The organism is Acinetobacter venetianus RAG-1 = CIP 110063, from assembly GCF_000368585.1.
In the GTDB taxonomy this organism is placed as follows: domain Bacteria; phylum Pseudomonadota; class Gammaproteobacteria; order Pseudomonadales; family Moraxellaceae; genus Acinetobacter; species Acinetobacter venetianus.
The window spans coordinates 1-57671 of the sequence record NZ_KB849557.1 but is presented as its reverse complement, the minus strand read 5'-3'; the positions used below and the strand labels follow the sequence as shown (position 1 = coordinate 57671).

Sequence of the window (57671 nt, the reverse complement as noted above, 5' to 3'; positions counted from 1 at the left end):
GCATCACGATTAATGCTCCTGAGTATTTAAAGTTTTAGGTTTGTACTTAAAGATACTACGAATCCACACGAAGAACACAGGGATGAAGAAGATACCTAAAAGTGTTGAAGAAATTACACCACCAAGTACACCATAACCAACTGAGTGTTGGCTACCAGCACCAGCACCGCTTGCAAGAGCTAATGGTAATACACCGAAACCAAATGCAAGTGTTGTCATGATAATTGGACGTAAACGCATTTTTGCAGCATGTAACGTTGCTTCAAACAGGTCTTCACCTTTTTCTTGCAACTCTTTTGCAAATTCTACGATCAAAATCGCATTTTTCGCAGACAAACCAATTACCGCAACAATCGCGACTTGGAAGTAGATGTTAAAGGATAAGTTTGGATCGCCTTTAATCACCATGCCTAACCATGTCAACGTAAACGCACCGATGATACCCAATGGAACAACAAGCAATACTGATACAGGGATAGACCAGCTTTCATATAACGCAGAAAGACATAGGAATACAATCAATAATGAAAGAATCAATAAAGGAACTGTCTGGTTACCAGAATCACGTTCTTCTAAAGATAAACCTGTCCATTCGTAGTCAAAACCTTGTAAGCCCATTGACGGTAACTTGCCAATAATTTCTTCCATCGCAAGCATTGCATCACCCGAACTGACGCCTGGAGCTGGAGTACCTTGGATGTTAACAGATGATACACCGTTATAACGCTCTAAACGAGGTGAACCATAAGTCCATTCACCTTTTGCAAAGGCAGAGAATGGAACCATTTCACCTTTGTTATTACGCACATACCACTTGTTCAAGTCTTCAGGCATCATGCGAGTATCCGCTTCACCTTGGACGTAAACTTTCTTCACACGACCACGATCAACGAAGTCATTGATGTATGAACCACCCCAAGCCATGCTCATCGTACTGTTAATATCAGCGATACTGATACCCATAGCACCTGCTTGCGCTTGATCAATCGTAATTTGATACTGAGGCGTATCTTCCTGACCGTTAGGACGCACACCAGCAAGACGTTTGTCTTGAGCTGCCATACCTAAGATCGCATTACGTGCAGCAACAAGTTTATCGTGACCTTGACCACTGACATCTTTTAACTGAATATCGAAACCAGACGAAACACCGAGTTCAGGCATCGCAGGTAACTGCAACGGCATAATGTACGATGCATCCTTCACGATCATATTCAACGCCATACCACGTTGAATGATGGCACCAATTTGTGATTCAGGTGTCGTACGCTCACCCCAGTCTTTCAATTTAATGAAGGCTAGACCCGCATTTTGACCGACCCCAGTGAATGAGAAACCAGATACCGTAAAGATAGAATCTACGTTATCTTTTTCTTTATTCATGAAGTAATCAGTCATTGTCGTGATCACTTTATCTGTACGTTCAAGGCTGGCACTTGGTGGTAATTGCACCAGTGTCATGACTACGCCTTGGTCTTCTTCTGGTAAGAACGAAGACGGCAGCATTTTGTAAAGACCAACTAACGCAGCAATCACAGCAATATAAATAACCCCAGAGAAAAGCTTATGGTGTGTCATACGATTGACACCACCTTGGTATTTCACAGAAAGTTTATCAAAGCTGCGGTTAAACCAACGGAAGAAACGTGCAAAGATATTGTTGCTTTCTTGCTTGTTTGGATCGTGTTGTTTTAACAATGTAGCGCATAGGGCAGGGGTAAAGGTTAATGCAACGATCAAAGAAAGAATCATCGCTGTAACCAAAGTGATCGAGAACTGACGGTAAATTACCCCAGTTGTTCCACTGAAGAACGCCATTGGTACGAATACAGCGGTTAATACGCTGGTAATACCAACCAAGGCACCCGAGATCTGGCTCATTGATTTTTCAGTTGCAGGTACAGGTTCAAGATGTTCTTCTTGCATAACCCGCTCTACGTTCTCTACAACGACAATCGCATCATCGACGAGGAGACCGATTGCTAATACCATCGCGAACATGGTTAATGTGTTGATCGAGAAGCCGAACATGTTAATAACGGCAAATGTACCTAACACTACTACTGGAACGGCAAGTGTAGGAATAATCGTCGCACGCCAGTTCTGTAAGAATAGGAACATGACGATAAATACTAAAACAACTGCTTCAATTAATGTATGTACAACACTTTCAATCGATAAACGAATAAACGGTGTTGTGTCATACGCAAGTTTGTCTTTTAAGCCACTTGGATAGTTATGGCGCAATTCTGATAAACGTTTTTCTACAGCTGCAGCTGTATCCAATGCATTGGCACCAGTTGCAAGTTTAATTGCTACACCACCAGCAGGACTACCATTGAATTTAGAATCGAACTGATAGTTATCAGAACCTAACTCAACACGAGCAACATCACCCAAAAGAACCTGCGCACCAGTCGAAGTATTCTTGAGGAAGATTTTTCTAAACTGTTCAGGTGTTTGCAGCATACTTTGTGCATTTACAGTTGCGTTCAGTACTTGTCCTTTAGTTGAAGGCGCACCGCCTAACTGACCTACAGCAACTTGAGAGTTCTGCGCGCGAATTGCAGCTGCAACATCACTTGGAGTGAGGTTGAAACTTGTTAATTTCGCTGGATCTAACCAAATACGCATCGCATAAGAGCCACCAAAGACTTGGATCTCACCAACACCCGCAACACGACTGAGTGGCTCAGAAATATTTGAGTTCACATAGTCTTTAATATCTGATGCTGATAAGCTTCCATCTGGTGAGTAAAAGGCAACAACCTGCATAAAGCTTGCACCAGATTTAGTTACTCGGACGCCTTGGCGTTGTACGTCTTCGGGTAAAAGTGCTGTCGCAGATTGTAATTTATTTTGAACCTGAACCTGTGCGATATCTGGATCGATACCTTGTTCGAAGTTCAAGTTAATCGATGCTTGACCATTACCCGCACTGTTAGAAGAAATGTAACGTAAACCATCTAAACCATTCATTTGTTGTTCGATGATTTGAGTTACTGTGTTTTCAACAGTTTTAGCAGATGCCCCAGGATAAGTCGCAGAAATGGTTACCGTGGGGGGAGCAATCGTCGGATATTGAGCAACTGGCATTTTTGTTAGCGTGAGAATCCCCGCCAGCATAATCACCAGTGCAATCACCCATGCAAAAATTGGGCGATGAATAAAAAATTGAGCCATGCAATCTACCCCTTAAGCTTGTGCAGTTGCTTTTTGTTCAGCTTTTGGTGCGTCGGCCTGTTTTTTCTGTTCGGCTGCTTGTGGTGCAGCACCTTGAGCTTGAGGCGCATTTGCTTGTGGTTGGTAAGGCTTAGTTGAAACCTCTTGACCTTCTTTCACCTTAGCAACACCATCTACGACGACTTTATCGCCAGCTTTTAGACCTTCAGTCACGATCCAATCTTGACCTTTAACACCAACAGTTGTAATTGGACGAGTCTCAATAACCCCTTTAGCATTTACAACCATTGCAATCGCTTGACCTGTAGGCAAACGAGTAACCGCTGCTTGAGGAACCAAATAAGCATTTGGCAAAATTCCCTGAGAAATTTTGGCAGTTGCATACATACCTGGTAATAGCAAATGGTTCGGGTTTGAGAACACAGCACGTAATGTCACTGTTCCAGTATCGGGATTTACACTTGCGCCAGAGAATGCTAACTGACCTTCAATCGGATAGTCAGAACCATCTTCAAGTGTGATTTTTACGCGTGTATTACCACTGCTATCCAAGCTACCTTTGCTCATTTGCTGACGAAGGCGTAGTAACTCAGCGCTTGATTGGTTGATATCAACATAGATTGGATCAAGTTGTTGAATCGTCACCAATGGATCAGCCTGATTCGCTGTCACTAACGCACCAGAGGTTACGGAAGAACGGCTAGACTGACCTGAAATTGGTGCACGTACAGTAGAGTAACCCAAATTAATTTCAGCATTTTTTAGTGCTGCTTGAGCCGCTGCAACATCTGCTTCCGCTAATTTCACTTGAGCATTAATGTCATCATATTCTTGTTTAGAAACAGCATTTGTTCCAACAAGTTGACTATAACGACCTTCTTTTACACGTAAAGCATTTAAGTTTGCTTGTTGGCGTAACAGAGCCGCTCGAGCATTATCAGCCGTTGCACGATTGGTATTTGCGTCGATTTGATAAAGCGCTTGACCTGCTTGAACGTAACTACCTTCAGCAAATAAACGTTTTAAAATCACACCACCAGTCTGTGGACGAACTTCAGAGATTTGATATGCAGCCGTTCGTCCTGAAAGTTCTACACTTTGTTCTACGCTTTGTGGTTGAGCAACAATGACACCAACTTCTGGAGGCGGCATTTTTTGAGCAGCAGCTGCTTGCTGTGCATCTTTAGGATCTTTGCTACAACCAACAAGCGCGATGCTTGTTGCTAATGCGCAAGCAGTGAGGGCAGGTGCCCAAAGCTTAGCCGACATCATTATTCCACCTCAATTTAGATTTTTTATCTAAAAACAAATTGTTGCTGAAATTGCTTTGATACAGCCAAAACCAAAGCAACGAAGTCCAAATTAACCCAATTCCCCAACCTGCAAGTACATCGGTTGGATAGTGAACCCCTGCATAAACTCTAGATAACCCCATGAAAATAAACCATAAAGTAGATACTAAAATGACGCTTTTGCGGTACTTATGCTCTCTAAATAGCAACATAGATAAACTCGCAAGGGTTGCAGCATATAGGCTATGGGCACTTGGGAAGGATGCTCCATAACTTTGAACCAAATGATAAAATTCCAAAGGTCTTGGCCGATCAATGCCCCATTTCAGAAGCCAACCAATCACAATACTTCCACTTACACTCAAAGCAAGAAAAGTCACTTTTTTATAATCTTTAATCCGAATGTGGTAGACACAAAAAAACACAGTTAAAAATAGTAAAAAAGGCATTCCGCCTAGTCTAGAAAGCAGAACTGCTACATTGTTAAGCGCAAATGAGCGATGTTCAAATAAAGTTTGAACACTCAATAGATCAAAAGCTGATGCGTTGGAATAAAGCAGTCCAAACACACCGAATCCTAAAAAAATGCAACCAATACAAAGTAGTAGGTGCGGCATGCGAACCTCATTTTTTTGCTTAACCATTGTTCAGGGTTGTATAGTGTTTGAAAGTGTACTTGCGAGTACACTTTTGGTCAAGTCTTGAAATTTTATGATAATTTCATTTTCAGATTTTTTTAAGGTTCAGTAAAAAAACATAACAAAATTTGATTAGTGTCTCACTTTCTGTTCCGCTGAATTTTCATCATCAACTTCAATTGGTTGTTTCGGTGGCCAGAAAAAATCACTTGGTCGAGTCAGGAAGTGTGTAAGTACTAATTTCGCTAATGGTTTCCATTGCGCAAAACGAACACGACGTGCACGTAGAGCAACAATAATCGTGAGTGTAAAACTGACAAACAAGTTAGTTAAGCCAATCAGCATAACGCCTAAAAATGACACAAGGATTAAACCAATATCTGGTGAGCCGCTAATCGTCATTAGACCTTGAATAAAGTTTGCTGAAGCAAAGGCGATATGACGGATATCTAAGGGTAGACCTAAAATAAATCCGATGGTGCCAATACTGCCGAGCATGATGCCGAATAGAAAGTTACCAGCAAGCGCACCTAAGTTCGTTTCAATATAGTTTGCAAACTTGTCTAGGCGTTGTTCTCCCATCCAGCGTTTTAAGCGACGATGTTGTTTTAAACGAGGGCCAACTTTGCGATATACGGCGAGGTTATCAAAATAACCTGCGATTAAACCCGATAAGAATAAACACACCCCAGCGATAGCGGCGTGAGGTACAGCCAAAGAGGTGAATGGATTTAATGAATGTAGGGTTTTCGCTGCTTTAGTGGTGGAGAGCAGTGGTTCGTGTAAATTGTATTGCCAGAGAAATGTGATCAGCGCCGCCACAGGGATTGCAATCGAAATATTGCCTAAAATCGCTACGAACTGGGTACGAATAATATTAATAATCAGTGCCGCAAGTTCTGCGATCTGGGCATTTTTACTGCCTTTCTGCTGTTGTACCGTAGCAGCAAGAGCGGCTGCGGTCATCGCAGGTTGTTTAGTCGCAACAGTAAAATGAAGTACATGGATCAGCATGAAGCCTAAGCCATAGTTCATACTATATAAGAAAGCTTGCATAAAAGGCGCAAGAACAAAACGTGCAGTGAGAATTTTCAGCGTTGCCATCAGCGCAATAATCGCACCAGCTCCAGCGGCAGCTTTGTACATTCCCCAGAAACCAGATTTGTCCGTACTTACATAGTGTTCACCAGTTTTACTTGCATTTTCAGTTACCTGTAAAGCAATCAGTTCACTGGTTGAACTTAATAGGTATCGAACACTTTTTTCATCATAATGTGCTTGTGTTAAATCTGTGATCAATTCGCCAAGAGAGGTATAACGTATCTCATTTTTACTGGCTAGCAAGCTAATTAATAACTCAATGCGATCTAATGCTTGTTCAAGCAAAGATAGCAAATATGTCAAACTGATACTGACACCGATACGTTTAGTCGCACGACGAATTTTTAGTACTACATCACGGCATTGATCAAGCATAACAAAAGCTTGAGATGCGTCTGGTGGGGGGAGTACAACGACAGCATCTTGATCATCAACAATTTTTTTATACTTTTCTATAAACTCAACAATTTCTCGGTTTTGAACCAAGAACGGGGATTCATATTCAATAATGTCTGGTTGTGCATTAATAAATTCAGGATATAAACCAATACCGCTAATACGATAGGATAGAACGGTAATCGCTTTAATCAGTTCATTCTTTGAGATTTGCTTTTCTTTGGTGTTGCTTTGGCTTTCACTAATTAAGCTAAATAAACTAATCCAATCTTGTTTCTCGATCAAGATCAGCCAATCACTATCGGTTTCCTGGTGGAAAACTTTTCCAACCAATGTTTTGAGTTGTTGGCCATCTTCAACTAATGGAAGGAAGTGCGCACCCAAACGCTGGCTTAACTGATTCCAAAAACCATCTAAAGATAAAATACCGCTGTCGGCATATAAACTAATTTGCTTATATTGACTGATCAACTTGAGTAAAAAGTTTTGCAGCAAGATTGCAGATGTTGGTGTGAGTAACAATGTTTTAATCAACGAATGAATACGTTGTTTAACTTCTTCTGCATCATTAGGATTTTTTGGTCGTAAACGATTGACCAATTCAATCATTAGGTTTTCATCAAGAACAGCTTGAGGTTGGTCAAGCTGTTCCTGCATTTTTAAAAAGAGATCAGTTAAATTAAAATGCATAGGCACTCATAAAAAATTATTGTAAACGGTGTAAGGCCATTAAGGTCAGATTGATGAGTGCTTGGCGATAATCATTATCTGGTAAAGCTTTTAAAGCTTCTAAAGCGGCATCCGTTTCTTGCTGGGCACGTTTTTGACAATAATCCAAAGCGCCCGAGTTATGCACAATTTCAATGACTTTATCTAAATGCTCGATTCCGCCTGTTGCGATACTGCGACGAATAATTGCATGATCATCGCCAGTTGAATGAGCTAATGCTGAAATTAATGGTAAAGTTGGTTTTCCTTCCATTAAATCATCACCGATATTTTTACCTAATGTTTCTGCATCAGAGGTGTAGTCTAAAATATCATCAATGATTTGAAAGGCATTACCAAAGTGACCAGCAAAACGGCGCAATGGTTCACGATATTCTTCTGTACCTGCCAAAATTGCTGCGCCTTCAGTCGCAAGTTCAAAAAGACGTGAAGTTTTCCCGTGAATAATTCTTAAATACGTCTCTTCGGTTGTTTCGGGTTGATGCTGAGACTGCAACTGTAAAACTTCACCTTCTGCAATTTCACAAGTACCTGTTGAGAAATCTTTTAATAAGGTAATGTTGTTTAAGTCGACCAATAAATCAAAAGAGCGCGCAATCAGGAAATCTCCGACTAAAACCGCTGTTTGATTATTCCACGTTGCATTGGCAGTAGGACGGCCACGACGGAGGTTGGATTCGTCTACAACATCATCATGTACCAAGGTTGCAGTATGCAGCATTTCAATAATTGCAGCCAAATGTTGCGCGTGCTGCATATTCGCTAAACCACAAGCTCGTGCTGCAAGTAAGCACATAATTGGGCGCATCCGTTTTCCGCCAGCTTCAACAACATGTTTGCTGACAGACATCACCAAACCGACTTTAGAGCTAATCCCTTCATTGATCAGGTAATCCATCGCAGCAAAATCTGTCGCAACAGGGGAGAGAATGTCTTGCTTAAAATCGATAACCATATGAAGGAAAACCTCGTACAGGTGAGTAATGGCGCTAAGTGTATCAATTAATCTTTTGCTAAACAGTTATACAGGCTGTGTAATCCATCATTTAAAACATGATGATGAGTTTTTTGGTGTTAATTTAGGCAGAAAAATGGTTTTCGCACATAACCTCAATACTCTACTTTTGACTTAGTTCAAACACAGTTTGTTCTTGTCGCAATTTGTTTTTAAAAATGTATTGTAAATCACGGAAAGAATCAATCAAAACAACGTATCTGCAATCTAATTGATTTTATTAAAAAATCTAAACAATATTCAGATATTTGAGCATTTGTGCAAAATGACTTGTTGTTTGATCAAATTTCACTTAAAATTTGTCCCCTTGTATAACCCCAGTGGCGTTCGTCTTAAGATCGATATGTCCCTTTATCGGCACGACGACACGGGCAAGTTGGAGTACATTATGTACGCAGTAATCCAAAGCGGTGGTAAACAGCACCGTGTTGTTGAGGGTGAAACCCTTAAAGTAGAATTATTGAAAGCTGAAACTGGCGCGACTATTACGTTTGATGACGTATTAATGGTTGTTAACGGTGACAACATTCAAATCGGTGCTCCAGTTGTAGCTGGCGCAAAAGTAACTGCAGAAGTAGTTGGCCATGGTCGTCACGACAAAATCCGCATCATCAAAATGCGTCGTCGTAAACACTACCGTAAGCAACAAGGTCACCGTCAATGGTTTACCGAGTTGAAAATTACTGGTATCGCAGGCTAACACGAGGAGTAAATAGACATGGCAACTAAAAAAGCCGGTGGATCGACTAAGAACGGTCGTGATTCGAATCCTAAGATGTTAGGTGTTAAAGTTTACGGTGGTCAAACTGTAACTGCTGGTAACATCATCGTTCGTCAACGTGGTACAGAATTCCACGCTGGTGCAAATGTTGGTATGGGTCGTGACCATACTTTATTTGCTACTGCTGACGGCGTAGTAAAATTTGAAGTGAAAGGTCAATTTGGCCGTCGCTATGTAACTGTTGAAGCTTAAGTTTTAATAGTTCAAGAAAACCCGCTTTTAGCGGGTTTTTTTATATCTCAAATTTTGAGCCATTTGTTTAGTTAGAAGCTTTCCCAAAAGTACCATTTTTTAAGTCTTCATAGGCTTGTAGAATTTCTTCATAGCTATTCATTACGAAAAAGCCATGTCCATTGATTGGTTCTTGTAATGGTGGTGCGGATAAAAATAATAAATCACAATGTTCTAAGGCCTTGATGGCAACATCGTTATCGAAGCTCGACATGACTGCCAAAGCTTGTTCTTCTAGAATTTCTTCATCTTTTGCGAATTGGAGCTTGCCTTTACGCAAATAAATAAGGATGGTGTCTCCATGTGATGCTGGCAAGGTGAGGTGTTGGTCTTTATTGAGATGAACATCTAAGACATTCATCGGACTGAATGTTTTTGCAATTCCCAATGTATTCTGAAATTGTCCAGCCACAATACGAACATAACCTGCATCTTGATCCAGTTGTACTTTAGGGATGGTATTGCTTAACAAGCTTTGATAGCGGGGTGACGACATTTTATCTTTCGCAGGCAAATTAACCCATAATTGCACCATTTCAAAGTATCCACCTTGCTCACGGAATGCAGGACTAAAATGCTCTATATGCTGAATGCCAGAAGCTGCTGTCATCCATTGAACATCACCTTGAGCGATGATGCCGCCTTGACCTGTTGAGTCTTGATGTTCTAGTTCACCAGCAAAAACAAAAGTCACCGTTTCAAAACCACGATGTGGATGCTCATTGACGCCTTTTTTAGTACTTTTCGGTGCTAAGCGTCCAGGCCCTAGATGATCCAATAATAAAAAGGGTGAAGTTGTATTGCCTAATTCATGATATGAAAACACCGAGAGAGCAGGGTAAAAATCCCCAATTGCAAAATACGTGTCATTCCGCTGAATAAAGGCAAGACTTTTCATAATTTATGGCTGTTGTTGTATTTGATGGTATTTAGACTAACAAAATGTAGTGTTTCGTCTAGTTGATTCTTTAGATATTATTTTATTTGAAGGCTTTATATGGATCATTTAGCGTAGTCTAATTCAGGTTTTGATCGTAATTTTTATCATTACAATTCCTACATAAAGGCTGCAACTTCATACATAATGCAGGACTTTGCGACATGAAATAAACAAAACCTGTGCTTTTCTTCATTTTTTTAGTGATCAAAAACAGTAAGATGTCGTCATAACAGTAGAAATCTGATAGAAGGTTCATTTTATGAATTTCGTAAAAAAAATGGCTTACGCGGCAACTTTAAGTGCAATGACCTTAGCTCCAGTGATGAGCACACAAGTGTTTGCAGCTCCTGTCGCAGCTTCGACCCAGCAAGCAACAACAAGTTTGGTTCAACAGTTGTCTGGTTTGCAGCGTCTAACAGCAGATTTTGAGCAAACAACGAAAGTAACCAATAACAAAAATGTGCAGAAAAAAGGCTTAACTGCACAGCATATGAATCAAACTTTCAAAGGTGTAATGAAAGTTGAACGTCCTGGGAAATTCTACTGGGAAACAACGAGCCCTGCGAAACAAACGATTGTGACAACAGGTAAGGTCGTGTGGATTTATGATCCTGATTTACAACAAGCAGTCCGTCAAAGCCTAGATGATCAAATTGCTAATACGCCTGCATTATTATTGTCGGGTAATACCAATCAAATTATGCAGTCATATCGTGTAACGCAGCCTGACCGTACGAAGTTGTATTACACTTTATATCCAAAGCAAGAAGATAGTGCTTTCCAAAGTATGACGATTAGTTTTGGCGCAAACAAAGCACCTAACTTAATGGTATTACAAGATTCATTAGGACAAACCACGTATGTTCGCTTTAGTAATATTAAAGTGAATCCAACGATTCCTGCGTCAGTCTTTAATTTTGAGCCACCAAAAGGCACAGATATTATTGATCAGTAAATGATTGCAGATGAATAGAAAGCAACCTACGGGTTGCTTTTTTTAGGATAGGTTAAAATTCAAAAGCCTTGATATTTATACTATCTATTTATTTTGATAGTTTATTAGATTTAAAAGGTGGTTTATTTTATCATATAAATAATAATTTAAGAATTTCCTAATAAAAATGAAAGATTTGGCTGATCAAAAAGTAATTAATAGTTATCCTAAAATGACAGCTTTGAAATCGCTGAAAAATGTTTTAAAACAAAAGTTGATTAGGATTATCGGTTTGTTTCTAAGACGAAACTCCTCATGGAATGAGAATGGTATTTATCAAAAAATCGTATACCGACCTGTACATGAAACTGAGATTTCTAATTTTAAAGTGATTGGAGAAATTCCAAAGCATCTACATGGTTTATTACTGCGGATTGGTTCGAATCCTATCTATGCCAAAAAACTAACATTGTTTGAATGGTATATGGGTGATGGTATGGTTCATGGGCTTAAACTGCGAAATGGAAAGGCGATCTGGTTTAAAAGCAAAATGATTGCAACAGATACTGTGCAGAAAAATAAAAAAAAGCAATATGTACACGGATATAGGAGGGGGGATCATGATGTTGTTAACACAAATATCTTTAAGCATTTTGGAAAGCTGTGGGCTGTTATTGAGGCGGGTGCTTTCCCAATTTGTTTGGACTTTGAGTTAAATACGGAACGTTATCAGCTTTTTAACAGTGATGCTGATTTACCTTTTACTGCACATCCTCGTAAGGATCAGAAAACGGGACATTTACATGCGATTTGTTACGATGCCCTTGATCGTAAAAATGCGTATTACCAAGTGATTGATGAGCAGGGCGAATTGGTCCATGTGAGTCAAATTCCTTTGCAGCATGGTCCGATGATTCATGATTGTCTCATTACAGAGCAGGATGTGATTGTTTTTGATTTTCCACTCACATTTTCCATTACTCGATTATTTACAGGCAATAGTGTGCCTTATCAATGGAATGAACAACATCAGGCGCGTATTGGTATTTTAGCGCAGTATGGGCATGCTGAAAAAATCCGCTGGATCAATGTTGATCCTTGTTTTGTTTTCCACGCCGCGAATGCTTATCGGGACAATAAAAACCAAATTGTATTGGATGTTTTGGTACATCAAAATGATTTTGAACATTCTCAACATGCGGCTTATGAAGATCAACACGCCATATTGGAGCGTTGGACGGTTGACTCAAACTTAACAAGCATCCAAAGGATGGTTATTGATGCTGATATTCAAGAGTTTCCAAAAATTGACGAGCGCTATATCGGGATGCCTTACCGTTACTTGTATACTTTGGGCTTTCCAAAAAATAGTTCATTCAATGTTTTGAAAATTCATGATTTGGTTTTACAAACCAGTCTCATTTATGATTTGGGTCAACAATGGATTATTGGGGAAGTGACATTTGTACCTGAGAATTCTCAAAGTGTTGAGGGGCAAGGTTATTTAATGACATATGTACACCACATAGATGGTCTGACTTCAAAAGCGGTGATACTTAAAGTGAATGGTGTAGAGATGAGCGTTCAGGCCGAAATAGAATTGGGGGTCCGTATACCGTTAGGTTTTCATTGTAATTGGGTTGATTTGGAGGAAAAAGTATAAGTAAACATATTAAGAGGGTAGAGTTGAAAATATAGATACATTTCGTAATTTCTTCTGACAACAAGGCTTTGTATAGTGATGAAAAACATCAGAGACTTGTATAACGATGAAGACGGTAAAATTACTCCCATTGATTTCAATCATGACAGTTGTTGCACTAGTCGGCTGTCAACCGAAACAAGATCAAACAACAAAAGTTGAAAAAACAGATATTCCACTTATTCTGGCAAAAGTTGTTACTGTCAAAATTCCAAAGCAGAAAGTATGTTTGGAAGATGGTTGCACCAATTATGATTTGCAAACTGTGGAAACCAATCAAAAATGGATTGATGATTATTTTGTAAACCGCATGAAAAAAGCAGAACCAAATGCGTTTGCTGATTTACCTGATCAACAAGTTAAAGAGCCAGCCAATCAAGCTTTGCAAAGTGAAAGTAGTACCTATGTTCGCTTCGTTGGACAAAACTATAATTTAGCGACTTTTGCAATTCAAACTTATTCTTATTCAGCGGGTGCGGCGCATGGTATGTCACATCAAGAGTTTGTGAATTTTGATTTGGCCAATAAAAAACATATTACGGTCAGTGAACTCCTTAAACCTGATATGAGTCAGAAACTTCGTGATGAATTATATGCAGCCAATCAAAACTGGTTAGAAGAGCATAATGTTAAGAAAGATCAGTTAGAGGTCAGCGATAATTATTATTATGGCGTGAATGGTATTGTCTTTGTATATCCACTTTATGAATTAGCATCTTATGCTGAAGGGATGAGTGAGCTAACCCTACCATATTATGCTGCGAAGCAATTTATCAAAGCTGAATATTTACCAAGTTTACCTAAAGAACCAAATTAATCAGTTTTTCAGCACCTACAATCCGTTGTAGATGCTGAGTCTTTGTTTTCTATCGCTGTATTTTTTTAGGTTAAAGCCTTACACTATAGCCAGTTTTTTCTCTATTCATGATTGATTATGATCGACCCAAAATTACTCAGAAATAATATTGAAGCAGTGAATACTGCTTTAGCAAAACGTGGAATTCAGCTGAATGTACAAGAGTGGGCTGATTTAGAAGCTCGCCGTAAAGATTTACAGTCGAAAGCTGAAAATTTACAAGCTGAACGTAACGCTGGTGCAAAACAAGTTGGTCAAATCAAAAAGTCGGGTGGAGATGCATCTGAAATCATGGCACGTATGGCTGCGATTGGTGATGAAATCAAAGCGGCAGAAGTTGCCTTGGCTGAGTTGCAAACAGAACTAGAGCAAAAGTCGCTTGCGATCCCCAACTTACCAGATGAGTCTGTTCCAGAAGGTAAAGATGAAAGCGATAATTTAGAAATTTTAAAATGGGGTACGCCGCGCCAGTTTGATTTTGACATCAAAGATCATACTGATCTTGGTGAGTGGATGGGTGGGCTTGAATTTGAAACTGCGACGAAGCTAACGGGTTCTCGTTTCAGTGTGTTGAAAGGACCATTAGCGCGTTTACAACGTGCTTTAACGCAATTCATGCTAGACACACATACACTTAAGAATGGCTACACAGAAGCTTATGTACCATATTTGGTTAATGCCGATACTTTACGTGGTACAGGTCAATTGCCTAAATTTGAAGAAGATTTATTCAAGCTGCAAGGTGAAAAAGAATATTATTTGATTCCGACAGCTGAAGTGCCAATCACGAACTTTGTGCGCGATGAAATCATTGATGCTGACCGTCTACCGCTTAAATACTCAGCACATACGCCATGTTTCCGCAGTGAAGCAGGTTCTTATGGACGTGATACACGTGGTTTGATCCGTCAGCATCAGTTCGATAAAGTTGAAATGGTGCAAATTGTTAAGCCTGAGCACTCTATGGAAGCACTTGAAGAGCTAACTGCACACGCAGAGGGCATTTTACAAGCGCTTGGCTTACCTTACCGTAAGATTTTGCTCTGTGGTGGTGATATGGGCTTTGGTGCAGTTAAAACCTATGATTTAGAAGTATGGGTACCAAGCCAAGATACGTATCGTGAAATTTCTAGCTGCTCAAATATGGGTGATTTCCAAGCACGTCGTATGAAAGCACGCTACCGCGTAGATCAGAAGAAGATCGAATTGGTGCATACGTTGAATGGTTCAGGTTTGGCTGTAGGTCGTACTTTGCTTGCAGTGATGGAAAACTATCAACGTGCAGATGGTTCTATTGAGATTCCTGAAGTGCTACGTCCATATATGGGCGGTACAACGTATATTGACTAAACTGTGCATCTAATTTGTGCACAGTTTTTGCTTTATCTCAGTCAGATTGAAAATATAGAGGCGTGATGTGGAAATTTTCCCAATCTCTTTAAAGTTGCAACAGCAACGTTGTCTGATTGTTGGAGGTGGGCATATCGCCTACCGTAAAGCAAATTTGTTGGTCAAAGCAGGTGCAATTGTCGATGTGATTGCACCTGAGATTGAACCTGAGCTACTTCAGCTTGTAGTGAAGTCAGTAGGACAATACATTCAAGCTGCTTTTTCTGAAAGTATTCTCGCAACGCCTTATCGTTTAGTGATTGCTGCAACTGATCAAGCTGAAGTTAATAAAGCCGTTTTTGAACAATGCGAACAGCGTAATCTACTGGTGAATAGTGTGGATGATATTCCGCATTGTCGCTTTATGGTGCCAGCAATTATCGATCGTTCACCTTTAGTGATTTCAGTTGCATCGAATGGCGCATCGCCTGTTTTATCTCGACAGTTACGTACTCAGATCGAAACGGTTGTGCCACATGGTATGGGCAAACTTGCCGAGTTTTCTGGACAGTGGCGCAAGCAAGTTAAAGCAAAAATTTCTAATCCAGATGAACGTCGTATCTTTTGGGAAAATTTGTATGCAAGTCCGCTGAAAGAGCAAGTGTTCAATGATAATTTAGATGTCGCCAATGATCTAATTGAGCAGGCTTTAACTGAATGGAACGCACCGAAAGGTGAGGTGTATCTAGTCGGTGCGGGGCCGGGTGATCCTGAGCTTTTGACGCTAAAAGCCTTGCGATTGATGCAACAAGCTGATGTGGTGATTTATGATCGTTTAGTGTCTGCACCTATCTTAGATTTATGTCGTCGCGATGCTGAAAAAATCTATGTGGGTAAAGCACGTTCTAATCATTCCGTTCCGCAAGATGGTATTAATGCTTTATTGGTTGATTACGCGCAGCAAGGTAAACGTGTTTGCCGTTTAAAGGGCGGTGATCCATTTATATTTGGGCGTGGTGGTGAGGAAATTCAAGAGTTGGTAGAAGCCAATGTGACTTTCCAAGTCGTTCCGGGTATTACAGCTGCTTCGGGTTGTTCAGCCTATGCTGGTATTCCATTGACGCATCGTGATTATGCACAAAGTGTTCGTTTTCTTACAGGGCATTTAAAAGAGGGTTCGCCAGAACTTCCTTGGAATGAATTGGTTTATGAAAATCAAACCCTTGTGTTGTATATGGGCTTGGTTGGTTTAGAGCGGATTTGTGAGCAATTGATTGCACATGGTCAGCGACCGAATATGCCTGTTGCTCTCATTTCTAAAGGGACAACACCTGAACAAAAAGTGGTGGTTGGAACTTTGGCTGATATTGCAACTAAAGTGTCAGAGCATCATATTGTAGCGCCGACTTTAACCATTATTGGTGAAGTCGTGAGCTTACGTGAACAGTTAAAATGGCAATAAATCTCCCCCCAACCCCTCTTTAAAAAAAAGAGGGGAGTTCCTCCCTTTGAAAAATGGAGGCTAGGAGGGATTATGAAAAGTAGAGAAAATTTGTGATTCATGTTGTTCTATTCGAGCCTGAAATTCCAGCGAATACAGGTAATATCATCCGTTTATGTGCTAATACTGGCGCACAGCTTCATTTGGTTAAACCCTTAGGTTTTGAACTCGATGATAAAAAGCTTAAACGTGCGGGATTGGATTATCACGAATGGGCAAGAATGCAAATTTGGGACAATATCGAGCTTTGCCTTGCTGATTTAAAAGCAAAAAGTGTTGAGCATGTTTTCCCATTAACAACTAAAGGAACGGCAACACCGCACACGGTTGATCTAAATCGTCCTGTGGCTTTATTGATGGGGCCAGAAACACGCGGTCTGCCAGAGCATGTACGTTTAATGTTTCCACAAGAACAGTGGATTCGTTTGCCAATGGCGGAAAACTCAAGAAGTTTAAATCTGTCGAATGCAACAGCGGTGATTGTTTACGAAGCATGGCGTCAACAAGGCTTCAAACAACTCTAATTAATGCATGGCTATACATCGCCATAAGGAGTCGCAACAACGAGAGTATAGCCATTTGGGTCTTTAAACCAAACTTCTCGATGATGTGCATTCGCGTTGTATTTAGGTCCTTCTAAAATTTCGACTTGATGATTTTGTAGCTTTTGTACAATCTCATCAAATTGAGAACTCTCAAACCACAATAACACACCATTACCAATCGCCGTATTTGGACTACCGATATTAGGGTGTTCATGTGCTTGCCATTGATGTAGTTGTAGAACCATGTGCTGGTTAAACATTAACTGTTCATATTCTTTGCCACCATGTCCGCTACTAAGTCCCAACATGGTTTGATACCATGAACTGGTTTTCTCGACATCTTCTACGGCAATTAAGGGTTGTGGGTGCATATATTCACCATTTATTTTGATTCTTCTGTTTGGGTTGCATCAAAGCGCTGTTGTGCAGTGATCACTTGTTCAATATTGGTTTCAGCCCAATCTTTCAATTGATAAGCCATTTTAGCTACCTCTAATCCTAGTGACGTTAAAGAATAATCGACACGTATAGGTGAGGTGTTTTGCACTTGGCGTTCAATGAATCCATCTCGCTCCAGCATTTTTAACTTTTGCGATAAGACTTTGGGTGAAATCCCTTGAATACTTTTCTTGAGCAAATTGAAGTGCTGAGTTTCTCTTGCTAGCACATTGATAATCAATAATACCCATTTATCTGCAATTTTTTCAAAAAATAACCGAGCAGGGCAATGTTGTTGATAAATATTATATTTTAATGCTTGATTCATTTAAAACATCCTTAAAACTTCAGTTAAATTGAGCTAGTTACCAATTGGTAACTAATTGACACCTAGTTTCTAAAATATATCATTAAATCGAACTTTTTAAAAATTTGGATAAAACTCATGTCAAACATAGCAGTTGTTTACTATTCTGGTTATGGTCATACAAAAGTAGTTGCTGAAACTTTTGCGCAAACAATCCAAGCTTCACTGATTGAAATTGATCAAAACGGAGAAATTTCTGAGCAAGCTTGGCAAGCACTTAGCGAAGCACAAGGTATTGTATTTGGAGCACCAACTTATATGGGTTCTGCGCCGTGGCAATTCAAAAAATTTGCTGATGCTACTTCTAAAGTTTGGTTTACACGGGGTTGGCAAGATAAAGTGTTTGCAGGCTTTACCAATAGTGCAAGTCTGAACGGTGATAAGCAAGTGACATTAATTCAGTTACAAACACTGGCGTCACAGCATGGCGGAATTTGGGTAAGTTTGGGGCTGTTACCAGCAAATACTAAAGAAGCAAAACGTGAAGATGTGAATAATTTGGGTGGTTCAGTAGGTTTATTAGTGCAAACACCATCTGATGCAAGCGTGGACGAAATCCCGACAGGCGATTTAGAAACAGCAAAACTTTATGCGCAACGTGTCCAAACGATTGTTGAAAAGTTACATGGCTAATTGAACATAAATAAAAAGGCGCATCAAGCGCCTTTTTATTTGTCGACAGTTTATAGTCTGTCATCAAATTCATTGTGTTGAGGGGCAGAGTATTTAAAACCTTTAGTTTTATAACCAAGATATAAAATACCAAACATTGCCCACCACAAGCCGTATTTGAGTGCTGTCTCTTCAATTTCTAACCACATTGCAAAGACACTGAGGAAGCCGAGTAGTGGAATAATCACAAAGCTCAGAATATCTTTAAAGTTCTTCGTGCGCCCATCTCGTAATGCATAACGAGAAATTACTGATAAGTTTACAAAGGTAAACGCAGTTAAAGCACCGAAACTGATCATTGAAATGACAATATCAAGATTCATGAAACCAGCAGTTAACGCAACGGCACCCACAATCAAAATATTATATGAAGGGGTGAAGTTTTTTGGGCTGATATGACCAAAGATTTTCTTATTAATTACACCATCACGACCCATCACGTACATCAAACGAGATACACCCGCATGTGCTGAAATACCCGATGCCATTACAGTGACGATTGCAAATGCTAGAACATATGACTGGAATAATGAACCACCGACTAATAGTAAAATGTCAGGCTGTGTGGCAGCAACATCTTTAAAGTATGTTGTAGGATCATTCGGGAAATAGATCTGCATAAAGTAAGTACTGATAATGAAAATCACACCCGCGAATAATGCAGTTAAGAAAATCGCTTTAGGGAGTGTTTTCTCAGTATCTTTGGTTTCTTCAGCAAGTGAACTTAGTGAGTCAAAGCCAGTGAACGAGAAGCAAAGTAACGTTGCACCAGTGATGAGTGCACCGACTGAAGTTAGTTCATTCCAGAAAGGCTCTAAGCTCCAAAGCTGATAACGTGTTTCAGCCGTGATAGGACCGTCGGCATTCACACCCATTTGAAGTTTTTGATAAACCAAATAAGTGAATGTGCCAATTACGATGAGCTGTACTAAAACGATCCAACTGTTAAAGTTCGCCACAAATCGTGCACCACGTAGGTTAACACCTGTCATAAATGCTGTGAGAACAATTACCCATATCCAGTGGTTCACTGATGGGAAAAGTGCTTCTAAATAAATTACAGCAAGAATGATATTGACCATTGGCGAGAGTAGGTAGTCTAACCATGAAGACCAACCCACCATGAAACCAACGTTCGGGTGAATGGATTTTTGGGCATAGGTATATGCCGACCCAGAGGAAGGGTAGCGACGAATCATATGACCATAGCTAATCGAGGTAAACAAAATTGCAATCAATGCAACAATGTAAGAGGTTGGCACATGGTAATGACTTTCTTCAGATACTAGACCGAAAGTATCGAACAAAGTCATTGGTTGGATATAAGCCAAACCAATGATGATAATGTGCCAGAGTCCTAGCGTTTTTTGCAGTTTAGCTGCCGATTGAGTCCCAGAAGTATTTGTCAACGGCGTTGTCCTCATAATCGTTGATCAAGGATCAGCTTTAGTGTCAAGGATCGTTTGAGACGAACGATCCCCCCGATAAAAATCTAAAGTGCGCAAATCTATCCTAATTTAAGGCAGTTTGTCAGTAGCTTTGGAGATTTTTTAGCAATTTTTTAGCCAATTTGCCAAGAAAAAAGATGAATGAAAATTCACGAAACCAATAAAAAAGGTTCGATTTAAGAAAAAATCGAACCTTTTGGTATTTTAAGTATTGATTTACCAAGCTTTTTTAAGAATAGCTTTTAGGTCATCTATATTTGCTTCTTTTGGATTATAAATGATAGATCCATCATTTAATGCCTTCTCGGCAACTTCATCTAACTGAGCTTCAGTGACCTTTCCTGTCTCTCTTAAGGTGCGAGGAAGCTTAGTTAAGCTAAATAATCGATCACGCATGGTCAAAATTGTGGCAATTGCTTTTTCTGCACGAAGATTGGCTGGAGTCTGTGCATAAATGTCTGCGCCTGCAAGCGGTAATAATAATTCACCGATCTTGTCGCCATTGATCTCTTTGTTGTATTCCAGCACATATGGCAAGAATAAGTTCATGCATAAACCGTGGGGTAGATGCGCAACTGCACCTAAAGCATGACCTAAAGAATGTACTAAGCCAACCATTGAGTTCGAGAATGCGATACCGGCCATCGTTGAAGCCTGAGCAAGTTCTAAACGACCTTGAGCATCACTTGGATTGTCCAATACTTTGAATAGATTTTCACTGATTTTTTTGATCCCAGCACTTGCATAAGCATCACTTAATGGATTTGCAGCCAAACATGTATAAGCTTCAACGCAATGAGTCAGTGCGTCCATACCTGTCATGGCTGTAAGGTGCGGTGGCAAAGTTTGCGTCATGCGTGGATCAAGGATCGCAGCATGTGGCATCAAATAATATGAAGCGAAAGCTAGTTTTACATTCTTTTGTGTATCAGAAACAACAGCAACCATTGTTGCTTCAGAACCAGTACCAGATGTCGTTGGAATAACGAAAAATGGTTTTAATGGTTTTGGTAAATTGTGTGCACCAGAATACTGTAGTAAATCGTCACCACCTTCAGAAACTAGAATATTAGTCGCTTTAGAAGTATCAATCACTGAACCACCACCAATCGCAATGATCGCATCACATTTTTGTTTACGATAAAGCTCAGCTGCTTGACGAACGACTTCTAAACTTGAATCTGGTGGAACATCATCAAAGATTGCACCAATGACTGCATCAGTTGTACTGAAAGCAGCTTCAATTGGATTGAGCAAACCATTTGCACGGACGCCTTTATCTGTAATGATCATTGGGCGTTTTGCGCCTAAAGTGGCAAGTTCAAAAGGGATATGCTCTAACGCAGCGTTACCAGCAATTACTTTTACAGGACAAAAAAACTCGTAATAAGGCTTAGCCATGTTATGCGCTCCGTTTGAGATATGATTTCGCTACTTTAAGATAAATATTTTTCGCACCCGTGAATTTTTCTTTTAATGTCAATTCGGCTGGGTAGCGTTTTACGGCAAGTGAAGCGATCAATTTAGGTAAGATCAGGGCTTCCATTTTATTCAAGCAACGTACAAGACGAATTGCGCTTGAAACATCGCCATCAGCGATCATGCGGTCATTGGCAAATGCTTGTGCAGTACTTTCTTGGAAAGAAAATACCAGAAATGCATGAGTTAGATGTTTGAAGGTAATGGTTAAATCAGGCTTTCCTTTGAAATTCGGTAAAAGCTCTAATTGTTTTTCTTCTGTTACACGAGCAATAAATGCAGGTCCATTTGGAAATACATTCATTGAAAGTATGAAGCCAATAGGAAATTTTGAAACTTCCTGTTGTACTTCACTGTCCACTTGGCTTGCCATTACTAAACCACGACCAACAACATCCATCATGAGTTTTACGTAGGCAAATTGCAAAGTGGGCTTCACTGCTTTGGTCGAAATCACTTGTGTATCCCTTGTTAAAATTATGCAAAAGCAAATTTAGAGTAATTACTCTAATTTATTTCTTTAGAATTGAAAAGTAATTTATTCAGATTTGACTTCAAGGTCATGAAAGAAATTTGTATTTTTTAAATAATCAACAAAATCATGACAAAGTTGCTCAAAGCTTGGGTAATCTTTAAGCAAGTCTTGCAAGCGTACCATTTCTAAACCAGCGTATCCACATGGATTAATGGTTTGGAAACCGCTTAGATCACAGTCAATATTTAAAGCTAAGCCGTGATAACTACGACCACGACGAATTTTAAAACCTAAAGAACCAATTTTACGTCCATCCACATAGACACCAGGTGCGTCTGGTTTCGCATACGCCTGAATATCATATTGCTGTAGTAGGTCGATCATTGCTTTCTCTGCAAAGCTAACCAGTGTGCGTACATGCCATTTCAGACGATTCAAATCAAACATGAAATAGGCGACCAGTTGTCCTTGACCATGCCATGTCACTTGTCCACCACGGTCAGTATGAACAACAGGAAGGTTACTTTGCATGAGGATATGTTCTGCTTTGCCTGCCTGACCTTGCGTCAAAACATCTTGATGCTGTAATAACCAGACTTCATCTGGTGTATTTTCATCACGATTGGCAGTAAAGGCTTTCATTTCTTCAAAGCGTGCTGTGTAATCTTGAAGATCATTGAAGCAGCGAATGATTAAGGATGGTTTATCAAGGTTCGTCACAATAAACTTCCTTTGTCTGAATAAATACAGTGTTGCGGAAAATCTGTTCCAATTGCTCATCTTGAGCTTGATGTGGGTTGGCGCAATTTGACCAGTCACGAATTAATTGAATTTGTGCATATTGCACGGCATTTTTGCTTTTTAGCTTTGCATCAAAATCTTGTGCTCGTTTCGCGAGGAAATCAGGATCATTTCCAAGCTTTAACTGATGTTTGTTTTCTTTATCCAAAGAGTTTTTGGCATTCTGGAGTAGGGTGTTGCTATTTCGTGTATTCAGCGATTTGGCAATAGCATAACATTGTTGACCATAGTCGCTGATCAATAATTTTTCAGGCTGCGAAAATGCAGCAGCAGTTAAGTAATTATGTCGATATTCTTGATCAAGAGCATTGAGTAAATTTTGTTTAAATGTTTGAAATACCTTGAGCGGTATCGGATGAAGATTGTTTAATTGGGTTCGAGTGTTTTTATATTCTTGATCAATTTCTTTTGGTTTGATTTTCGCAATATCTTCAGGTTTGAATGCATAAGATCTGCTATTTAATAGGCTTGTATGACTCAATTGCATCATTTGCACGGTGTCTTGTAATTGCTTTTCTGAATATTGCTGAGGATTATACTGTCCTTCAAACTCACACAGATCATTTTGCCATGTAAAAGTCTTAGTTTTTGCATAGCATAAATTGGCGAATGAAACTGTAATTGCTGCGATTAGAAGCACATGCTTTTTCATCTGTAGATTCGCAACCATACATCAAAGAGTTATAGAACGATATTTTAAGATATTAACTGATTTTTATCAGTAATTCAGTTGATTAGATATTATGTTGAAATCGGTATAAAAAAATCCAAAACACTTTCGTATTTTGGATTTATCTATTAAAGCGCTGTCTTAATTAAAGGACAGGCTGCAAGATCAGCGTATAAGGCATGAACTTGTTCCAGCTCTTCAAAGCGTAATTGTGCAGTTAAAGAGTGGTATTTACCTGTACGTGACGGCTGAACTTTTACTGTGTCGCCATCAAATTCAGGAAAGTGCTTCTGTAGAATATCAACAACAGCTACTCGAAGTTCATCCCCAGCATTACCAATCAGTTTGATTGGATAGTCCATTGGGAAAACCCAAAGATGTTCTTGTAATTCACGAGAAGGAGTGCGGTCTAACATGAGCAACCTCTTAACTTGAAACGCCTGCATCAGTGCAGGCGCTTATGATCTATAACATAGATGGGGATGAAGTGTTGAACTTCAAGTCTTATACGGATTCAAAACAGAGTCTTGATTCCGTATAAGGTGGCCCAAATATTAGTCATTTTCTAAGAATGAACGTAAGTGTTCTGAACGAGAAGGATGGCGAAGCTTACGCAATGCTTTTGCTTCAATCTGACGAATACGTTCACGTGTTACATCAAACTGCTTACCTACTTCTTCTAAAGTATGATCCGTTGGCATATCAATACCAAAACGCATCTTCAATACTTTAGCTTCACGTTCAGTTAAGTTTTCAAGTACTTCACGCGTTGCTTCTTTTAAGCCTTCTGAGGTCGCAGCATCAACTGGAGAAGTGATGTTTGAGTCCTCAATGAAGTCACCAAGATGCGAATCTTCATCATCACCGATTGGTGTTTCCATCGAAATCGGTTCTTTTGCAATTTTAAGTACTTTACGAACTTTAACTTCGTCCATTTCTAGACGTTCGCCTAACTCTTCAGGTGTAGGTTCACGGCCCATTTCTTGAAGAAGTTGGCGAGACACACGGTTGATTTTATTAATCGTCTCGATCATATGCACAGGGATACGAATTGTACGCGCCTGATCCGCGATCGAACGTGTAATCGCCTGACGAATCCACCATGTTGCATAAGTCGAGAATTTATAACCACGACGGTATTCAAACTTATCTACGGCTTTCATCAGACCGATGTTACCTTCCTGAATCAAATCAAGGAACTGTAAGCCACGGTTAGTGTATTTCTTCGCGATCGAAATAACCAAACGTAAGTTTGCCTCAACCATTTCTTTCTTCGCGCGGCGAGCTTTTGCTTCACCAACAGCCATACGTTTAGAGATATCTTTAATATCTTTAACGTTGAGACCAAGGTCTTTTTCGATATCAGCAATCTTTTGTTGGAACGCTAATACGTCAGGACGTACTTTTTCTAAATGTGCTTTAGTTTCAGCAGGAGCTTTCGCAATTTGCTCATCTAACCAAGCTAGATTTGACTCTTGTTCAGGGAAGGTTGTACGGAACTGAGTACGATCCATACGACCACGACGAACTGCATAACGCATGATTTCACGTTCATTTGAACGGATTTGATCATGTGTACCACGAATCATTTCAGAGATGATTTCAAATAAACGAGGAGTGAATTTGAACATCATGAATACAGCAGCTAAAGCTTCAAGAGCAGCTTTTGCTTCATCACTGTTACGACCATGTTTTGCAATAACTGTTTTAGTTTCATTCCAAGCAGCTTCTAACTCAGAGAAACGAACTTTCGCAACTTCAGGGTCTGGGCCTGAGTCGCCTTCAGAATCATCATCACTTTCTGATTCTTCTTCTTCGTCATCATCATCAAGTTTAACGTCTTTGGTTTTAGATGAAGCTTTTTCATCTTCCTCTATTTCTTCAGATTCCTCTTCTAAAACTTCAGGAATCTCTTCGTCAGTTTCTGGGTCTAAATAACCAGATAGAATATCGGCAAGACGACGCTCACCAGTCAAAAAGTCATTATATTCTTGTAAAACTACTTCAACAGCGTTTGGCCAGTAAGCGATTGAATGTAAAACGTCACGAATACCTTCTTCGATACGTTTTGCAATGCTGATCTCGCCTTCACGGGTAAGGAGTTCAACTGTTCCCATTTCACGCATATACATACGCACAGGGTCAGTGGTACGACCAGGCTCACTTTCAACCGATGCTAAAACAGCAGCAGCTTCTTCCTCTGCAACCTCATCCGCAGCTTCAGTAGATTCGCCAAACATTGCATCGTCAGTTTCAGGTGCACGCTCATGCACAGGAATACCGACGTCTTGAAGCATCTGAATGATGTCTTCAATCTGTTCGCTTTCTGTAATCGAGTCTGGGAGATGATCGTTAACCTCAGCGTAAGTTAAGTAACCTTGTTCTTTGCCTCGGCTAATCAGAGCCGCTACTTGCGAAGTAGGGGAATTCATATCGCTCATCTTTGCTTACTCTTTGTTGAATCTGTGGCGGTGAAAAACCGTGCATGATAGCACAATTCACTGGGAATGTTTTGGATTTGATCCGTTTGCTTTAAATAAAAAAATACGTTTGATTTCACGGTAGTTTGTTGAATATGGGGTTAACTATTATTTTTTCAAGCATCAAGTCCTTTCGAAATGAAGGAAATTTTCATTCTTGTTGCCCTTAATCTATAAATACACAAAAAAACCGCCGAAAAAAGTACAAATTGGCGATTTATAGCAAAAAAATAAAATAAAACTTGACAAGAATTTTGAAGAAAGATAAATAGCGGCTAGACCCATTTAAATTTTTCATATTAGAGGTACTTAGTGTCTTCTACAGATTTTGAATTAGATGATGATAACTATGGCGATGATGATGTAAGTTTTGATGAGTCATCAGGAAAACTTACTGCCAAAGAATCATTAGAAAAGCGCCGTTTGATCGATGACCTATTAGCTCAACGTCGTCTCGAGCGAGAGTTAAAAGATTTTGATTATGATTTCGACGACGATGACCTCGATGATGAAGACTAAGCAAAATTGCTAAGACTTTATGATCGAAAATGTTATGCTGTTGCCGATGTATTTTTAAAGTTGGATTAAAGAATGAGCACGTTAGATTTAGACTTATTGAGTAATTATCTCGACGGTGATCAAAACGAATACGGTCTAGATTTCGCTGCGACTCATGGCTTTTTGTGTGCTATTGCCGTTGGTCCAAAATTTGATCGTTGGTTAGATGAGCTTTTCGAGAGCAACCAAAAGAAAGTTCCAAGTGAAATTGTTGAACAAATCAAAGCTTGGTTAGAATCGATTCGCCAAGATTTAGCGAATGAAAATGGAATCGAGTTTCCATTTGAAATCGAAGAAGCTGATGTAGATTCTAGCTTAGGTGATTGGAGCGTTGGTTTCGTCGATGCAATGTTCTTAAACGAAGAGGCATGGTTTGCCCCAGAATTTGAAGAGCAATTGGTTGATTTAACTCTACCAATCATGGTGTTTAGCGGAATTGATGAAGAAGATCCGCAAATGGAATCATTCCGCCGCAATGGTCAGTTGATGGATGAGCTGGCAGAAGAAATTCCAGAAAACTTGAATGAAATTTATTTGATGTATCATACACCTGCGTAATGATACATTTTGCAGTGATGTCATCTCAGTGCAATTATAAAACTAAGTGAATTAAAAACGTCCCCTAGAGGACGTTTTTTATATATAGAGTATTTTGATTTACAGAGGTCGTATATATTCTTGAGGGTATTGTGATTAAATTACAAACTAGAAAATAATAAACTTAGACCTAAGCCACTTAGCACAGAGCCAATAATTCGATTAATAACAACTTGTTTTGCTAAAATTTTATTTCGAATAGTTGGTGTGGAGCAAAAATATGCAATCAATAAAAACCAGACTAAGTGACTGAAAGAGATAAACGCACCGTAACTCAAAAGATGAACAAAGTTATTTTCTGAACTCATAATTTGTGAAAATAAACTGATCACGAATAATGTCGTTTTGGGATTTAAACTATTGGTTAATATGCCTTGTTTAAATGCTTGAAAAGCACTAATGGAAATATTTTCAGCATTGAAAGAAACTTTTTCCTGAGTAAATGTTTTATAACCGAGAAAAATTAAATAAGCAGCGCCAATGTATTGAATAATTTGTAGAAGACTCGGAATATTGTTTTGTAAAAAACTTAGTGCAATTAAGCTATAGCTGATGTGAACCCAAACTCCACTGGCAATACCACATGCGGTTAAGATACCGAGCTTACGACCAAATAAATAACTATTTCTGGTGACTAGTGCAAAGTCAGCACCAGGACTAATCACAGCCAATACGGTAACCAATACGATAGTAATTATTTCATTCACTCAATTGACCTTGTAAAAATATACTAATGATTTATATATTTTTCATATATTTGCTATATTTAAAATCGAAGTTAATTTTGATTGATATATGAGATTTTGGAATGATTGAAAGGTTGTCTTTGAATTCTCTTAAGTTTTTCTATTATGTGGCACGCTATGAAAGCGTTACCGTTGCTGCGGAAAAGCTATTTCTCACCCAAGGTGCGGTAAGTAAACAATTAAAAAACCTAGATGATACGTTGGGTTATGCTTTGTTTGATCGAGAGGGTAGACATCTGATTTTAACTGATCGAGGACGGATCTTGTTTGAATGTTGCCAGCAGGTTTTCCAACAAATTGACCAGTGCCTAATACAGTTACAAGGTGAGATAAAATCGCAAAATACCTTGATCGTTTCATGTGAACCAACTATTGCCATGAAATGGCTTATTCCTCGTCTAGGCAAGTTTAAGCAGCTTTATCCAAATATCGAAGTAGGTTTATTGACCAGTGGTGGAGCAGTTGATTTTGATATTCAGAATATTGATTTAGCCTTGAGACGCAATGATTTTGATTGGGGTAAAGCTATTTATAGCGAAAAAATTGCAGATGAATACATGCTGTGTGTTGGAAAACAAAATACTCAGTCGGTTGATCAGATATTCATTTCATCTTCAAGACCGAAACTTTGGCAGAAATTTTTAGAAATTCAAAATGGTCGATTTAATGAGCTAAATAAGTCTGTGTTGGAGCATTTTTATTTATGTATTGAAGCTTCAATCGCTGGGCTAGGTGCTTCTGTGGTTTCAGCCTATATGGTTGAAAGGGAGATCAAGTATCAGATGTTAGAAAAGTTGAGTCCTGTATATAAAGATGACTCAGCTTATTTTTTACTGTCAGCTTCACCATTTGAAGATGATGTACGCAAAGTGATTTTTAAAACTTGGTTGATCGAGGAAATGCAAGCGAGCCAAGCTGAATTTTCTGCACTCAATATTCAATGATTTGTCTAAATTTTCTCTAATAACCAAACATTTTCTTTTGCATCCACTTTTCCTTTGAGCTTTTCATACTCTGAGGCTAATTGCTTGATTTGATAATGGCTTGCGTAATATTTTCTGAGTTCTTGTTCTGGAACTGAGAAAGGAGGGCCTGCTAAAAGGTCTTGATCATATTCAAAGCTAATTAAGAGTTGAGGGGCGTTCTGAGTCAGTTGTACTAGATGTTGGGTATATGTCTCACGCATATGTTCAGGTAATGCAACCAACGCAGCTCGGTCATAAGTTGCATCAATTTTTGAGATATGATCAATATTCAGTTCAAAAAAGTCACCAACATATAGATCAATACTTTGATGAAGGTAATGGGTTAAATCTCCAACTTGAGACACTGTGAACTCAAGCTTGAGTTCAGATATAAGTTCTTCAATTGCAATTGGGCTAAGATCAATCCCTGTGATATGAAATCCTTGCTGAAGTAACCAGTGGATATCTAGGCTTTTTCCGCATAATGGAATGAATATACGCGCTTGAGGTTGTAAATTTAATGATTGAATGTGCTTGATTAATAGAGGATTGGGGCTAGATAAATGAAATCCAATATTATTGCTTTGCCATTTGTCATGCCAAAATTCGTGTTTCATTATCTATCCTTAATTTTTTACTGAATGACTTGAAATATACGTTGTTGCTTCATTTTTAGCTATTTTTAGACTTATTAAGATAAAATCTTTTGAAGCACCACCAAGCGATATAGATAGTGACAATCGTTAAAATGAAATAGCTCATACGTTGCATAATTGCGGTCATGAGTGCTTGATTTTCGCTAAAGTGATAACCGAGATAGGCAAGAAAGCTAGTCCAAATAACAGTTCCTGCACTACTATAAATCATGAATTTTGCAAAAGGCATTCTACTCATACCAGCTGGTATACTAATTAATGAGCGAACAGCAGGGATCATACGTCCAAAGAAAACAATACGATGACCATGTTTATTAAACCAATTCAGCGCTTTCTCTAGGTCAGTAACTTGGATACGTAAATATTTTCCATAGCACTCGATGAATTTAAATAATTGAGACTGAGGGACTTTCCTTCCTACCCAATATAACAACATTGCGGCAACGATAGAACCAATGCTGCCAGCAATGATTACACCAATCAGGGTAAGCTCGCCTTTTGAGGCTGTGTAGCCTGCGGAAGGCATAATGATTTCAGATGGAATTGGTGGAAAAACGTTATCCAGAAACATTAAAAATGCGATACCTAGATACCCAAGCTTTTCCATGATGGATAAGACCCACTCTTCAAGACCCATAACACCCTTATATGTTTCATTTGATTATTGTTTTTAGAATAGTAGTGCTTGATCTAATGCTCAATGAGCAAATCGTTACATGTTTTAAATTTTTCAGATAATAAAAAAGCCATAGTAAAAACTATGGCTTAACTATGCTTTAGTGCTTATAGGCGTTTACGTTTTGCGGCAGCAATTTGTGATTGGCGCATACGGAAACCTTCTTTTTGTTTCTCTGTGGTTTTGTCGATACAGAAAACACAAGACACACCATGTTCATAACTTGGAAGAGCTGCTTCTTCTTGAGTTAAAGGCCAGCCACATGCGTGACATTTTATATTTTCGCCTTCTTCAACACCATGTGTGACCGCAGTACGACCATCAAATACGAAGCATTCTCCTTCCCACATGCTTTCTTCTGCTGGTGTTTCTTCAAGATATTTTAAAATACCACCCTTCAGGTGATACACCTCATTAAAACCTTCTTGGAGGAGGAGAGAGGTTGATTTTTCACAACGGATACCACCTGTACAGAACATCGCAATTTTCTTATCTTTATGCTGTTCAAGGTTTTGTTTTACATATTCTGGGAATTCACGGAAAGTTTCAGTTTTAGGATCAATTGCACCCTTGAACGTACCTGCTTTGTATTCGTAATCATTACGTGTGTCGATTAAAATGACATCATCACGGCTGATTAGCTCATTCCATTCTTTAGGATCAAGATAGTGACCTACCAAATCACGAGGTTTAACTTCTACGCCTAAAGTTACAATTTCTTTTTTAAGCTTGATTTTCATTTTACGGAATGGTTTTTCAGAGCTTTCTGACTCTTTATATTCCATTGCGTTAAAGCCTTCGTTTAAAAGAAATTGATGAATGCGATCAATTGCTGCACGATCACCTGCAACAGTACCGTTAATTCCTTCTGAAGCAACAATTAGAGTTCCACATAAATTGATGTTATTCACTAAGTCTAAAAGACGATGTTGCAGATCCGCTGCATCTGAAACTTCTTTAAATTGATATAGTGCCGCAACAACCCAATTATTGGTCGCTTGCTGTTCTACAGGTGCAAGCTGTTCTACAGTAGCGTTCATGGATAACTCCAAATGTATTAAGATAGGAAAAATAAGGCGCGTATTTTAGCGTGAAATTTAGAAATAAGCGAGAAAACCATAAAATGAATATGGTTTTAAAGGAGTTGGTTTTGAGTAATGATCGTCGAATTCCATCATTAACCCCATGTGCAGGGCGTTGTTCAACGGTATTTGGTGATCTAGTTTGTCGAGGGTGTCGTCGTTTCAATCATGAAGTGATTCAATGGAATACTTACACACCTGACCAACGCTTAATGGTTTGGAAGCGTTTAGATGCGCAATTGGATCAGATCTTAGTCCCGTTATTGCCAAATGCAAATCTTCAACATGTCGAAGGCTTTATTCATGGTAAGCATATCCGTATTTTGGAAAATGCCAGTAAAGGTCGTAAGTTGTATCATGCTCTAAAAATTTGTGAAAAGAATAAACACTTAGCGCATGAAAGCGGTTTAGGTATTCACGATAAGCAAGTGAAACCTGTTTGGGATGAGTTTGAGCGCCGTGTTCTTGCACTTGCTAAAGCGAGTTATGAGTTGGCTTGGTTGCGGGCAGATGGAATTAGTTCCAATTTATTGCGTGCTTTAGAGGAAGATGAAATTTAATTGGATTTTGTCTTTTTTGCTAATCGATAGATGATGAGTTCCGCAATTAATAGATTAATTGTCCATCCAAGCCAAGCTTCAAGTTGGTAAATATGCAGTGGTGTGAGCCAATCAAAATACGGTTGTAACTCATATAAAATGAGCTTCCATGTTCTTAGGCTCAATGCTGATAGAGCAAGCGCAAAGCTTCGAATCATCCAGTTACGATGTTTTAGCCATTGTTTATGCATAGCGAAATATAGCGCTAAGGCGGTACTGCACCCCCAAAGTAATCCCAAAACAACAAAGCAGATTTGAGTGCTAAGACCACCATTGGCTGAAAATGCAAGAATAAATCCACTCGGTAAGGCAAATCCAAGTGTGGCGATGATATAGAGCCAGCCTGCATAACGATGTAAACGGGGTAGATTTCGACGAATGGTTCGAGAAAACTGTGTAAAACCTGCTAATAAAACAAAGCTACTTGTGATGACATGCATCTGAAAGCCAATTCGCCAAGGTTGGGTGTTGACGACATCTTGTTTTAATACCAAAAAATTGGTGTGATCAGACCAAGGAAAATAATTCAGGCAAATTTCAATCATAAGCCAGCATAAATAGCTGAATATTAAAATGCTCAAAATTTGTAAAAATTGATTTAGGCTTTTCCACATAAAAAGTGATCACTATTATGGTATGGTATTCAAAAAACGAAATAATTTTAGTTGAACGAGAATATCTACATGCAAAATTTTAAACAATTATTGATCTTAACTGTTGGTTTGGCAACGAGTACTTTTTCCTTCGCTCAAACGATGCAGATTGCACCTTCATGGACTGGTTTGTATAACGATGAACAAAAAATTTCATTGTTTTTCCAGCAAAATGGTACAGATGTCTCTGGTTATAGTTTGTTAAATGGTAAGCAAACAAATTTTAAAGGCAATATGCAAGCCACGGATACGAGTTATAAACTAATCTTGAATGAAGTCGGTCAAGGTGCTGACATTGGTAAGTTTATTTTAGAGTTCAAAAGTAATGCTGCACCTATTGAGGCGCAATGGTTGCCTACAAGTAAATCTGTAAAGCCGAAATTTTTTAGCTTGGATGCTCAACAGTGCAAGTATGCAAAAGGGCAGGGAGATTTCCCTGAAACATCCACTCGACTATTAAAAGATGGGGATTTGCAGGTCGCGAGAGGTGAGTTGGAATATATGCGTAATGAGATCTATGCACGTCATGGTTACGCGTTTAAAACCAAGGAATGGGCAAATACATTTGCATTGTATGATTGGTATATGCCTTGTTATACAAATGTAGAAGGAAGATTGTCTAAAATTGAAAGAGAAAACGTGAAGCGCATTAAACTGGTAGAGCCTTATGCGCAAATGACAGATTGGGGACGTTAAGTTTTCCATAAATCGTTATAGTTGAAATAAAAAAAGCTGCCAAATGGCAGCTTTTTTAACATTAACTTTACTTAGAAAATTAACGTTTGATATCGCGTTGTGTTTCACCAGTATAAAGTTGGCGTGGACGGCCAATCTTGTATGGTGACGCGTGCATTTCTAACCAGTGGCTGATCCAACCAACAGTACGTGCAAGTGCGAAGATTACAGTGAACATTTCGACTGGGATACCAATCGCTTTTAGTATGATACCTGAGTAGAAGTCAACGTTTGGATAAAGTTTACGTTCTACGAAGTACGGGTCGTTCAATGCAATTTTCTCAAGTTCCATCGCAAGAGCAAGCTGTGGATCATTGATACCTAGAGCTTCAAGAACTTCGTCACAAGTTTGCTTCATTACTTTAGCGCGTGGGTCGAAGTTTTTGTAAACACGGTGACCGAAGCCCATGAGTTTAACTTCTTTACGCTTCACTTTTTCCATGAATTCAGCAACGTTTTCAACGCTACCAATTTCATCAAGCATTTTAAGAACGGCTTCGTTCGCACCACCATGCGCAGGTCCCCAAAGTGCTGAAATACCTGAAGAGATACAAGCGTAAGGGTTTGCGCCAGTTGAACCTGCAAGACGAACTGTAGAAGTCGATGCATTTTGTTCATGGTCAGCATGAAGTGTGAAGATACGATCCATTGCTTTAGCAAGGATAGGATTTACTTTGTAATCACGATCAGCAGGTGTAGCAAACATCATGTGTAAGAAGTTTTCTGCGTAACCTAAGTCATTACGTGGGTAAATGAACGGTTGACCTACTGTATATTTGTAGCTCCACGCTGCAAGCGTAGGAATTTTAGCAATTAGGCGAATTGCAGTAATTTCACGATGGTTGATATCTTCGATATCTAAACCGTTGTGATAAAACGCAGATAAAGCACCAACAACACCAACCATTATTGCCATTGGGTGAGCATCACGACGGAAACCATTAAAGAAACGGCTTACTTGATCGTGAACCATTGTATGGTTACGTACTTTAGCGTCAAATTCTGCTTTTTGTTCAGCATTTGGAAGCTCGCCATTTAATAATAAGTAGCAAGTTTCTAAATAGTCTGCTTGAGTCGCTAATTGATCAATTGGATAGCCACGGTGCAATAACACACCTTTGTCACCATCAATGAATGTGATCTTAGATTCGCAAGCAGCTGTCGCCATAAAACCAGGATCGAAAGTAAAGTGACCAGATGCCAATACATCTTTAACGTCAATTACATCTGGGCCCAATGTGCCGCTGTAAATTGGTAATTCAATTTCTTTGCCATCAAGCTGTAATACGGCTTTTTTGCCAGTTGCTGCAGACATTCAATAGATCTCCTGTCCTGGTGAATGATTATCTGACTCGAAATCCTAATCTTGTCATGTGCGAATCAGACGGTGTCAAAATTTGCTATAAGATTAGTGGCTACTAGAATTTTGTCAATTATACTTAGGGATAAAAAATGACGTTCTTAAAGTCAATGAGTCATTCAGTATCAACGAAAAAATTGAGTAAAATCACAGCACCGGTCGAGTATAATATGTCAAATCAGGTTTTAGGTGCATAAAAAAAGTGAAGCGCCAGTACAATTGTAAGTAAATTTTTTATCTCGGTATTTTTTGCCAATGACTGACTAATTTATATAAAAGGCCTGAAACCCTATATATCTCACGGCTTAGATTTAATTAAATATTAAAATTTAATCAAGAGTAGAGAAGTCTTGGTTGTTATTTGACTCATTGTGGTGCGATCAACTGGTTAAAAAATAACAGGTGGTTTTTTGGAAGTTTAACTTTTTTAAATAATTTATCAGGTATTTATATTTAATATATAAATGTGGGGTATTCTTTTTGGCTATGTCATTAAACATTCAAATTTAACCTTTATATGGTCATGTCAGTCGACTTTTTTAGGTTTTTTATAAAGATTTTTTTTGCTACTTAATTGCTTATCGAGGAAATACATAAATAATTTTTACTATAAAAAACAGTGGTATATTTTTTTTGGTGGGTTGAATTCATAATGTTGATTTTGAAAGTTTTTGTGAATGATTCTTATTTATTGATTTTTTAGACTAAAGCGAAAGCTGATTGTTTGTATTTTGATATTTCACGTTTTATAATTCGGTGTCGTTATATAGGTTAGGCATGTGCTGTGCTTGCCTAACAATGCCAGCTTTCCTTTGAATTAATTCAAACAAACTCCAGTTGGAGTTTCTACCTACAGGATGCCCGCTGTGAAAAGCAACAGACCTGTCAATTTGTCCATGGGTCAGGTGTTAGCGGTAAATTTACGCTCACCCGTGGCTATTGCATCAATTCTACACCGTCTATCAGGTGTAATCGTTTTCTTATTAGTCGCAGTTCTTTTATGGATTTTGGATAAATCTTTATCTTCACCAGAAGGATTTGACTACGTTAAAAATGTCGTTTTCGGAAATATCCTTGTACGTTTCATCGTATGGGTATTTGTAGCAGGTTTAATTTTCCACTTTATCGCAGGGATCAAGCACTTGCTTGCTGACATCGGTTTTGCTGAAGAATTACAAAGCGGTCGTATCGCAGCTACAATTTCATTGATCTTGTCTGCGGTTGGTATTGTCGCAGCATTCGTATGGATTATGTTCTGATGAAAAGTGCTACAGGTTTAACAGGTTCAGGTTCTCGCGATTGGTACATCCAGCGTGTCAGTGCTGTAGTGTTAGCTGCATACACTGTTGTTATGTTCGGTTGGATCCTTTGTAACAGTGGATTTGGTTACGAACAATGGGCAGGCTTTATGCTGACATTGCCAATGAAGATCTTTTCTTTATTAGCAGTATTATCGCTCGTTGCACATGCTTGGATTGGTATGTGGCAAGTCTTTACTGATTATGTAACGACTCGTCAAATGGGTCCTTCAGCTTCAGGTTTACGCCTTGTACTTACTTCTGCTGTCATTATTTCAGTGATCGTGTACGCAATCTGGGGTATCCAGATTTTCTGGGCAAATTGATAGGAAGAGATCATGGGCGCAATTAACCCTAAAGAAGATTATTCAAATATTCAAAACCTCACTTTCGACGCAGTTATTGTTGGTGGTGGTGGTTCTGGTATGCGCGCTGCTTACCAACTTGCTCAAGCTGGTTTAAAAGTTGCGGTATTGACCAAAGTATTCCCAACACGTTCGCATACAGTTGCTGCTCAAGGTGGTATTGGTGCGTCGTTAGGAAACATGCAAGAAGATAACTGGCACTATCACTTTTATGACACCGTTAAGGGTTCTGACTGGTTAGGCGATCAGGATGCAATCGAGTTCATGACTCGTGAAGCACCAAAAGTTGTTTACGAGCTTGAACACTTAGGTATGCCTTTTGACCGTAATGAAGACGGTACGATCTATCAGCGTCCGTTCGGTGGTCACTCTGCAAACTACGGTGAAAAAGCTGTTCCACGTGCTTGTGCTGCTGCTGACCGTACTGGTCATGCATTGCTCCATACTTTGTATCAAAGCAACGTAAAAATGGGTACTCAGTTCTACGTTGAATGGATTGCACTAGACTTGATCCGTAACGAAGCGGGTGATGTTCTTGGTGTGACTGCAATTGACCAAGAGACTGGTAACATTGCCGTATTCCAAGCGAAAGCGACATTGTTTGCTACTGGTGGTGCTGGTCGTGTTTATCGTGCATCAACCAACGCTTATATCAACACTGGTGACGGTCTTGGTATGGCTGCTCGTGCTGGTATTCCATTACAAGATATGGAGTTCTGGCAGTTCCACCCAACGGGTGTTGCGGGCGCAGGTGTATTGTTGACTGAAGGTTGTCGTGGTGAAGGTGGTATCCTTCGTAACAAAGACGGCGAACCATTCATGGAACGTTATGCTCCAACTTTAAAAGACTTGGCACCACGTGACTTCGTATCACGTTCAATGGACCAAGAGATTAAAGAAGGTCGTGGCTGTGGTCCTAAAGCGGATTATATCTTGCTTGATATGACTCACTTAGGTGCTGAGACGATTATGAAACGTCTTCCATCTGTATTTGAGATTGGTAAGAAGTTCGCAAACGTTGACTGTACTAAAGAACCAATTCCAGTAGTACCAACAATCCATTATCAAATGGGTGGTATTCCGACGAATATTCATGGTCAAGTTGTTGTACCACATGGTGTTGAAGAGGGTGAATTCTCTGCTCACTATGATAAAGATACTAAAGAGTATTCTTATAAAGGTACGCGTGATTATGTGAAACCTGTAAAAGGTTTCTACGCGATTGGTGAGTGTTCTTGCGTATCTGTACATGGTGCAAACCGTTTAGGTACTAACTCATTACTTGACCTTGTTGTATTTGGTAAAGCAGCTGGTGAGCACATTATCGACTATGTAACTAAGCATCATGGCGATGATTATGCGCCGCTTCCAACTGATGTCTTAGTTAATACTTTAGCGCGTATCCGTAAGCTTGATGATTCAACGACGGGTGAAAACGCACAAGAAGTTGCTGATGCAATCCGTGATATCGTTCAGGATCACGCTGGTGTATTCCGTACTCAAGCATTGCTTGACAAAGGTGTGAAAGAAATCCTTGCGATTGAATCGCGTGTTCGTAACATTCATTTGAAAGACAAATCTAAAGTATTTAACACAGCGCGTGTTGAAGCATTAGAAGTTGAAAACTTATATGAAGTTGCGAAGGCGACTTTGATTTCGGCTGCTGCTCGTAAAGAATGTCGTGGTGCGCATACAGTTGTTGACTATGAGTTAGCACCTGATCACCCAACTTATTCTTACGGTCGCCGTGATGATGAGTGGATGAAACATACATTATGGTATTCATCAGACAACCGTCTTGAATATAAGCCAGTACGTTTCAGTCCATTAACGGTTGAAGCAATTGAACCTAAACCACGTACATTCTAATCGGGAGAACAAAGATGAGTAGAGGCACTCGTACATTCGAAATCTACCGCTACGATCCTGATAAGGATAAAGCGCCGTACATGCAAACTTTCAAACTTGAGTTAACAGACAAGCATCGTATGTTGCTTGACGCGTTACTTGCGTTGAAAGTGCAAGATGAATCATTAACATTCCGTCGCTCTTGCCGTGAAGGTATTTGTGGTTCGGATGGTGTGAACATCAATGGTAAAAATGGTTTAGCGTGCTTGTGGAACTTGAACGATTTACCAGAGAAGATTGTGATCCGTCCTTTACCTGGTTTACCAGTTGTAAAAGACTTGGTTGTGGACATGAACCAGTTCTATGATCAATATGACAAGATTCAACCGTTCTTGATTAATAATCAGCCTGCACCGGCGAAAGAGCGTTTACAGTCTCAAGCAGAACGTGAACACTTAGATGGTTTATATGAATGTATTCTTTGTGCATGTTGTTCAACTTCATGCCCATCATTCTGGTGGAACCCTGATAAATTCTTAGGTCCATCTGCATTATTGAATGCATATCGTTTCATCATCGATTCTCGTGATACAGCGACTCAAGAGCGTTTGGCTCGTTTAGATGACCCATTCTCTCTATTCCGTTGTAAAGGCATCATGAACTGTGTATCAGTATGTCCAAAAGGGTTAAACCCAACGAAGGCAATTGGTCACATTCGTAACATGTTGTTGGATCAAGCTGGTTAATTCAGTTTGTTTCTAGAAACGGGAGTTTCGTAAGAAACTCCCGTTTTTTTATTTGATGATTTTTATGAATTGACGTGCTTGATTATTGTTTTAATCATTGCTGTTGATTGTTAAAACTGATTGAAAAATTTATGGAGTTTGTTTTTTGATCGGTGTGCTTAGCATTTGTGCGAGATTTGTAGAGAATCTTTAACTTTGGTCGATAAGAGTGCAACTTTTATAAAAAGGGCGTTATATTAGAATATAATTTGATGTGTGTATTTCGCTGATTTATGGATGGTATGTGTCAAAAAAATCAATCCAAGCTTGATTACATGTTAGCATTTGTGCCAGTAACTGAAAGCAAAAAATCAGTATATTCTTGAGTTTAGATTGGGAATATCTGTGACTGATTTATGCAGATTATTCGGTAAAAGTCAATTTAGAAAAGTTAAAAATTTATTTAATTTTTCTAAAATGATTTGCAAAAAATTGCTCGATGTCGTCGAGTATAAAAGATGAGTTATGTACCTTAAATTGCTGGGTGTATAGCTCATTTGTTACATCAAAGGGAATACTCCTGATGTGTAGTGATAATGTCCCAGGGTTGGATAACCTTGGGTAGTAGTGTCTTGTTACCAATTTGGCACTATGAATCATGGGTCTGCTTAAAAGGCAACCTGTATTATTTTTTGCAATAGGAAATGGGTCCAAAAATGCAAGAAGTTGCTGACGCATTGCGTCTTGACACTGAACTTTCCGCTGATAGTGCAGCGTATATTGAAGAGCTTTACGAACAGTACCTAGCATCACCAACCTTAGTGTCAGAGGATTGGCGAGAATATTTCGATAAATACCCTAAGGGTGACCAACCACACGGTAGTGTGCGTGAGCAATTCCTCTTATTGGGTCGTAATGCAAACAGAGTTCAACCTGTTGTACAAAGCACTGTTAGTACAGAACATGAGCGTCGCCAAATTGGTGTATTACAATTAATCGCTGCTTATCGTAATCGTGGTCATCAAAAAGCTAAATTAGATCCATTAGGTCTCGCTAAACGTGAAGACGTTCCTGATTTAGATTTGTCTGCTCATAACTTGACTAAATCTGATTTGGATACCGTATTCAATACGGGTAACCTTGCAATTGGTAAAGCAGAAGCAACATTGTCTGAAATGGTTGAGGCAATGGAAGCAACTTACTGCGGTTCTATCGGTGCGGAATATATGCACATCGTTGACACCAAAGAAAAGCGTTGGATTCAACAGCGTTTAGAAGGTGTTCGCGGTAAATTTGGCTATACCAATGATCAGAAAAAAGGTTTCTTAGAGCGTTTAACAGCTGCGGAAGGCCTAGAAAAATATCTTGGTAACAAATTCGTTGGTGCGAAACGTTTTGGTGTGGAAGGTGGAGAATCTTTCATTCCAATGATGAATGAAATCATTCAACGTGCTGGTGCTGTTGGTTGTAAAGAAGTTGTGATTGGTATGCCACACCGTGGTCGTCTCAACCTTCTTGTGAATATCATGGGTAAAAACCCAGCTGACCTTTTCGGTGAGTTCGAAGGGAAGAGCCTACATAAGAAAGGTTCTGGTGACGTTAAGTACCACCAAGGTTTCTCTTCAAACGTAATGACTCCAGGTGGCGAAGTTCACTTAGCATTGGCGTTTAACCCATCTCATTTAGAAATTGTTGGTCCAGTTGTAGAAGGTTCTGTTCGTGCACGTCAAGTTCGTCGTAAAGACATTGGTGGTGACGACGTTCTTCCTGTAATTGTTCATGGTGATGCTGCTTTTGCTGGTCAAGGCGTAAACCAAGAAACGTTCCAAATGTCGCAAACACGTGGTTATACGGTGGGCGGTACGGTTCATATTGTGATTAACAACCAAGTTGGTTTCACAACGTCTGATCCACGCGATACACGTTCTACAGAATATTGTACTGATGTAGCGAAAATGATTCAGGCTCCGATCTTCCATGTGAATGGTGATGATCCTGAAGCTGTAATTTTTGCGACTCAAATTGCACATGACTTCCGTCATGAGTTCCGTAAAGATGTCATCTTAGACTTGTTCTGTTATCGTCGTCGCGGTCATAACGAAGCAGATGAACCATCTGCGACTCAACCATTGATGTATCAAGTCATCAACAAGAAAGCGACTACACGTACTTTATATGCTGATCAATTGGTACAAGAAAAAGTACTTGATCGTGCAAGTGCTGATGCAATGATTGAAGGTTATCGATCTGACTTAGAAGCAGGTAATCATGTTGCAAATGCATTAGTTCGCGAACCAAACAAGAAAATGTTTGTTGATTGGTCTCCGTACTTAGGTCATGACTATACTGACGTTTGGGATACAACATTCAAGCTTGATCGCTTAAAAGAACTTGGTAAAACGATGAATACATTACCAGAAGGTTTTGTATTACAACGTCAAGTACAAAAAGTGATTGATGATCGTATCAAAATGCAAACTGGTGAAATGCCATTGAACTGGGGTGCAGCTGAAACTTTAGCGTATGCAACTTTGTTAGATGATGGCTTCCTTGTTCGTATTACAGGTGAAGACGTTGGTCGTGGTACATTCTCACATCGTCATGCGAAATTACATAACCAAGTCGATGGTTCTGTTTATATTCCGCTTTGCCATATTAAAGAAAACCAACCACGTATTGCTGTTTATGACTCTTTGTTGTCTGAAGAAGCTGTTCTTGCATTTGAATATGGCTACTCCACTACACTGCCAAAGAGTTTGATCGTTTGGGAAGCTCAATTTGGTGACTTCGCGAACTGTGCGCAAGTTGTAATTGACCAGTTCATCGCTTCGGGTGAAACCAAGTGGGAGCGTGTTTGTGGTTTAACAATGTTGTTACCACATGGTTATGAAGGTCAAGGTCCAGAGCATTCATCTGCACGTTTAGAGCGTTTCTTACAGTTATGTGCTGAAGACAATATGCAGGTGATGACTCCAACGACTCCAGCGCAAATCTTCCACGCGTTACGTCGTCAAGCAGTTCGTCCAATTCGTAAGCCAATGATCGTAATGTCACCAAAATCATTGTTACGTCATAAACTTGCGACTTCTACTCTGGATGAGTTAGCAAACGGTACATTCCAAACTGTGATTGATGAAATTGATCCAATAAACAAAGCTGACGTAACTCGCTTAGTGCTTTGTGGTGGTAAGGTTTATTACGATTTACTCGAAAAACGTCGTGAGCTTGGTTTAAGCAATACTGCGATCGTTCGTGTAGAGCAATTATATCCGTATCCGCAACAACGCTTAGCTGAAGTTATGGCTGAGTATCCGAACATTAAAGAACTTGTTTGGGCACAAGAAGAGCCGAAGAACCAAGGTGCTTGGTTATTCATTGTTCCTCGCTTGTACGAAGACGTTCTTAAATCTGGTAAACAAATTAGTATTAGCTATGCTGGTCGTGAAGCATCTGCCGCACCTGCTTGTGGCTCACCGTACTTGCATGCAAAACAACAAGCTCAGCTTATCAATGACGCACTCGCGATTGAAGTTGAACAATCAGGAGATTCTAAATAATGGCAACCGAAATTAAAGCACCGGTATTCCCAGAGTCAGTTGCTGACGGCACGATCGCTACTTGGCACAAGAAAGTAGGTGAACCTGTATCACGTGATGAAGTGATCTGTGACATTGAAACCGATAAAGTTGTTTTAGAAGTGGTTGCTCCAGCTGATGGTAGCTTAGTAGCAATCATCAAAGATGAAGGCGATACCGTTCTTTCTGATGAAGTAATTGCACAATTCGAAGCTGGTGCTGTTTCTGCAGCTGCTCCTGAAGCTGCTGCACCAGCAGAAGCGGCTCCAGTTGCGTCTGCACCTGCGGCTGCTGCATCAACTCAACCTGTTGATCAAAACCAAGCGCCTGCGGTTCGTAAAGCATTATCTGAAACTGGTATTAATGCAGCTGATGTACAAGGTACAGGCCGCGGTGGTCGCATCACTAAAGAAGATGTTGCTAACCATAAACCAGCTGCTTCAGTACAACCATTAAGCGTTGCTGTTGGTGAGCGTATCGAAAAACGTGTTCCGATGACACGTTTACGTAAGCGTGTTGCTGAGCGTTTATTGGCAGCTACACAACAAACTGCAATGTTAACAACGTTCAATGAAGTTAACATGAAGCCAATCATGGAAATGCGTAAGCAATATAAAGATGCTTTTGAAAAACGTCATGGTGCTCGTTTAGGCTTTATGTCTTTCTTTGTTAAAGCTGCAACTGAAGCGTTAAAACGTTACCCAGCTGTAAATGCATCTATTGATGGCGACGATATCGTTTATCACGGTTTCTATGACATCGGTGTAGCAGTTTCTTCTGATCGTGGTCTAGTTGTTCCTGTACTTCGTGATACCGATCGTATGAACTATGCAGAAGTTGAAAACGGTATCCGTGACTATGCTTTCAAAGCACGTGACGGTAAATTGGGTATCGAAGATATGACTGGCGGCACGTTCACAATCACCAACGGTGGTACTTTCGGTTCATTGCTTTCAACACCTATTTTAAACCAGCCACAAACAGCAATCTTGGGTATGCATAAAATCCAAGAGCGTCCTATGGCAGTAAATGGTCAAGTTGAAATATTGCCAATGATGTACTTAGCGCTTTCTTATGACCACCGTTTAATCGATGGTAAAGAAGCTGTAGGTTTCTTAGTAACAATTAAAGAATTGTTAGAAGAACCAGCTAAACTCATTCTTGATCTTTAATACTACAAATATTAGCTCCCGTATAAAGTAGTTCCTTTATATGGGAGTTTGGAGATAAAAATGTCTCAACAATTTGATCTTGTTGTTATTGGTGGCGGACCTGGTGGTTATGAAGCAGCAATCCGTGCTGCACAACTTGGTTTCAAAGTTGCTTGTATCGAAAAACGTATTCACAACGGTAAACCATCTCTAGGTGGTACGTGTTTAAACGTTGGTTGTATCCCTTCTAAAGCATTGCTTGACTCTTCTCACCGTTACGAAGCAACAGTTCACGAACTTGCTGAACACGGTATCACCACTGGTGAAGTTAAATTTGATTTAGATACTTTGTTGGCACGTAAAGACAAAGTTGTAGATCAATTGACTGGTGGCGTGGCTCAATTACTTAAAGGTAATGGTATCGAGTGGTTACAAGGTACTGGTAAATTACTTGCAGGTAAAAAAGTAGAATTTACACCGTTTGAAGGTGATGTACAGGTTTTAGAACCAAAGTACGTCATCCTTGCGACGGGCTCTGTACCGGTAAATATTCCAGTAGCTCCAGTTGATGAAGACTTAATTGTTGATTCTACTGGCGCATTGAAATTCTCAGAAGTTCCTAAGCGTCTTGGTGTGATCGGTGCGGGTGTTATCGGTCTAGAGCTTGGTTCAGTATGGCGTCGTCTTGGTTCAGAAGTTGTTGTATTTGAAGCATTAGATGCATTCTTACCAATGGCAGACAAAGCATTGGCAAAGGAATATCAAAAAATCTTGAAAAAACAAGGTTTAGATATTCGTATCGGTGCGAAAGTTTCTGGTGCTGAAACGAATGGTCGTGAAGTAACAGTTAAATATAACCAAGCTGGCGAAGACAAAGAACAAGTTTTTGACAAGTTAATCGTATGTGTAGGTCGTAAAGCATATGCAGAAGGTTTATTGGCAGAAGATTCTGGCATTAAACTCACTGAACGTGGTTTAGTTGATGTAAATGATCAGTGCCAAACATCTGTTGAAGGTGTTTATGCGATTGGTGACTTGGTACGCGGTCCAATGCTTGCACACAAAGCAATGGAAGAGGGCGTAATGGCAGTTGAACGTATTCACGGTCATGCTGCTCAAGTAAACTACGACACAATCATCAGCGTTATCTATACACATCCAGAGGCAGCTTGGGTTGGTTTAACTGAAGAACAAGCAGCTGAAAAAGGTCACGAAGTTAAAGCTGGTCAATTCCCATTTGCGGTGAATGGTCGTGCATTAGCTGCGGGTGATACTGCTGGTTTTGTTAAATTCGTTGCTGATGCGAAAACAGATCGTCTTTTAGGTATGCACGTTGTAGGTCCTAATGCATCTGATATCGTACACCAAGGTATGATCGCGCTTGAGTTTGTTTCTTCTGTTGAAGACTTACAGTTGATGACTTTTGGTCATCCAACATTCTCTGAAGTTGTACATGAAGCGGCGCTTTCTGTAGATGGTCGTGCAATCCACGCGATTCAACGTAAGCGTAAATAAAACATAAAGTGTGGTTCGCCACACTTTTTTGAATGAAGATGATTGTCTTATATTAGGCAATCATTTATTCAATATGTAGCAGTCTGGTTTTAAGAAAATCTAGGCTGTATCACTACAAACAACATAGTAGGTAACTAAATGAACTTACATGAGTATCAAGCTAAAGCATTATTGAAAGAATATGGCATGCCAGTACAAGAAGGTATCTTGGCAACAAATGCAGACGAAGCCGTTGCTGCATTTGAACAGCTTGGTGGTAAATTCGCAGTAATGAAGGCGCAAGTTCATGCTGGTGGTCGTGGTAAGGCTGGCGGTGTTAAAGTTGCAAAATCAAAAGAAGACGTAATCGAATTCGCTAACAACATCATTGGTACTCGTTTAGTAACGTATCAAACAGATGCAAATGGTCAACCAGTTAACAGCATCATCGTTGCTGAAGACGTTTACCCAGTTGAGCGTGAGCTTTACTTAGGCGCAGTTGTAGACCGCTCTAGCCGTCGTATTACTTTCATGGCTTCTACAGAAGGTGGTGTAGAAATCGAGAAAGTTGCGGAAGAAACTCCAGAAAAAATTATCAAAGTTGAAGTTGATCCATTAGTTGGCTTACAACCATTCCAAGCACGTGAAGTTGCGTTTGCTTTAGGTTTGAAAGACAAGCAAGTGGGCCAATTTGTAAAAATTATGGGCGCTGCTTACCAAGCATTTGTAGAAAATGACTTTGCATTATTTGAAATTAACCCACTTTCAGTTCGTGAAAATGGCGATATTTTATGTGTTGATGCGAAAGTAGGTATCGACTCTAATGCGCTTTACCGTTTGCCTAAAGTTGCTGCTTTACGTGACAAATCTCAAGAGAATGAGCGTGAATTAAAAGCATCTGAATTTGACCTTAACTATGTTGCTTTAGAAGGTAACATTGGTTGTATGGTTAACGGTGCTGGTCTTGCAATGGCAACAATGGACATCATTAAACTTTATGGTGGTCAGCCTGCAAACTTCCTTGACGTTGGTGGCGGTGCAACTAAAGAACGCGTAATCGAAGCGTTCAAAATCATCCTTGCTGATACTTCTGTACAAGGTGTTTTAATCAACATCTTTGGTGGTATCGTACGTTGTGACATGATTGCTGAAGCAATTATTGCAGCAGTTCAAGAAGTAAATGTAACTGTACCAGTTGTTGTTCGTTTAGAAGGTAACAACGCTGAGTTAGGTGCTAAATTACTTGATGAATCAGGTTTGAAATTAATTTCTGCGAACGGTTTATCTGATGCCGCAGAAAAAGTTGTAGCTGCAGTTAAAGCGTAAGGAGTATCAATCATGAGCGTATTAATTAATAAAGACACTAAAGTATTGGTACAAGGTTTTACTGGTAAAAACGGTACTTTCCACTCTGCACAAGCTTTAGACTACGGTACAAAAGTTGTTGGTGGTGTTACTCCAGGTAAAGGTGGCACAACTCACCTTGACTTACCAGTATTCAACACAATGAAAGAAGCTGTACGTGAAACAAATGCTGATGCATCTGTAATCTATGTACCAGCTCCATTCGTTTTAGACTCAATCGTTGAAGCGGTTGATTCAGGTGTTGGCCTAATCGTTGTGATCACTGAAGGTGTTCCAACGATCGACATGCTTAAAGCAAAACGCTACTTAGAAACTAACGGTAACGGTACTCGTTTAGTTGGTCCTAACTGCCCAGGCGTGATCACTCCGGGTGAATGTAAAATCGGAATTATGCCTGGTCACATCCATCAACCAGGCCGTATTGGTATCATCTCACGTTCAGGTACATTGACTTATGAAGCTGTTGCTCAAACAACTAAGCTTGGTTTAGGTCAGTCTACTTGTATCGGTATTGGTGGTGACCCAATCCCAGGTATGAACCAGATCGAAGCGCTTCAATTGTTCCAAGACGATCCAGATACTGATGCAATCATCATGATCGGTGAGATCGGTGGTACAGCGGAAGAAGAAGCTGCTGAATTCATCAAATCTAACGTGACTAAGCCTGTAGTAGGTTACATTGCTGGTGTAACTGCGCCTAAAGGTAAGCGTATGGGTCACGCTGGTGCGATCATTTCTGGTGGTCAAGGTACTGCTGAAGAGAAATTCGCTGCATTTGAACGTGCGGGAATGGCTTACACACGTAGCCCAGCTGAGCTTGGTTCAACTATGTTGCAAGTTTTAAAAGAGAAAGGTTTAGCGTAATTCGTTAGATTTTAATCTTTAAGAAACCCCAATGGAGACATTGGGGTTTTTTTTATTGGTAAGATTGTTGATGTATGCAGAGACTTATTTTATCAATAAAAATTGATATCTAATCTATTAACTCTAGATCTAAGTATTTTCTTCAAATTAATTATCATAGGAATAGAGAAAAAATTCAGTTTAAAATAGTACTATTTGTGAGATTGTGAACCAATTGATTAAAAATAGCTTATGTAAAAGGGAAAGGTTACATTTGATTCTTATAATTACTTACTTTCCTTATAGCAAGATATGGGCCTATTATGTTTAATAACAAAATAAGAGAGTAGAAAAAAATACTTTCTCCTCTTAAAGTTCCAATAATTATCAAGAAGATGTTAAGAAGTACGGTTGGAAGCAAAATTGCGAATATAGATATTTTATATTCGTACTTAATCATAGCCTTACGATATGATAAATAAGCAAAAAAAGTACTGATAAATAAAGCCAATAAATAAAATCCAAGATATACAAAATTCCCCATTTTAACTTACCCTCATTGTTATTAGGCATCCAAAATAAGAAATAAATTGATTAGAAGTAGCACAGATCTATTGAAACCATTTGAAATGCTTTTTAAAGAATTTATCATAACTCATAATCATCATATTTAAAGAAATTAACTTTTGTTTTAAATATAAAGTATTGAATTTATTTATTATTTTATATTTTTAAGCTTCTTTGAAAAACTATATGTTCTCATTTTATTCCTTCTTTTTATATAAAAAAGAGCCTCATAATAAAGGCTCTTTTTAGATCAAAATGCTTACTCAGTCTTTGGTTTCAACCCTTGGGTTAGACCATTAATATCACCACCTTGTAGGCCAAGTTCATTCATTAAGCTATCAATAAGTGGAGCTTGCGAGCGGTAGCGTAGGGCACTATTCACCACTTGGTCAGATAAAGATGCTTGACCATTTTCTGTAACTTCTCCAGATGCACTGCTTCCACCTGCAAAACCATTTAAACCATTCACTTGGAGAATTTTAATATCGTCGATATTTTCCATTGGTTTAACGCTTTCACGGATGATTTCAGGCAAGTGTTTGAGCATTGCTAAACGAACTTGCATTTCAACCTGTTCAGCAGAAAGTGTATTCGCTGCTTCATTGACTGCACGCGCACCTTCAGCATCAACTTGGTATTGTTTCTCTAAAGCTTGTGCAAGCAATACTTTCGCATCTGCTTCACCTTTTGCCTTTAAGCGAACTTTCTCCGCTTCAGCTTCAGCAGCAATACGGATTGCTTCAGCTTCATCGGCAGCCGCTTTCTTACCAGCATCAGCTGCAACGGTAATCGCAATCGCATCTTTTTCCGCTGTTTGTTTGGCAGCAACCAACTCAACTGCTTTTTGACGTTCTGCACGTTGAGTTTCACGTACAGTCACAACTTCTTCTTCTGCTTTTACTGCTTCTGCACGAGCTCTGTCAGCTTGTGCTTTGGCTTCTGATTCAGCACGAGATTTTTCTGCAATTGCAATCGCACGATCTTGTTCAGCAAGTTCAATAGTTTTCTTCTGCTCAACTTGAGCTTTTTCAATGAGCTGTGATTTTTGAATATTTTCATTCTCGACATCACGTGCAGCAGCAATTCTTTTCAAATCGACTTCACGTTCTGCGGCAATACGTGCTTCTTCTGCTTCACGTTTTTTTTCAGCCTCTTGGGATGCGATCTCAGCAAGTTGCTCGGCTCTACGAATCGAAATTTCACGTTCTTGTTGCAGTTTGGCGTATTCTTCTTCACGAGAAATTTCTAATCTTCTACGTTCTGCTTCTAAATCTTTCGCACGAATCGCAAGATCAGTATCTTGTTCGATGTCATTACGCTTCTTACGACGGTCTTCGATAGTTTCTGTAAGTTTAGTCAAACCTTCAGCATCAAAAGCATTTTGTGGATTGAAGAATTTAAAGCTTGTTTGGTCTAAACCTGTAAGAGAAACTGTTTCTAGTTCTAAACCATTCTTTGATAAATCTTCAGAGACAACTTGTTGAACTTTTTGTACGAAGTCAACGCGCTTCTCATGTAACTCTTCCATAGCCATCTCAGCTGCTACAGCACGAAGTGAGTCGACAAATTTACCTTCAACTAAGTCTTTTAGTTCTTGAGGAGACATCGTTTTTCTACCCAATGTTTGAGCAGCAGTCGCAATAGATTCACCTGTAGGCTTAACACGGACATAGAACTCAGCCATCACATCGACACGCATACGGTCACGGGTAATAAGTGCTTGATCTGCCGCACGTTTAACTTCTAAGCGTAAGGTATTCATATTTACAGGAATAATTTCATGTAAAACTGGCAGTACAATTGCACCACCATTCAGAATCACTTTTTCACCGCCAAAGCCAGTACGAACAAAAGAAACCTCTTTACTAGAACGTGTATATAAGCGGGCAACAATGACCCCAATAAAAATTAATGCAGCAAAAATAACACCTGTGATTATTAAAATCTCAGTGAGCGCTGAGTTAAACATTTAAAGACCCTCGTGTAATAAATATAAAATTAACTAGCAATAGCTTGAAAACCAATTTTGGTTCTTTGTGTCAAAATAACATCTTGTCCTTGTTGGAAAATAATATCCTGCTCAGGTTCAACTAATACATAGTGTGTTTGACCAAATTGATCTTTAACTTTGGCTTGAGCAGGGGAGTTTGGTCGAGCTTCACCTAAAACGATTTGAGCAGTTCGACCAATCAGATCATCAGTATGTATGGCTGTCGTTTCATCTTTAGGAATAATTTTAGAAATAAGCGCTGCACTGAAACGTACAATAGGCATTGATAGAAATAAGCATGCAGGCGCAATAATCCATCCAGAAAGATAGTGTTCAGTAATATTAAAGAAAATATCTTGAATAATTAAGCCTGTTAGCGCATAGACAGTGAGAAAAATGATTAACCAAACGAGAAGAGGGACTTTTCCTAGATATAGCCACTCTAATAATTGAGTGAATAAGTTTTCAGGTTGATCAATCGAAACATCTGCATGATCAACATCAGTTAGACTATCTGGTAAAAATTGATCTATAAAACTGCTACTTCCACCAAATAACAATAAGATCACTTCAAGCATGCCAATAAACAAACACAGCAATAATGCAATGCTGAAAACTATGTTTGACGGGTGTATTAATAAATCCCAAATCATGAATCGTTCTCTTATGTTTTTCTAAAAATATTTATAAAAATAAATTATTTATAAGAGTAATTGTATCAAGTGTAAAATTCAACCTATTACAGACATATTCTTTAGGCGAAAAAAAAACGCAATGATTGGGGTTGTCATTGCGTTGAACAACGAATCTGTTTAAAACAGTTTCGGTTGAAAGGAGAAATGTCATGAGATTAGTGTTACCTAACCTACATCGCTATATTATAAAAAAACCTGACTAAGTTCATAGGTATTCATGTTAACTACTGTTAATAGATGTTAATAAGTGACAAAAATTGTTAGTAACTGGATTTTTTATAAAGTTCCTTAATTAAACTTAAATCAATGGTTTAAATAAAAAAGCCCAACAAGTGGGCTTTTTTAGAGTAAAAGTAACGTAAATTAGAATTTAAATAAGCCTAATCCATCTTTTACTTCATCTAAAGTTTGCTGCGTGATATTACGACATTTTTCTGTACCTTGTTTAAGTACATCCATAATGTAATCAGGATCTTTTTCTAATTCAGCACGACGTTCGCGAATAGGTGTAATTAATTCTTTTAACACACCTTCAAGACGCTTTTTCACTGTGCCATCACCTAAACCACCGCGGCGATAATGTGCTTTTAATTCTTCAACTTCTTCTTTATTTGGATCAAAGGCATCAAGGTAAGTAAATACGATATTGCCTTCAACTTGACCTGGATCTTCAATACGTAAATGGTTTGGGTCGGTGTACATAGCATTGACTGCTTTCTTGATATCTTTATCAGAAGCATTTAACACAATCGTATTGCCTAAAGATTTAGACATTTTTGCTTTACCATCGAAACCAGGTAAACGCCCCATATTTGAGAGTAAAGCCTTACATTCAGGTAACAGGTCATGTCCGATTTGGCGGTTTACACGACGGACTACTTCATTGGTTTGTTCAATCATTGGAATTTGATCTTCACCAACAGGAACAACAGTTGCTTTAAATGCAGTAATGTCAGCAGCTTGAGCGACTGGATAGCATAAGAAACCTGCTGGAATATCGCGCTCAAATCCACGCATTTGAATTTCAGATTTAATGGTTGGATTACGTTCTAAACGTGCAACAGTCACAAAGTTAAGATAAAGCATTGTGAGCTCATTCAGTGCAGGCAAGCATGACTGAACGCAAATTGTTGTTTTAGTTGGATCAATACCAACCGCTAAATAATCTAAAGCAACTTGAAGAATGTTATTACGAACTTTATCTGGATTGTCCGCATTATCAGTCAGTGCTTGGGCATCGGCTAATAAAAGATGTTGATGATGACTGTCTTGTAAACCTACACGAGAACGTAATGAACCAACAAAGTGGCCAAGGTGAAGTTGTCCAGTAGGGCGGTCGCCTGTCAAAATGATTGGACGTTGATCAGCATTACTCATGATATGTTCCAAGATTCAGTTATTTCATAAATATATAGATTGGCATTATTGTACGGGAAATAATTTTTTTTCGTCAGCGATTGCTTCAACTTTTATTAAAATAATGTTGTGAAATTATTGAGTAATTCTACAATAGCGAGATAAATACAAACTAGGAAATAAAAATGGCGAGTGGTTTATTACTATTACTTGATGATATTGCAACGATTTTAGATGACGTTGCAGTAATGAGTAAAATGGCAGCAAAAAAAACGGCTGGTGTGTTAGGCGATGATTTAGCCCTCAATGCCCAACAAGTCAGTGGTGTTCGTGCTGATCGTGAACTTCCTGTGGTGTGGAATGTCGCAAAAGGTTCATTTGTTAATAAACTCATTCTTGTTCCATTAGCATTGTTAATTAGCGTAGTTGCACCTTGGCTAATTAATCCATTGTTAATGATAGGTGGTTTGTTTCTATGTTATGAAGGCGTAGAAAAAGTTGTACACATGCTACATCACAAAAAAGCAAAAACTGCCGAAGAAGCAAGTGCCGATCTAGAAGCAATAGAGGTTGATCTAGCAAAATTTGAGAAAGAAAAAGTAAAAGGTGCGATTCGTACAGACTTTATTTTATCTGCTGAAATTGTGGTGATTTCGTTAGGTACAGTTGCATCAGCAGCATTTATGACTAAAGTGTCAGTATTAAGTGTCATTGCAATTGCCATGACCATTGGTGTTTATGGCTTTGTCGCAATGATCGTTAAGATTGATGATTTAGGTTTATATTTAACACAACAAGCATCTGAATTTAAGAATAAAATAGGACGTGGTTTACTGGCTTTTGCACCAGTTTTAATGAAAATATTATCTGTTGTTGGTACGGTTGCGATGTTTTTAGTGGGGGGAGGCATTATTAGCCATACCATTCCGTTGTTACATCATTTCACTGAAGAAACTGTTGATCATTTAGAACTGATACCAAGTTTTGGTTCGATTATTGGCGCATTAACCCCTACATTAATCAACTTAGGTGTTGGTTTTGCGGCAGGTATCATTGTGCTGCTTATTGTTAGTTTAATAAAAAAAGCATGGCCAAAAGCTAAAGCATAAAATAAAACCGTCATCATCATAAATTGGAGAATAGATATGCGTTGGAAAGGTCGTAGAGTGAGTACCAATGTCGAAGATCGTCGTGGTGGTGGCGGAGCAAAAGCGGGTGGTATTAGTATTATTGGTTTAGTTGTGGCATTTGTGGCGTGGAAATTCTTCGGAGTTGATCCTCAACAGGCTTATCAAGCCACACAAGCAGTTACAAATGCACAATCAGCTCAACAGGGAAGTGAGCCGCAAAATATGACTGCCGATCAGAGAGAAGCACGAGACTTTGTCGGTACTGTGCTTGCGGATACAGAGGATACTTGGACGCCTGTATTTCAACAGCTTGGTATGACTTATAAACCACCAAAACTGGTTTTATTTAGTGGCGTTGTTCGTTCAGGTTGCGGTACTGCTCAAGCAGCAATGGGGCCATTTTATTGTCCAGCAGATCAAAAAGTTTATATCGATACTTCATTTTTTAAAGATATGCGTCAGCAGATGGGAATTTCTGGAGAGCAAAATCAAACTGAACTTTCTAGACAAGATCAGGCTGGAGATTTTGCCCAAGCTTATGTGATTGCACATGAGGTTGGTCATCATATTCAAAATTTATTAGGCATTTCAGGGCAAGTACAACAAGCTCGTTCTCAAGCAAGTCAATCCGAGGGCAATCAACTCTCAGTTCGCTTAGAGTTGCAAGCTGATTGTTTTGCTGGAATTTGGGCACATCAAAATCAGCAACGGACTCAATTCTTGGAGCAAGGTGATATTGAGGAAGCCATGGATGCAGCTGAAAAAATTGGTGATGATTATTTACAGCGTCGCGCTACTGGGCAAGTCGTACCAGATAGTTTTACTCATGGTACAAGTGAACAACGTATGCATTGGTTTGAGCTAGGACTTAAATCGGGTGATATTAATCAGTGTAATACATTCAAATAAGCAGAGCCAAAGGTGTTCTGCTTTTGATTTCCATACCGAAGTTATACGAATAAAAAAATAAAAGTTCAGTAAAATAATTGTCATAAATACTGAACTTAGATGATGTGTCTATCTATAGACTCATATTTGTTATTTCAATAAGAACTAAGATGTCTTAGATAAAAACTCTACTTCAGTAATTGACGGTAAATAAATTGATGAGTTACGAATTCCACCGCGAAATCCAAACAGTTTGATTTGGAAAAATCGTTGTGCGCGATAAGTAATAACAAGGGGTAGCATGGGTAATTTCTTTCTTTTACAAGCTTTGACCGCTGTTTTTACGCTTTCAATTGCCACTACCATCTTCAATAAGCGCGTACTTGGATTTCCTCAAGCAATTGGTGTACCCATTGTCTCAGCAATTTTTGTCTTCATTTTACAATGGGGTGCAAGTTTACTGAATGGTAATCAATTTATTACGATTAATATTCACAATATTGAATCGGCTGTACGTGAAATTGATTTCTATGACTTCCTCATCAATGGCGTTATCTGTTTCATTCTTACTTCTTCTGCATTGAAGTTTAAAATTTCTGATCTTAAAAATTATTGGAAACCAATCAGCATCTTGGCGACTATTGCACTAGTTTTGTGTGCAGTTATTTATGCTGGTCTACTTTATTTGTTCCAATGGGCGGTAGGTTATTCAGTGCCAATGTCAGTGCTTTTATTACTCGGTGCTGCTTTAGGTGCAACTGATCCGATTGGAATCAAAGGAGTTTTGAGTTCTATTCGAGCGCCACATCATTTAATTGTTAAGCTTGAAGGTGAATCATTATTTAATGATGCAATGTGTATTGCTTTATTCATGACTTTGCTTAAAGTTTTACAAGGTGAGCATTTCTCTCTATTGGCAACGATTGAAACTTTGCTATACGAGATTTTTGTCGCTGTCATCATTGGCTTTGCGTTTGGTTTCGGTATTTTGCGTCTCTTACGCGGAAAGCACGAAATGGAGTCTCTGATTCTAACGACTGCATTACTAGCGAGTGGATCTTACTTGGTCGCATTATTTGCACATGCATCTGCACCAATTGCTTGTGTAATCGGTGGATTGATTGTTGGAAACAAATGGCAAGAGTTTAGAGAACAGCGCGAAATTAGAGAAGTCAATCATTTTTGGCATGCTGTAGAAGGGATCATAAATTCTTTTTTATTCACCTTAATAGGTTTAGAGCTCTTTATCCTTGATCTAAGTGCCAATTTAATTATTGGTGGAATTATTGCCTTTCTTATTTTGCACTTGTCACGCTTTGCTGCAAATTTTGCAGCATTTGCACTGTTTCCGTCATTCAGAAATAAAAGCTATAACGGTAGTTTAACGATTCTTTCATGGGGTGGTGTACGCGGAGGAATTTCGCTTGCTTTGATTCTCGCGGTTGCGAATGTGCCTGCACTTAGTCCATACAGCAGTATTTTAATTGGATATACATTTATCAGCGTATTACTGTCTGGTGTGGTCTGTGGGCTTGGCTTACCTGCAGTAATGAATGCATTTTATTTTAATCCCAACGAAGAAACAGAAGGGGTAAAAGGCTTCTATCAACGTCTCTGCAATAAAATGAACAGACGCGGCTTTAAATATATTGTGAGTGAAGATGAAAGTGGAAAAGAGTCTATTAAAATCTATAATCCAGAACGAATAACAACAATTAAGTCTGATGATGAATTGACAGAAATTTACCATCCGGAAAAAGTTAAAGAGGTTGAACGACTTCAGAATCCACAAAATTTTTAATTAAAATTAACAGGTTCTTATTTGGAATTTTTAATAAATTTATTTCTGTTTTAAAACTTACTAAACAGTAAAATAGTTATTTTGGTTCCTTAATTGAACTTGTTTATTTCTAGTATAATTAATTATTGGTTTTACTTAATCTAAATTAATTAAAAATAAGTATAACTGATATTTTTAATTTAAGTCTTTAGTCTGTGTTTTATCTTTATTCCTTATAGTTTATTTGTTATAAATCAATAAATCTGATATTTGGTGTAACAAAATGATAATTGTATATTAAATACAATTTAATAAAAACATGGGAATTTTTAGATTTAGTTATGCTGCAAATGAATAATATTTTTTAAAAAAATCAATAAATACAATTTTTTAGTTTTATTTTTGTGATTTTAAAATCAATTTTTTTACTGGCTGATAAATTATTTTTTATATATCTTTATAATATATGGATTTTTAAAGTATAGGGTAATTGTGATTTTTTTGGTCATTTTATTAATGTCTTTATTGTTTAAAAAAAATAAATTATTTAAATAGTTTTATTTATAAAACGTTAGGTTATAAAACTTTATTGACCTTTTTTCTATGATGATGTTGTCATTTTTGTAAAGTTTTTTTGTGATGTGTTTAACAAAAGTGAATTTTAATTTAGATTTTAATAGGTATAGGAAATGATTAATAAACCAACCAAATATACATACACAAGAATTATTAAATAATCAGAGGAATAACGACCATGTCTGAAATCCAAATAATTTCTAAGGAAAGTCATAAAACCCTTTCTAATACAATGGAAAATACTACAACTCTACCTTCTGAGCCTGCTGTAGTATTAATTAAGGTTCCGTTAAAGGATATTGTCGTAATTAAAAAGGACGGTTTGAATGCAATTGTTTTTTTAAAAAATGGAGAAACAATCGTTGTTCAAAATTTCTTTAATGAAAATAGTAACATTGATAATAGTCTTGTTATACAAGATGAAAACGGTCAGTTAGTTTGGGCTAAATTCAAAGAGGGTGAAAGTGACGCGGATGCAGACGCGGATGCAGATGCAGATGCGGATTCCGACAATGAAGGTGCTGTTTACTTAGAAGAAACACCAGCGGCTCTTCCTGAAGTTGTTGAAGCACCAGTATCAGATGTAATTTTTCAACCTATTCAATCCATAGAACCACTTTTATACAATGATGCATCAATGAGCCCATGGTTGTGGGCTATTCCTTTGGTTGCTGGCGGTATTATTGCTGCTGCTAGTGGTGGCGGAAGTGATAATAACAATAATAATAACGGTGATACGACACCACCAAATACAGACAATGTTGGTTTTACAGTTGATTCTGTTACTGATGATAATACTTTGAATGCTGCTGAATCAGCAGGTGATGTAACCATTACTGGTACTTTAACGAACATTCCTTCAGATGCTGCTACTACTGTTGTCACTGTAATTGTGAATGGTGTGAGTTATTTAGCAACTGTTAATGCTGCCAATGGCACATGGAGCGTTGTGGTTCCAGGTAGTGGATTATTAGCTGATAGCGATAAAATAATTGAAGCGAATGTTAAGTTTACTGACGCTGCTGGCAATAGCAGTACAGTTACTGACACGCAAAGCTACTCTGTTGATGTCGATGCTCCGAATGCTCCAGTCATTAACCCAATTAATGAAAATGATCCAATTACAGGTACAGCAGAACCTGGTTCGACTGTTACAGTGACCTTCCCTGATGGGGGTACAGTGCAAGTTGTCGCTGGACCAGATGGTAGCTGGACAGTAGATAATCCTGGGTTAAATGATGGTGATCAGGTTACAGCAACAGCGACAGACCCAGCAGGGAATACATCAGATCCTGCAACAGCAACAGTAGATGGTTTAGCTCCAGCTATTACCATTGATGATATTATTACCAATGACAATACGCCTGCATTAACAGGTACGGTGAATGACCCAAC

Annotated in this window: 52 protein-coding genes (1 of these 52 running past the window's edge); 27 read left to right on the top strand and 25 right to left on the bottom strand. The window is 38.9% G+C overall.

What is annotated here, in order from left to right:
* The 6 genes from adeK to sdsA all read right to left on the bottom strand — a co-directional run.
* Window positions 1–4, bottom strand: the 5' portion of a protein-coding gene (gene adeK / locus F959_RS01800; RefSeq protein ID WP_004877003.1) for a multidrug efflux RND transporter AdeIJK outer membrane channel subunit AdeK. The gene continues 1457 nt to the left of window position 1, outside the view; the window shows 4 of its 1461 coding nt (coding positions 1–4); it begins with the start codon at window positions 2–4; its stop codon lies off the left edge, out of view.
* Window positions 5–9: 5 nt separating this feature from the next.
* Window positions 10–3183: a multidrug efflux RND transporter permease subunit AdeJ gene (gene adeJ / locus F959_RS01795; protein WP_004877001.1), complete on the bottom strand. Its 3174-nt coding sequence runs from the start codon at window positions 3181–3183 to the stop codon at window positions 10–12.
* Between the two features lie 12 nt (window positions 3184–3195).
* Entirely contained in the window at window positions 3196–4455 is a 1260-nt protein-coding gene (locus tag F959_RS01790) for an efflux RND transporter periplasmic adaptor subunit (RefSeq protein ID WP_004877000.1), read from the bottom strand.
* A complete protein-coding gene (locus F959_RS01785; RefSeq protein WP_004876998.1) occupies window positions 4442–5092 on the bottom strand; it encodes a phosphatase PAP2 family protein in 651 nt (216 codons plus the stop codon). The genes F959_RS01790 and F959_RS01785 overlap by 14 nt, the downstream gene beginning before the upstream one ends.
* A gap of 153 nt (window positions 5093–5245) precedes the next feature.
* Window positions 5246–7300 carry a site-specific recombinase gene (locus F959_RS01780; protein ID WP_004876996.1) on the bottom strand — a complete coding sequence of 685 codons (2055 nt, stop codon included), beginning with the start codon at window positions 7298–7300 and terminating at the stop codon, window positions 5246–5248.
* 16 nt (window positions 7301–7316) lie between these two features.
* Window positions 7317–8294: an All-trans-nonaprenyl-diphosphate synthase gene (gene sdsA, locus F959_RS01775; protein WP_004876994.1), complete on the bottom strand. Its 978-nt coding sequence runs from the start codon at window positions 8292–8294 to the stop codon at window positions 7317–7319.
* Between the two features lie 448 nt (window positions 8295–8742).
* On the opposite strand from sdsA, the gene rplU reads away from it, so the two are divergent.
* Window positions 8743–9054: a 50S ribosomal protein L21 gene (rplU, locus tag F959_RS01770; RefSeq protein ID WP_004652230.1), complete on the top strand. Its 312-nt coding sequence runs from the start codon at window positions 8743–8745 to the stop codon at window positions 9052–9054.
* An 18-nt stretch (window positions 9055–9072) separates the two neighbouring features.
* Entirely contained in the window at window positions 9073–9327 is a 255-nt protein-coding gene (gene rpmA, locus F959_RS01765; RefSeq protein ID WP_004640422.1) for a 50S ribosomal protein L27, read from the top strand.
* A gap of 67 nt (window positions 9328–9394) precedes the next feature.
* Here rpmA and F959_RS01760 read toward each other — a convergent pair whose 3' ends face one another.
* On the bottom strand, window positions 9395–10264 hold the full coding sequence (locus F959_RS01760; protein WP_004876990.1) for a pirin family protein: 870 nt from the start codon (window positions 10262–10264) through the stop codon (window positions 9395–9397).
* 301 nt (window positions 10265–10565) lie between these two features.
* On the opposite strand from F959_RS01760, the gene lolA reads away from it, so the two are divergent.
* From lolA to F959_RS01730, 6 genes are all read left to right on the top strand, one after another.
* Window positions 10566–11261 (top strand): outer membrane lipoprotein periplasmic chaperone LolA, encoded by a 696-nt coding sequence (lolA, locus tag F959_RS01755; protein ID WP_004876988.1) that lies wholly within the window; start codon window positions 10566–10568, stop codon window positions 11259–11261.
* Between the two features lie 166 nt (window positions 11262–11427).
* Window positions 11428–12903 carry a carotenoid oxygenase family protein gene (locus tag F959_RS01750; RefSeq protein WP_004876987.1) on the top strand — a complete coding sequence of 492 codons (1476 nt, stop codon included), beginning with the start codon at window positions 11428–11430 and terminating at the stop codon, window positions 12901–12903.
* Between the two features lie 106 nt (window positions 12904–13009).
* Window positions 13010–13759, top strand: a complete 750-nt coding sequence (locus F959_RS01745) for an RsiV family protein (RefSeq protein ID WP_004876985.1) — start codon at window positions 13010–13012, stop codon at window positions 13757–13759.
* Window positions 13760–13876: 117 nt separating this feature from the next.
* Window positions 13877–15148 (top strand): serine--tRNA ligase, encoded by a 1272-nt coding sequence (gene serS / locus F959_RS01740; RefSeq protein WP_004876983.1) that lies wholly within the window; start codon window positions 13877–13879, stop codon window positions 15146–15148.
* Between the two features lie 67 nt (window positions 15149–15215).
* Window positions 15216–16589: a siroheme synthase CysG gene (cysG, locus tag F959_RS01735; RefSeq protein WP_004876981.1), complete on the top strand. Its 1374-nt coding sequence runs from the start codon at window positions 15216–15218 to the stop codon at window positions 16587–16589.
* 92 nt (window positions 16590–16681) lie between these two features.
* Window positions 16682–17152, top strand: a complete 471-nt coding sequence (locus F959_RS01730) for a tRNA (cytidine(34)-2'-O)-methyltransferase (RefSeq protein WP_004876980.1) — start codon at window positions 16682–16684, stop codon at window positions 17150–17152.
* 11 nt (window positions 17153–17163) lie between these two features.
* On the opposite strand, the gene F959_RS01725 is transcribed toward F959_RS01730, so the two are convergent.
* On the bottom strand, window positions 17164–17544 hold the full coding sequence (locus F959_RS01725) for a VOC family protein (RefSeq protein ID WP_004876978.1): 381 nt from the start codon (window positions 17542–17544) through the stop codon (window positions 17164–17166).
* Window positions 17545–17555: 11 nt separating this feature from the next.
* Complete coding sequence (locus F959_RS01720; protein WP_004876977.1) at window positions 17556–17939, bottom strand: winged helix-turn-helix transcriptional regulator; 384 nt, start codon at window positions 17937–17939, stop codon at window positions 17556–17558.
* Window positions 17940–18056: 117 nt separating this feature from the next.
* On the opposite strand from F959_RS01720, the gene F959_RS01715 reads away from it, so the two are divergent.
* On the top strand, window positions 18057–18611 hold the full coding sequence (locus F959_RS01715) for a flavodoxin family protein (protein WP_004876975.1): 555 nt from the start codon (window positions 18057–18059) through the stop codon (window positions 18609–18611).
* Window positions 18612–18661: 50 nt separating this feature from the next.
* On the opposite strand, the gene F959_RS01710 is transcribed toward F959_RS01715, so the two are convergent.
* The 7 genes from F959_RS01710 to rpoD all read right to left on the bottom strand — a co-directional run bounded on the left by F959_RS01710 (window position 18662) and on the right by rpoD (window position 25964).
* Window positions 18662–20074, bottom strand: coding sequence for an APC family permease (locus F959_RS01710; protein ID WP_004876974.1), 1413 nt, complete (start codon window positions 20072–20074; stop codon window positions 18662–18664).
* Window positions 20075–20314: 240 nt separating this feature from the next.
* Entirely contained in the window at window positions 20315–21499 is a 1185-nt protein-coding gene (locus tag F959_RS01705) for an iron-containing alcohol dehydrogenase (RefSeq protein WP_004876973.1), read from the bottom strand.
* 1 nt (window position 21500) lies between these two features.
* Window positions 21501–22034, bottom strand: a complete 534-nt coding sequence (locus F959_RS01700; RefSeq protein WP_004876971.1) for a hypothetical protein — start codon at window positions 22032–22034, stop codon at window positions 21501–21503.
* Between the two features lie 81 nt (window positions 22035–22115).
* On the bottom strand, window positions 22116–22772 hold the full coding sequence (lipB, locus tag F959_RS01695) for a lipoyl(octanoyl) transferase LipB (protein ID WP_004876969.1): 657 nt from the start codon (window positions 22770–22772) through the stop codon (window positions 22116–22118).
* Window positions 22759–23505 (bottom strand): hypothetical protein, encoded by a 747-nt coding sequence (locus tag F959_RS01690; protein WP_017196635.1) that lies wholly within the window; start codon window positions 23503–23505, stop codon window positions 22759–22761. Before F959_RS01690 ends, lipB begins: the two co-directional genes overlap by 14 nt.
* A 146-nt stretch (window positions 23506–23651) precedes the next feature.
* A complete protein-coding gene (locus tag F959_RS01685; RefSeq protein ID WP_004652212.1) occupies window positions 23652–23939 on the bottom strand; it encodes a YbeD family protein in 288 nt (95 codons plus the stop codon).
* Between the two features lie 138 nt (window positions 23940–24077).
* Entirely contained in the window at window positions 24078–25964 is a 1887-nt protein-coding gene (rpoD, locus tag F959_RS01680; protein ID WP_004876965.1) for an RNA polymerase sigma factor RpoD, read from the bottom strand.
* Between the two features lie 351 nt (window positions 25965–26315).
* On the opposite strand from rpoD, the gene F959_RS01675 reads away from it, so the two are divergent.
* Both F959_RS01675 and F959_RS01670 read left to right on the top strand, forming a co-directional pair.
* The gene (locus F959_RS01675) at window positions 26316–26522 is read left to right on the top strand and encodes a PA3496 family putative envelope integrity protein (protein ID WP_004876963.1); all 207 of its coding nucleotides are present in this window, start codon (window positions 26316–26318) and stop codon (window positions 26520–26522) included.
* A gap of 72 nt (window positions 26523–26594) precedes the next feature.
* Window positions 26595–27119: a YecA/YgfB family protein gene (locus tag F959_RS01670; protein ID WP_004876961.1), complete on the top strand. Its 525-nt coding sequence runs from the start codon at window positions 26595–26597 to the stop codon at window positions 27117–27119.
* Window positions 27120–27259: 140 nt separating this feature from the next.
* Here F959_RS01670 and F959_RS01665 read toward each other — a convergent pair whose 3' ends face one another.
* Window positions 27260–27865, bottom strand: a complete 606-nt coding sequence (locus F959_RS01665) for a LysE family translocator (protein WP_004876959.1) — start codon at window positions 27863–27865, stop codon at window positions 27260–27262.
* A 101-nt stretch (window positions 27866–27966) separates the two neighbouring features.
* Between F959_RS01665 and F959_RS01660 the strand changes: the two genes are divergently transcribed.
* The gene (locus F959_RS01660) at window positions 27967–28848 is read left to right on the top strand and encodes a LysR family transcriptional regulator (protein ID WP_004876958.1); all 882 of its coding nucleotides are present in this window, start codon (window positions 27967–27969) and stop codon (window positions 28846–28848) included.
* 5 nt (window positions 28849–28853) lie between these two features.
* On the opposite strand, the gene tmpT is transcribed toward F959_RS01660, so the two are convergent.
* From tmpT to trhO, 3 genes are all read right to left on the bottom strand, one after another.
* Window positions 28854–29486 carry a thiopurine S-methyltransferase gene (gene tmpT, locus F959_RS01655; RefSeq protein WP_004876957.1) on the bottom strand — a complete coding sequence of 211 codons (633 nt, stop codon included), beginning with the start codon at window positions 29484–29486 and terminating at the stop codon, window positions 28854–28856.
* A 55-nt stretch (window positions 29487–29541) separates the two neighbouring features.
* On the bottom strand, window positions 29542–30162 hold the full coding sequence (locus F959_RS01650; protein WP_004876956.1) for a DedA family protein: 621 nt from the start codon (window positions 30160–30162) through the stop codon (window positions 29542–29544).
* A gap of 146 nt (window positions 30163–30308) precedes the next feature.
* On the bottom strand, window positions 30309–31241 hold the full coding sequence (gene trhO, locus F959_RS01645) for an oxygen-dependent tRNA uridine(34) hydroxylase TrhO (RefSeq protein WP_004876955.1): 933 nt from the start codon (window positions 31239–31241) through the stop codon (window positions 30309–30311).
* A gap of 110 nt (window positions 31242–31351) precedes the next feature.
* On the opposite strand from trhO, the gene F959_RS01640 reads away from it, so the two are divergent.
* Window positions 31352–31843 carry a DUF1289 domain-containing protein gene (locus tag F959_RS01640; RefSeq protein ID WP_029424821.1) on the top strand — a complete coding sequence of 164 codons (492 nt, stop codon included), beginning with the start codon at window positions 31352–31354 and terminating at the stop codon, window positions 31841–31843.
* Here F959_RS01640 and F959_RS01635 read toward each other — a convergent pair.
* On the bottom strand, window positions 31840–32496 hold the full coding sequence (locus tag F959_RS01635; protein ID WP_017196636.1) for a DUF2306 domain-containing protein: 657 nt from the start codon (window positions 32494–32496) through the stop codon (window positions 31840–31842). The genes F959_RS01640 and F959_RS01635 overlap by 4 nt on opposite strands.
* 69 nt (window positions 32497–32565) lie before the next feature.
* Here F959_RS01635 and F959_RS01630 point away from each other — a divergent pair, with 69 nt between their 5' ends.
* Window positions 32566–33231, top strand: a complete 666-nt coding sequence (locus F959_RS01630; RefSeq protein WP_004876952.1) for a YARHG domain-containing protein — start codon at window positions 32566–32568, stop codon at window positions 33229–33231.
* Window positions 33232–33310: 79 nt separating this feature from the next.
* On the opposite strand, the gene gltA is transcribed toward F959_RS01630, so the two are convergent.
* Window positions 33311–34585 carry a citrate synthase gene (gene gltA / locus F959_RS01625; RefSeq protein ID WP_004876951.1) on the bottom strand — a complete coding sequence of 425 codons (1275 nt, stop codon included), beginning with the start codon at window positions 34583–34585 and terminating at the stop codon, window positions 33311–33313.
* 902 nt (window positions 34586–35487) lie between these two features.
* Here gltA and sdhC point away from each other — a divergent pair.
* The 9 genes from sdhC to sucD all read left to right on the top strand — a co-directional run bounded on the left by sdhC (window position 35488) and on the right by sucD (window position 47315).
* Entirely contained in the window at window positions 35488–35889 is a 402-nt protein-coding gene (gene sdhC / locus F959_RS01620; protein ID WP_023014208.1) for a succinate dehydrogenase, cytochrome b556 subunit, read from the top strand.
* Window positions 35889–36254, top strand: a complete 366-nt coding sequence (sdhD, locus tag F959_RS01615) for a succinate dehydrogenase, hydrophobic membrane anchor protein (protein ID WP_004876948.1) — start codon at window positions 35889–35891, stop codon at window positions 36252–36254. Before sdhC ends, sdhD begins: the two co-directional genes overlap by 1 nt.
* Window positions 36255–36266: 12 nt before the next feature.
* Entirely contained in the window at window positions 36267–38162 is a 1896-nt protein-coding gene (gene sdhA, locus F959_RS01610) for a succinate dehydrogenase flavoprotein subunit (protein WP_004876946.1), read from the top strand.
* Window positions 38163–38176: 14 nt separating this feature from the next.
* The gene (locus F959_RS01605; RefSeq protein WP_004664446.1) at window positions 38177–38887 is read left to right on the top strand and encodes a succinate dehydrogenase iron-sulfur subunit; all 711 of its coding nucleotides are present in this window, start codon (window positions 38177–38179) and stop codon (window positions 38885–38887) included.
* A 695-nt stretch (window positions 38888–39582) separates the two neighbouring features.
* Window positions 39583–42423 (top strand): 2-oxoglutarate dehydrogenase E1 component, encoded by a 2841-nt coding sequence (locus tag F959_RS01600; RefSeq protein ID WP_004876945.1) that lies wholly within the window; start codon window positions 39583–39585, stop codon window positions 42421–42423.
* Complete coding sequence (gene odhB, locus F959_RS01595) at window positions 42423–43613, top strand: 2-oxoglutarate dehydrogenase complex dihydrolipoyllysine-residue succinyltransferase (protein WP_004876942.1); 1191 nt, start codon at window positions 42423–42425, stop codon at window positions 43611–43613. The genes F959_RS01600 and odhB overlap by 1 nt, the downstream gene beginning before the upstream one ends.
* 60 nt (window positions 43614–43673) lie before the next feature.
* A complete protein-coding gene (gene lpdA, locus F959_RS01590) occupies window positions 43674–45107 on the top strand; it encodes a dihydrolipoyl dehydrogenase (protein WP_004876939.1) in 1434 nt (477 codons plus the stop codon).
* Window positions 45108–45245: 138 nt separating this feature from the next.
* Window positions 45246–46412 carry an ADP-forming succinate--CoA ligase subunit beta gene (sucC, locus tag F959_RS01585; protein WP_004876938.1) on the top strand — a complete coding sequence of 389 codons (1167 nt, stop codon included), beginning with the start codon at window positions 45246–45248 and terminating at the stop codon, window positions 46410–46412.
* Window positions 46413–46424: 12 nt separating this feature from the next.
* Window positions 46425–47315 carry a succinate--CoA ligase subunit alpha gene (gene sucD / locus F959_RS01580; RefSeq protein ID WP_003655479.1) on the top strand — a complete coding sequence of 297 codons (891 nt, stop codon included), beginning with the start codon at window positions 46425–46427 and terminating at the stop codon, window positions 47313–47315.
* A gap of 805 nt (window positions 47316–48120) precedes the next feature.
* Here sucD and F959_RS01570 read toward each other — a convergent pair.
* The 3 genes from F959_RS01570 to trpS form a co-directional block, all read right to left on the bottom strand.
* Window positions 48121–49830 carry a flotillin family protein gene (locus F959_RS01570; protein ID WP_004876933.1) on the bottom strand — a complete coding sequence of 570 codons (1710 nt, stop codon included), beginning with the start codon at window positions 49828–49830 and terminating at the stop codon, window positions 48121–48123.
* A 29-nt stretch (window positions 49831–49859) separates the two neighbouring features.
* A complete protein-coding gene (locus F959_RS01565) occupies window positions 49860–50504 on the bottom strand; it encodes a YqiJ family protein (protein ID WP_004876930.1) in 645 nt (214 codons plus the stop codon).
* Window positions 50505–50909: 405 nt separating this feature from the next.
* On the bottom strand, window positions 50910–51923 hold the full coding sequence (gene trpS, locus F959_RS01560) for a tryptophan--tRNA ligase (RefSeq protein ID WP_004876928.1): 1014 nt from the start codon (window positions 51921–51923) through the stop codon (window positions 50910–50912).
* Between the two features lie 164 nt (window positions 51924–52087).
* Between trpS and F959_RS01555 the strand changes: the two genes are divergently transcribed.
* From F959_RS01555 to F959_RS01540, 4 genes are all read left to right on the top strand, one after another.
* Entirely contained in the window at window positions 52088–53011 is a 924-nt protein-coding gene (locus F959_RS01555; protein ID WP_004876925.1) for a DUF808 domain-containing protein, read from the top strand.
* A 36-nt stretch (window positions 53012–53047) separates the two neighbouring features.
* Window positions 53048–53941: a KPN_02809 family neutral zinc metallopeptidase gene (ypfJ, locus tag F959_RS01550; protein WP_004876923.1), complete on the top strand. Its 894-nt coding sequence runs from the start codon at window positions 53048–53050 to the stop codon at window positions 53939–53941.
* Window positions 53942–54221: 280 nt separating this feature from the next.
* Complete coding sequence (locus F959_RS01545; RefSeq protein WP_004876920.1) at window positions 54222–55721, top strand: cation:proton antiporter; 1500 nt, start codon at window positions 54222–54224, stop codon at window positions 55719–55721.
* A gap of 733 nt (window positions 55722–56454) precedes the next feature.
* Window positions 56455–57671 (top strand): BapA/Bap/LapF family prefix-like domain-containing protein (locus F959_RS01540; RefSeq protein WP_004876917.1); only part of this gene is annotated, 1217 nt, incomplete at its 3' end.

What these genes read in the sequence shown, in the direction of transcription:
- adeJ (WP_004877001.1), bottom strand. Translation starts at nt 3,183, where the DNA reads ATGGCTCAATTTTTTATTCATCGCCCAATTTTTGCATGGGTGATTGCA.
- F959_RS01790 (WP_004877000.1), bottom strand. Translation starts at nt 4,455, where the DNA reads ATGATGTCGGCTAAGCTTTGGGCACCTGCCCTCACTGCTTGCGCATTA.
- F959_RS01785 (WP_004876998.1), bottom strand. Translation starts at nt 5,092, where the DNA reads ATGCCGCACCTACTACTTTGTATTGGTTGCATTTTTTTAGGATTCGGT.
- F959_RS01780 (WP_004876996.1), bottom strand. Translation starts at nt 7,300, where the DNA reads ATGCATTTTAATTTAACTGATCTCTTTTTAAAAATGCAGGAACAGCTT.
- sdsA (WP_004876994.1), bottom strand. Translation starts at nt 8,294, where the DNA reads ATGGTTATCGATTTTAAGCAAGACATTCTCTCCCCTGTTGCGACAGAT.
- rplU (WP_004652230.1), top strand. Translation starts at nt 8,743, where the DNA reads ATGTACGCAGTAATCCAAAGCGGTGGTAAACAGCACCGTGTTGTTGAG.
- rpmA (WP_004640422.1), top strand. Translation starts at nt 9,073, where the DNA reads ATGGCAACTAAAAAAGCCGGTGGATCGACTAAGAACGGTCGTGATTCG.
- F959_RS01760 (WP_004876990.1), bottom strand. Translation starts at nt 10,264, where the DNA reads ATGAAAAGTCTTGCCTTTATTCAGCGGAATGACACGTATTTTGCAATT.
- lolA (WP_004876988.1), top strand. Translation starts at nt 10,566, where the DNA reads ATGAATTTCGTAAAAAAAATGGCTTACGCGGCAACTTTAAGTGCAATG.
- F959_RS01750 (WP_004876987.1), top strand. Translation starts at nt 11,428, where the DNA reads ATGAAAGATTTGGCTGATCAAAAAGTAATTAATAGTTATCCTAAAATG.
- F959_RS01745 (WP_004876985.1), top strand. Translation starts at nt 13,010, where the DNA reads ATGAAGACGGTAAAATTACTCCCATTGATTTCAATCATGACAGTTGTT.
- serS (WP_004876983.1), top strand. Translation starts at nt 13,877, where the DNA reads ATGATCGACCCAAAATTACTCAGAAATAATATTGAAGCAGTGAATACT.
- F959_RS01725 (WP_004876978.1), bottom strand. Translation starts at nt 17,544, where the DNA reads ATGCACCCACAACCCTTAATTGCCGTAGAAGATGTCGAGAAAACCAGT.
- F959_RS01720 (WP_004876977.1), bottom strand. Translation starts at nt 17,939, where the DNA reads ATGAATCAAGCATTAAAATATAATATTTATCAACAACATTGCCCTGCT.
- F959_RS01715 (WP_004876975.1), top strand. Translation starts at nt 18,057, where the DNA reads ATGTCAAACATAGCAGTTGTTTACTATTCTGGTTATGGTCATACAAAA.
- F959_RS01710 (WP_004876974.1), bottom strand. Translation starts at nt 20,074, where the DNA reads ATGAGGACAACGCCGTTGACAAATACTTCTGGGACTCAATCGGCAGCT.
- F959_RS01705 (WP_004876973.1), bottom strand. Translation starts at nt 21,499, where the DNA reads ATGGCTAAGCCTTATTACGAGTTTTTTTGTCCTGTAAAAGTAATTGCT.
- F959_RS01690 (WP_017196635.1), bottom strand. Translation starts at nt 23,505, where the DNA reads ATGAAAAAGCATGTGCTTCTAATCGCAGCAATTACAGTTTCATTCGCC.
- F959_RS01685 (WP_004652212.1), bottom strand. Translation starts at nt 23,939, where the DNA reads ATGTTAGACCGCACTCCTTCTCGTGAATTACAAGAACATCTTTGGGTT.
- rpoD (WP_004876965.1), bottom strand. Translation starts at nt 25,964, where the DNA reads ATGAGCGATATGAATTCCCCTACTTCGCAAGTAGCGGCTCTGATTAGC.
- F959_RS01670 (WP_004876961.1), top strand. Translation starts at nt 26,595, where the DNA reads ATGAGCACGTTAGATTTAGACTTATTGAGTAATTATCTCGACGGTGAT.
- F959_RS01660 (WP_004876958.1), top strand. Translation starts at nt 27,967, where the DNA reads ATGATTGAAAGGTTGTCTTTGAATTCTCTTAAGTTTTTCTATTATGTG.
- tmpT (WP_004876957.1), bottom strand. Translation starts at nt 29,486, where the DNA reads ATGAAACACGAATTTTGGCATGACAAATGGCAAAGCAATAATATTGGA.
- F959_RS01650 (WP_004876956.1), bottom strand. Translation starts at nt 30,162, where the DNA reads ATGGGTCTTGAAGAGTGGGTCTTATCCATCATGGAAAAGCTTGGGTAT.
- trhO (WP_004876955.1), bottom strand. Translation starts at nt 31,241, where the DNA reads ATGAACGCTACTGTAGAACAGCTTGCACCTGTAGAACAGCAAGCGACC.
- F959_RS01635 (WP_017196636.1), bottom strand. Translation starts at nt 32,496, where the DNA reads ATGTGGAAAAGCCTAAATCAATTTTTACAAATTTTGAGCATTTTAATA.
- F959_RS01630 (WP_004876952.1), top strand. Translation starts at nt 32,566, where the DNA reads ATGCAAAATTTTAAACAATTATTGATCTTAACTGTTGGTTTGGCAACG.
- gltA (WP_004876951.1), bottom strand. Translation starts at nt 34,585, where the DNA reads ATGTCTGCAGCAACTGGCAAAAAAGCCGTATTACAGCTTGATGGCAAA.
- sdhC (WP_023014208.1), top strand. Translation starts at nt 35,488, where the DNA reads ATGCCCGCTGTGAAAAGCAACAGACCTGTCAATTTGTCCATGGGTCAG.
- sdhD (WP_004876948.1), top strand. Translation starts at nt 35,889, where the DNA reads ATGAAAAGTGCTACAGGTTTAACAGGTTCAGGTTCTCGCGATTGGTAC.
- sdhA (WP_004876946.1), top strand. Translation starts at nt 36,267, where the DNA reads ATGGGCGCAATTAACCCTAAAGAAGATTATTCAAATATTCAAAACCTC.
- F959_RS01605 (WP_004664446.1), top strand. Translation starts at nt 38,177, where the DNA reads ATGAGTAGAGGCACTCGTACATTCGAAATCTACCGCTACGATCCTGAT.
- F959_RS01600 (WP_004876945.1), top strand. Translation starts at nt 39,583, where the DNA reads ATGCAAGAAGTTGCTGACGCATTGCGTCTTGACACTGAACTTTCCGCT.
- odhB (WP_004876942.1), top strand. Translation starts at nt 42,423, where the DNA reads ATGGCAACCGAAATTAAAGCACCGGTATTCCCAGAGTCAGTTGCTGAC.
- lpdA (WP_004876939.1), top strand. Translation starts at nt 43,674, where the DNA reads ATGTCTCAACAATTTGATCTTGTTGTTATTGGTGGCGGACCTGGTGGT.
- sucC (WP_004876938.1), top strand. Translation starts at nt 45,246, where the DNA reads ATGAACTTACATGAGTATCAAGCTAAAGCATTATTGAAAGAATATGGC.
- sucD (WP_003655479.1), top strand. Translation starts at nt 46,425, where the DNA reads ATGAGCGTATTAATTAATAAAGACACTAAAGTATTGGTACAAGGTTTT.
- F959_RS01570 (WP_004876933.1), bottom strand. Translation starts at nt 49,830, where the DNA reads ATGTTTAACTCAGCGCTCACTGAGATTTTAATAATCACAGGTGTTATT.
- F959_RS01565 (WP_004876930.1), bottom strand. Translation starts at nt 50,504, where the DNA reads ATGATTTGGGATTTATTAATACACCCGTCAAACATAGTTTTCAGCATT.
- trpS (WP_004876928.1), bottom strand. Translation starts at nt 51,923, where the DNA reads ATGAGTAATGCTGATCAACGTCCAATCATTTTGACAGGCGACCGCCCT.
- F959_RS01555 (WP_004876925.1), top strand. Translation starts at nt 52,088, where the DNA reads ATGGCGAGTGGTTTATTACTATTACTTGATGATATTGCAACGATTTTA.
- ypfJ (WP_004876923.1), top strand. Translation starts at nt 53,048, where the DNA reads ATGCGTTGGAAAGGTCGTAGAGTGAGTACCAATGTCGAAGATCGTCGT.
- F959_RS01545 (WP_004876920.1), top strand. Translation starts at nt 54,222, where the DNA reads ATGGGTAATTTCTTTCTTTTACAAGCTTTGACCGCTGTTTTTACGCTT.